This is a genomic window from Ruegeria sp. O4, from assembly GCF_056535125.1.
The window spans coordinates 1-55989 of the sequence record NZ_JBQERO010000020.1; the positions used below are offsets into that span (position 1 = coordinate 1).

55 protein-coding genes (1 of these 55 only partly in view) are annotated in these 55989 nt (G+C 59.7%); 23 read left to right on the forward strand and 32 right to left on the reverse strand.

Annotation, left to right across the window (positions count from 1 at the left end):
- Positions 1 to 198: hypothetical protein (locus ACR0J7_RS17180; protein ID WP_480915081.1), on the forward strand; the 198-nt coding region annotated here is incomplete at its 5' end.
- Between the two features lie 121 nt (positions 199 to 319).
- Here ACR0J7_RS17180 and ACR0J7_RS17185 read toward each other — a convergent pair.
- The 5 genes from ACR0J7_RS17185 to ACR0J7_RS17205 form a co-directional block, all read right to left on the reverse strand.
- Positions 320 to 1048, reverse strand: coding sequence for a hypothetical protein (locus tag ACR0J7_RS17185; protein ID WP_480900263.1), 729 nt, complete (start codon positions 1046 to 1048; stop codon positions 320 to 322).
- A gap of 15 nt (positions 1049 to 1063) precedes the next feature.
- Positions 1064 to 1675 carry a hypothetical protein gene (locus ACR0J7_RS17190; protein WP_480900264.1) on the reverse strand — a complete coding sequence of 204 codons (612 nt, stop codon included), beginning with the start codon at positions 1673 to 1675 and terminating at the stop codon, positions 1064 to 1066.
- A complete protein-coding gene (locus ACR0J7_RS17195) occupies positions 1672 to 2025 on the reverse strand; it encodes a hypothetical protein (RefSeq protein WP_480900266.1) in 354 nt (117 codons plus the stop codon). The genes ACR0J7_RS17190 and ACR0J7_RS17195 overlap by 4 nt, the downstream gene beginning before the upstream one ends.
- A 238-nt stretch (positions 2026 to 2263) precedes the next feature.
- Entirely contained in the window at positions 2264 to 3340 is a 1077-nt protein-coding gene (locus tag ACR0J7_RS17200) for a DUF2235 domain-containing protein (protein ID WP_209505670.1), read from the reverse strand.
- Entirely contained in the window at positions 3318 to 5609 is a 2292-nt protein-coding gene (locus ACR0J7_RS17205; RefSeq protein ID WP_480915084.1) for a xanthine dehydrogenase family protein molybdopterin-binding subunit, read from the reverse strand. Before ACR0J7_RS17205 ends, ACR0J7_RS17200 begins: the two co-directional genes overlap by 23 nt.
- Before the next feature lie 164 nt (positions 5610 to 5773).
- Here ACR0J7_RS17205 and ACR0J7_RS17210 point away from each other — a divergent pair, with 164 nt between their 5' ends.
- From ACR0J7_RS17210 to ACR0J7_RS17225, 4 genes are all read left to right on the forward strand, one after another.
- Positions 5774 to 6673 carry a phytanoyl-CoA dioxygenase family protein gene (locus tag ACR0J7_RS17210; RefSeq protein WP_480915085.1) on the forward strand — a complete coding sequence of 300 codons (900 nt, stop codon included), beginning with the start codon at positions 5774 to 5776 and terminating at the stop codon, positions 6671 to 6673.
- Between the two features lie 94 nt (positions 6674 to 6767).
- Positions 6768 to 9869 (forward strand): valine--tRNA ligase, encoded by a 3102-nt coding sequence (locus tag ACR0J7_RS17215; RefSeq protein WP_480915087.1) that lies wholly within the window; start codon positions 6768 to 6770, stop codon positions 9867 to 9869.
- 135 nt (positions 9870 to 10004) lie between these two features.
- Positions 10005 to 11168: a benzoate/H(+) symporter BenE family transporter gene (locus tag ACR0J7_RS17220; protein ID WP_480870673.1), complete on the forward strand. Its 1164-nt coding sequence runs from the start codon at positions 10005 to 10007 to the stop codon at positions 11166 to 11168.
- A 39-nt stretch (positions 11169 to 11207) separates the two neighbouring features.
- Positions 11208 to 11540, forward strand: coding sequence for a DnaJ family domain-containing protein (locus tag ACR0J7_RS17225; RefSeq protein WP_480915089.1), 333 nt, complete (start codon positions 11208 to 11210; stop codon positions 11538 to 11540).
- On the opposite strand, the gene ACR0J7_RS17230 is transcribed toward ACR0J7_RS17225, so the two are convergent.
- Entirely contained in the window at positions 11541 to 12323 is a 783-nt protein-coding gene (locus tag ACR0J7_RS17230) for a crotonase/enoyl-CoA hydratase family protein (RefSeq protein WP_209505660.1), read from the reverse strand.
- A 66-nt stretch (positions 12324 to 12389) separates the two neighbouring features.
- Positions 12390 to 13460, reverse strand: a complete 1071-nt coding sequence (locus ACR0J7_RS17235) for an SMP-30/gluconolactonase/LRE family protein (RefSeq protein ID WP_480915091.1) — start codon at positions 13458 to 13460, stop codon at positions 12390 to 12392.
- 90 nt (positions 13461 to 13550) lie between these two features.
- Here ACR0J7_RS17235 and ACR0J7_RS17240 point away from each other — a divergent pair, with 90 nt between their 5' ends.
- Entirely contained in the window at positions 13551 to 14666 is a 1116-nt protein-coding gene (locus ACR0J7_RS17240) for a pyridoxal phosphate-dependent aminotransferase (protein WP_480773913.1), read from the forward strand.
- 127 nt (positions 14667 to 14793) lie between these two features.
- Here ACR0J7_RS17240 and ACR0J7_RS17245 read toward each other — a convergent pair whose 3' ends face one another.
- The 6 genes from ACR0J7_RS17245 to ACR0J7_RS17270 form a co-directional block, all read right to left on the reverse strand.
- Positions 14794 to 15984 carry a pyridoxal-phosphate-dependent aminotransferase family protein gene (locus ACR0J7_RS17245; protein WP_480915093.1) on the reverse strand — a complete coding sequence of 397 codons (1191 nt, stop codon included), beginning with the start codon at positions 15982 to 15984 and terminating at the stop codon, positions 14794 to 14796.
- A 51-nt stretch (positions 15985 to 16035) separates the two neighbouring features.
- The gene (locus tag ACR0J7_RS17250; protein WP_480915095.1) at positions 16036 to 16668 is read right to left on the reverse strand and encodes a bifunctional 4-hydroxy-2-oxoglutarate aldolase/2-dehydro-3-deoxy-phosphogluconate aldolase; all 633 of its coding nucleotides are present in this window, start codon (positions 16666 to 16668) and stop codon (positions 16036 to 16038) included.
- Between the two features lie 4 nt (positions 16669 to 16672).
- Positions 16673 to 18478 carry a phosphogluconate dehydratase gene (gene edd / locus ACR0J7_RS17255; protein ID WP_480915097.1) on the reverse strand — a complete coding sequence of 602 codons (1806 nt, stop codon included), beginning with the start codon at positions 18476 to 18478 and terminating at the stop codon, positions 16673 to 16675.
- A 2-nt stretch (positions 18479 to 18480) separates the two neighbouring features.
- Entirely contained in the window at positions 18481 to 19926 is a 1446-nt protein-coding gene (gene zwf / locus ACR0J7_RS17260; RefSeq protein WP_480900279.1) for a glucose-6-phosphate dehydrogenase, read from the reverse strand.
- A 149-nt stretch (positions 19927 to 20075) separates the two neighbouring features.
- A complete protein-coding gene (gene ptsP, locus ACR0J7_RS17265; RefSeq protein ID WP_480507789.1) occupies positions 20076 to 22319 on the reverse strand; it encodes a phosphoenolpyruvate--protein phosphotransferase in 2244 nt (747 codons plus the stop codon).
- Between the two features lie 46 nt (positions 22320 to 22365).
- Complete coding sequence (locus tag ACR0J7_RS17270) at positions 22366 to 23604, reverse strand: aspartate kinase (protein ID WP_480488466.1); 1239 nt, start codon at positions 23602 to 23604, stop codon at positions 22366 to 22368.
- A 165-nt stretch (positions 23605 to 23769) separates the two neighbouring features.
- On the opposite strand from ACR0J7_RS17270, the gene ACR0J7_RS17275 reads away from it, so the two are divergent.
- Positions 23770 to 24126 carry a hypothetical protein gene (locus ACR0J7_RS17275; protein WP_480484393.1) on the forward strand — a complete coding sequence of 119 codons (357 nt, stop codon included), beginning with the start codon at positions 23770 to 23772 and terminating at the stop codon, positions 24124 to 24126.
- On the opposite strand, the gene ACR0J7_RS17280 is transcribed toward ACR0J7_RS17275, so the two are convergent.
- The 5 genes from ACR0J7_RS17280 to ACR0J7_RS17300 form a co-directional block, all read right to left on the reverse strand.
- Positions 24120 to 24758, reverse strand: coding sequence for an SDR family oxidoreductase (locus ACR0J7_RS17280; protein ID WP_480507787.1), 639 nt, complete (start codon positions 24756 to 24758; stop codon positions 24120 to 24122). The two genes, ACR0J7_RS17275 and ACR0J7_RS17280, sit on opposite strands and share 7 nt — an antisense overlap.
- A gap of 3 nt (positions 24759 to 24761) precedes the next feature.
- On the reverse strand, positions 24762 to 25217 hold the full coding sequence (locus ACR0J7_RS17285; RefSeq protein ID WP_480507785.1) for a DUF1178 family protein: 456 nt from the start codon (positions 25215 to 25217) through the stop codon (positions 24762 to 24764).
- Between the two features lie 72 nt (positions 25218 to 25289).
- Positions 25290 to 25805, reverse strand: a complete 516-nt coding sequence (locus tag ACR0J7_RS17290; RefSeq protein WP_480915099.1) for an NUDIX hydrolase — start codon at positions 25803 to 25805, stop codon at positions 25290 to 25292.
- Positions 25806 to 25890: 85 nt separating this feature from the next.
- Positions 25891 to 26634 carry an EcsC family protein gene (locus ACR0J7_RS17295; RefSeq protein WP_209505635.1) on the reverse strand — a complete coding sequence of 248 codons (744 nt, stop codon included), beginning with the start codon at positions 26632 to 26634 and terminating at the stop codon, positions 25891 to 25893.
- A 52-nt stretch (positions 26635 to 26686) separates the two neighbouring features.
- Positions 26687 to 27181 carry a GNAT family N-acetyltransferase gene (locus ACR0J7_RS17300; protein ID WP_480915101.1) on the reverse strand — a complete coding sequence of 165 codons (495 nt, stop codon included), beginning with the start codon at positions 27179 to 27181 and terminating at the stop codon, positions 26687 to 26689.
- A 72-nt stretch (positions 27182 to 27253) separates the two neighbouring features.
- Between ACR0J7_RS17300 and ACR0J7_RS17305 the strand changes: the two genes are divergently transcribed.
- Positions 27254 to 27859: a flavin reductase family protein gene (locus tag ACR0J7_RS17305; protein WP_480915103.1), complete on the forward strand. Its 606-nt coding sequence runs from the start codon at positions 27254 to 27256 to the stop codon at positions 27857 to 27859.
- 135 nt (positions 27860 to 27994) lie between these two features.
- On the opposite strand, the gene ACR0J7_RS17310 is transcribed toward ACR0J7_RS17305, so the two are convergent.
- Complete coding sequence (locus ACR0J7_RS17310; protein ID WP_480488476.1) at positions 27995 to 29629, reverse strand: SulP family inorganic anion transporter; 1635 nt, start codon at positions 29627 to 29629, stop codon at positions 27995 to 27997.
- A 165-nt stretch (positions 29630 to 29794) separates the two neighbouring features.
- Between ACR0J7_RS17310 and ACR0J7_RS17315 the strand changes: the two genes are divergently transcribed.
- The 3 genes from ACR0J7_RS17315 (at position 29795) to ACR0J7_RS17325 (ending at position 32238) form a co-directional block, all read left to right on the forward strand.
- A complete protein-coding gene (locus ACR0J7_RS17315; RefSeq protein WP_480833052.1) occupies positions 29795 to 30355 on the forward strand; it encodes an invasion associated locus B family protein in 561 nt (186 codons plus the stop codon).
- 66 nt (positions 30356 to 30421) lie between these two features.
- The gene (locus ACR0J7_RS17320; RefSeq protein WP_480900289.1) at positions 30422 to 31294 is read left to right on the forward strand and encodes an S-methyl-5'-thioadenosine phosphorylase; all 873 of its coding nucleotides are present in this window, start codon (positions 30422 to 30424) and stop codon (positions 31292 to 31294) included.
- Positions 31295 to 31608: 314 nt separating this feature from the next.
- The gene (locus ACR0J7_RS17325) at positions 31609 to 32238 is read left to right on the forward strand and encodes a LysE family translocator (protein WP_209598172.1); all 630 of its coding nucleotides are present in this window, start codon (positions 31609 to 31611) and stop codon (positions 32236 to 32238) included.
- A gap of 8 nt (positions 32239 to 32246) precedes the next feature.
- On the opposite strand, the gene ACR0J7_RS17330 is transcribed toward ACR0J7_RS17325, so the two are convergent.
- Positions 32247 to 32420 (reverse strand): hypothetical protein, encoded by a 174-nt coding sequence (locus ACR0J7_RS17330; protein WP_209505622.1) that lies wholly within the window; start codon positions 32418 to 32420, stop codon positions 32247 to 32249.
- A 325-nt stretch (positions 32421 to 32745) separates the two neighbouring features.
- On the opposite strand from ACR0J7_RS17330, the gene ACR0J7_RS17335 reads away from it, so the two are divergent.
- Positions 32746 to 33285 carry an adenine phosphoribosyltransferase gene (locus ACR0J7_RS17335; protein WP_209505620.1) on the forward strand — a complete coding sequence of 180 codons (540 nt, stop codon included), beginning with the start codon at positions 32746 to 32748 and terminating at the stop codon, positions 33283 to 33285.
- A gap of 42 nt (positions 33286 to 33327) precedes the next feature.
- Here ACR0J7_RS17335 and ACR0J7_RS17340 read toward each other — a convergent pair whose 3' ends face one another.
- From ACR0J7_RS17340 to coxB, 11 genes are all read right to left on the reverse strand, one after another.
- Positions 33328 to 34743 (reverse strand): FAD-binding oxidoreductase, encoded by a 1416-nt coding sequence (locus tag ACR0J7_RS17340; protein ID WP_480773923.1) that lies wholly within the window; start codon positions 34741 to 34743, stop codon positions 33328 to 33330.
- A gap of 38 nt (positions 34744 to 34781) precedes the next feature.
- On the reverse strand, positions 34782 to 35600 hold the full coding sequence (locus tag ACR0J7_RS17345; RefSeq protein WP_267363064.1) for an MBL fold metallo-hydrolase: 819 nt from the start codon (positions 35598 to 35600) through the stop codon (positions 34782 to 34784).
- Positions 35601 to 35702: 102 nt separating this feature from the next.
- Complete coding sequence (locus ACR0J7_RS17350) at positions 35703 to 36287, reverse strand: GNAT family N-acetyltransferase (protein WP_267363063.1); 585 nt, start codon at positions 36285 to 36287, stop codon at positions 35703 to 35705.
- A complete protein-coding gene (locus ACR0J7_RS17355; protein ID WP_209598175.1) occupies positions 36287 to 37549 on the reverse strand; it encodes a M16 family metallopeptidase in 1263 nt (420 codons plus the stop codon). Before ACR0J7_RS17355 ends, ACR0J7_RS17350 begins: the two co-directional genes overlap by 1 nt.
- Positions 37546 to 38934 (reverse strand): threonine synthase, encoded by a 1389-nt coding sequence (gene thrC / locus ACR0J7_RS17360; protein WP_480539566.1) that lies wholly within the window; start codon positions 38932 to 38934, stop codon positions 37546 to 37548. The genes ACR0J7_RS17355 and thrC overlap by 4 nt, the downstream gene beginning before the upstream one ends.
- Entirely contained in the window at positions 38931 to 39608 is a 678-nt protein-coding gene (locus ACR0J7_RS17365) for an SURF1 family protein (RefSeq protein ID WP_480915107.1), read from the reverse strand. The genes thrC and ACR0J7_RS17365 overlap by 4 nt, the downstream gene beginning before the upstream one ends.
- A gap of 156 nt (positions 39609 to 39764) precedes the next feature.
- A complete protein-coding gene (locus ACR0J7_RS17370) occupies positions 39765 to 40580 on the reverse strand; it encodes a cytochrome c oxidase subunit 3 (protein WP_209505605.1) in 816 nt (271 codons plus the stop codon).
- Between the two features lie 22 nt (positions 40581 to 40602).
- A complete protein-coding gene (locus ACR0J7_RS17375; protein WP_480507766.1) occupies positions 40603 to 41178 on the reverse strand; it encodes a cytochrome c oxidase assembly protein in 576 nt (191 codons plus the stop codon).
- On the reverse strand, positions 41178 to 41339 hold the full coding sequence (locus ACR0J7_RS17380) for a hypothetical protein (protein WP_209505601.1): 162 nt from the start codon (positions 41337 to 41339) through the stop codon (positions 41178 to 41180). Before ACR0J7_RS17380 ends, ACR0J7_RS17375 begins: the two co-directional genes overlap by 1 nt.
- The gene (cyoE, locus tag ACR0J7_RS17385; protein WP_480484378.1) at positions 41336 to 42286 is read right to left on the reverse strand and encodes a heme o synthase; all 951 of its coding nucleotides are present in this window, start codon (positions 42284 to 42286) and stop codon (positions 41336 to 41338) included. The genes ACR0J7_RS17380 and cyoE overlap by 4 nt, the downstream gene beginning before the upstream one ends.
- Positions 42287 to 42374: 88 nt before the next feature.
- Positions 42375 to 43286: a cytochrome c oxidase subunit II gene (coxB, locus tag ACR0J7_RS17390; RefSeq protein ID WP_209505589.1), complete on the reverse strand. Its 912-nt coding sequence runs from the start codon at positions 43284 to 43286 to the stop codon at positions 42375 to 42377.
- 176 nt (positions 43287 to 43462) lie between these two features.
- Here coxB and tldD point away from each other — a divergent pair, with 176 nt between their 5' ends.
- The 6 genes from tldD (at position 43463) to ACR0J7_RS17420 (ending at position 51153) form a co-directional block, all read left to right on the forward strand.
- Complete coding sequence (gene tldD / locus ACR0J7_RS17395) at positions 43463 to 44884, forward strand: metalloprotease TldD (protein ID WP_480915109.1); 1422 nt, start codon at positions 43463 to 43465, stop codon at positions 44882 to 44884.
- Between the two features lie 239 nt (positions 44885 to 45123).
- Positions 45124 to 46251 carry a DNA-processing protein DprA gene (dprA, locus tag ACR0J7_RS17400; RefSeq protein WP_480915111.1) on the forward strand — a complete coding sequence of 376 codons (1128 nt, stop codon included), beginning with the start codon at positions 45124 to 45126 and terminating at the stop codon, positions 46249 to 46251.
- Positions 46252 to 46431: 180 nt separating this feature from the next.
- A complete protein-coding gene (gene topA, locus ACR0J7_RS17405; protein ID WP_480915113.1) occupies positions 46432 to 49059 on the forward strand; it encodes a type I DNA topoisomerase in 2628 nt (875 codons plus the stop codon).
- Between the two features lie 123 nt (positions 49060 to 49182).
- The gene (locus ACR0J7_RS17410) at positions 49183 to 49710 is read left to right on the forward strand and encodes a superoxide dismutase family protein (RefSeq protein ID WP_480539575.1); all 528 of its coding nucleotides are present in this window, start codon (positions 49183 to 49185) and stop codon (positions 49708 to 49710) included.
- Positions 49711 to 49822: 112 nt separating this feature from the next.
- The gene (locus ACR0J7_RS17415; RefSeq protein ID WP_209505579.1) at positions 49823 to 50527 is read left to right on the forward strand and encodes a CoA transferase subunit A; all 705 of its coding nucleotides are present in this window, start codon (positions 49823 to 49825) and stop codon (positions 50525 to 50527) included.
- Positions 50527 to 51153: a CoA transferase subunit B gene (locus ACR0J7_RS17420; protein ID WP_480495174.1), complete on the forward strand. Its 627-nt coding sequence runs from the start codon at positions 50527 to 50529 to the stop codon at positions 51151 to 51153. Before ACR0J7_RS17415 ends, ACR0J7_RS17420 begins: the two co-directional genes overlap by 1 nt.
- 38 nt (positions 51154 to 51191) lie before the next feature.
- On the opposite strand, the gene ACR0J7_RS17425 is transcribed toward ACR0J7_RS17420, so the two are convergent.
- Complete coding sequence (locus tag ACR0J7_RS17425) at positions 51192 to 52058, reverse strand: lytic transglycosylase domain-containing protein (RefSeq protein WP_480488501.1); 867 nt, start codon at positions 52056 to 52058, stop codon at positions 51192 to 51194.
- Positions 52059 to 52411: 353 nt separating this feature from the next.
- On the opposite strand from ACR0J7_RS17425, the gene ACR0J7_RS17430 reads away from it, so the two are divergent.
- The 5 genes from ACR0J7_RS17430 to ACR0J7_RS17450 all read left to right on the forward strand — a co-directional run.
- On the forward strand, positions 52412 to 52648 hold the full coding sequence (locus tag ACR0J7_RS17430) for a Flp family type IVb pilin (RefSeq protein ID WP_480484372.1): 237 nt from the start codon (positions 52412 to 52414) through the stop codon (positions 52646 to 52648).
- Between the two features lie 301 nt (positions 52649 to 52949).
- Positions 52950 to 53177 carry a hypothetical protein gene (locus tag ACR0J7_RS17435; RefSeq protein WP_480484371.1) on the forward strand — a complete coding sequence of 76 codons (228 nt, stop codon included), beginning with the start codon at positions 52950 to 52952 and terminating at the stop codon, positions 53175 to 53177.
- A 292-nt stretch (positions 53178 to 53469) separates the two neighbouring features.
- Positions 53470 to 54348, forward strand: coding sequence for a Flp pilus assembly protein CpaB (cpaB, locus tag ACR0J7_RS17440; RefSeq protein ID WP_480484370.1), 879 nt, complete (start codon positions 53470 to 53472; stop codon positions 54346 to 54348).
- 193 nt (positions 54349 to 54541) lie between these two features.
- Entirely contained in the window at positions 54542 to 55915 is a 1374-nt protein-coding gene (locus tag ACR0J7_RS17445; protein WP_480773931.1) for a type II and III secretion system protein family protein, read from the forward strand.
- Between the two features lie 17 nt (positions 55916 to 55932).
- On the forward strand, positions 55933 to 55989 hold the 5' end (the start) of the coding sequence (locus ACR0J7_RS17450; RefSeq protein WP_480484368.1) for an OmpA family protein. 567 nt of this gene lie beyond the right edge of the window; the window shows 57 of its 624 coding nt (coding positions 1-57); the start codon lies at positions 55933 to 55935; the stop codon falls past the right edge of the window.

Here is a 55989-nt window from a genome sequence, read left to right on the forward strand (position 1 = left end):
TGCCTCGGTCCCATCATCACCGCACCTCCACTCTCAAAAACGAGTGAATCAGCGACAGGCAAACCAATCAACGGAATTTTTCAACACTATGCGGACAGAGCTGCCTTTGAGCCGATGTCCGCTTCCATGACCGACCAAAACGGGCCGATTTACAAGCGATCTGATTCTGCACACTCAATTCAGACCATTTCAACGTAGATGATGCGCAATAGTCGAGTTTTTTGCGCTAGAGTGATAGCCGACACACGTACGCATCGCGGAGAATGCGTTCAAAAAAACATCCAAGTTAAAGAATTTCGATTTCGAAACGAACAGATGCCTAGGTAATGTGGTTTAGCTCGATTGCGCTTCCTTGTCCTTCGTAGCGCACAGCTCCCGGAGTCCATGGTTCAGAAGCCGAGTAGTAACCTTCAAAATAATCAACGAGCTCATCCGATGATTCGGCAAGCGCGCCACCGATTGCATCAGTCAGGGCGACAGCTGCTTGCTGCGCCAAAAGAATTGTCCCCGCTGCTAGGCCTGTGGTCGCAACGGCAGCAGCGGTCACGATTTGCTTTAGATCACTTTGGTTGGCGATCACGGCAATACGCTGCATCAACTCACCAAATTTGCGCCGATCCTCTTTTGACTCCCATACTTGGACACGAACGGCTAAACCGGAACGCACGGTTTGAGGCGGGAAAAGCACTGTGCCTTGACCAATAAAACGACGAACATTTTGGTTCTGATTGAGGGGAATGATGCATGAATCTGGAGTACTGATTGTACCTGGATAAAGGTGCAGTCCCTTCATATCCCAAGTCCACGCAAGAAAGTATAATTCGGTGTCGAGACGGAACAATCGTTGAAGAAAGTTGGGGAACCCCTCTGACATTTCCAGCTCAGAAAGCGTGAGGCCACGAATGTCCGCACTTTCAACGAAAAACGTTTCTGTTACGTTATCATCTTCAGATTTCGAAAGAGAAAAGCTCGAAGCGATACCTTCCTGAGGTCTTTCCTGTTTGGAAAGGGTAAAATCCTTAATGGATCCGTTTTGAATCAAAGCCATGAATTAAATGTCCTCTCAAATTTTCGTACCAGAAGCACCCAGAAGCTGGAGACTGTGCATGTTGTTCTTGGCTGCCATCCAAGCAAAACAAACTTCTCCGTTCGACAATCCATATGATGCGCCATTCTGTTTGAAGTGATCTTGCAGTTCATCAAATTCTTCATACAACTGTTGCTTCGCACAGCCGATGTCGTGAGACATCGTGAAAATACATTTGAGTCCGTTGGTGATTGCAAGTTGAGTGGGCAGAGGCACCTTTGGTTGCCATACAAGTTCATCATCGAATCCAAGATAACTGTCACAGCCCCCGGTCGCCACTGCATCTGGTCCCAAAGTGATTGCCGAATAGCAAGCAATTGCCACAACCATACCGTGACCGAGTTGACCAATATTTGTGCTATCGACAATAGAATTGCCGTTCGCGATCAACTCATCTTTTAGACCGTGACCGAACCAAAAAAGATGATCATGGGTCGAAAGGTCGGTTTGCACGGCAGTTCTACTCGCAGCTGCCCCTGCGATATCGGTTCCCTGCCCGGGCGACGTATAATTCAATATCGCTTGACCCCAGGTTGCAGCCTCTTGCGCTGCGGAGTCATCTGCAGGCCTTACCACTAATATCTTCATCTAACGCGCCCCGGCTCATCTGATCCACTCCAACGCTCGATATCTTTCCTAAATTCCTCAAGTAATTCTTCGATCAACTCTGCTTGGGTCTTGGCCACCTCTACTTCGAAAACCGCCGCACTAAACAGGACCCGCACGGTTTTCGCGGGCGGGGTGATTTTATCCACAGCTCCATCATTCGAGAGTACCTCAGTCATGGCGCTCGATATTTCGCGGGGCGTAATGCTAGATGTCTCGGAGGTGGCAATTACCGCAACATCAGGAAGCGGGTGATTTGCACCCCATCGTTCCAAGACAGTGGCGACCTTAACAAATGCTTCTGGAGAAATATCGGGTGCAATAGCGGCCATTCTGTTTCAACCTAATTAATCAGTTAATACGAAAAATCATTGCGCAGCAGCAGTGTTGCGTTTGACAAACTTGTAGTCAACCCATGCTGATAATCAGTGAGAAAGGCTTAAGCGTGCAATTTTTTCCAGCACCTCCAATAAATCGGTCATTAGCTGCGACCTGACCAATGAGGAACTTGGGCTCGAACCTGACATTGAAGTGCCGGTGATCTTGGTGTCAGTGGCACATGGTAGCCTTTCACTGCGCGGGATGTGTCGGCAGGTTCGGCATCGCCACCCAGCCCGGCAATTCATCCGGCGCGACCGAGACATGCAGGCGTTCTGACTGGTCCCGCCCGACCTTGCGGTGTTTGCGCAGCAAAAATATCTTGCCCCAACCGCGCCAGGTTCCAACCGATTGCGCATGGGCATCCGTGGGGAAACGGGTGCGCCAGCCTTCGGGCATCGGCAGCCCGTGCATCTCGGCCTTGTCCAGCATCCAGATCAACGAGATATTGCTGAGCGGGCGGGCCTCTTCATAGCCGTTCAACTGGCCGCCGATATCGCCGTGGGTGCCGCGGAACCAGACCTGTTCCACATGGCCATTGAACTCGGGCTTGCATCGCCACAGAACCGGCTCGAACACCTCGCGCGTTTCGTCGAGGGCCAGCGCGTGATAGCCATGCAGAGTGGCCGGGCCCAGCTGGTGGTTGTGAAAGGCATGGCGATCCTCGGCCCAGCGCCACAGAAGCGGCAGGCGCAGGCCCAGCGCCTTGACCGTGTCCCAGACACCGACCATCTCGATCTTGACGTTGTCATGGCAGAACTTGCGGCGGAAATCGCGGGCTGCGGTGCCGCTGACATTGCATTCATAGTGGCGGTAGGCTTGCAGGATGTTCCGCTCGGTCGCGTGTTCGGCCTTGAGCAGGCCGATCATGTCGATCACCCCGGCCAGGCTGCGCACGCCGTAGGCTCCACGGGAATAGCCGATGAAATAAATCCGGTCACCGGGCTTGTAGCGCGACGCCAGATAGCCATAGGCGCGGCGAATCTGGCGGTTGATGCCCCGGCCCATCATCACGTCCATGGTGGATTTCCAGCTTTCCCACTGCACGCCTGCCTCGTAGAACACCGACACCTTGCTGCCCATTTCGCAGCACAGGCGATAGGTCTGTCCGGCATGGGTTTCGAACCCCGGTTCGAGGGTGGACATGGTGCCATCTAGGATAATCACGTGGCTGATCGGCTCGCGGTGCCGCGTTTCGGCGGAGTGCTCGGACCGTAAGGGCCGCCCGAGCCATCCCAGAACCTTCCTACTTAGCCGCGACAGATTCATGCGTCAGCAATTCCCAAACCTTGTGAGGTGTGAAAGGCATATCCGCCTGCCGCACCCCGTGATCCCAGAGCGCATCCTGAACCGCGTTCGCCACAGCGGCCAGAGCGCCCACCGTGCCGGCCTCGCCGCATCCTTTCATCCCCATCGGGTTGGAAGTTGACGGCACCGGCGCCGAGGTAAACTTTATCATGGGTACGTCCACCGCGCGGGGCAAGGCGTAATCCATAAACGATGCCGTGAGCAGCTGTCCGTGATCATCATGCACCACATGTTCCGACAGCGCCTGCCCGATGCCCTGAACCACCCCGCCATGCACCTGCCCTTCGGCCAGCATCGGGTTGATAAGATTTCCGAAATCATCAACCACGGTGTAGCGGTCCACACGGGTTTCGCCGGTGACGGAATCGATCACGACCTCGGCAACATGCGCGCCGTTGGGATAGCTGCGGGCATCCAGTTGCGCGCGGGACTCATGCGTCAGCAAGTCCACGCGCCCGTCGGCGCGCGCCATAGCCGCGGCTTCGGTCAGGGTCGGCGTCAGGTTCGAGCCCGGCGCGCGGAATGTTTCATGGTCAAATCGCACATCACTGTCCTCGACCCCCATCTTATCGGCCAGATAAGGCGTGAATGCGGCGATCATCTTGTCAATGGTGGCGAGGGTCGCGGTACTTTGCACCGTCACCGAGCGCGAGCCACCGGTTCCGCCGCCATGGCCAAGCCGGTCGGTATCGCCCTGAATGACGGTGATCCTGTCCATCGGGACGCCAGTCTGATCGGACAGGAACTGGGCATAAACCGTCTCGTGCCCCTGCCCGTTCGATTGTGTGCCGACATAAAGGTTCACCGTGCCATCCGCGCAAAACTCGACCTTCGAGTTCTCGGAAGGGTCCCCCAAAATACTTTCGATATAGTAACAAAGACCCTGCCCCCGGATCAGACCGCGTTCGGCATCGGCGGCCTTGCGGGCTTCGAACCCGCTAGTCTGGCTGGCCGCGCGGCGAAGGACCATGTCGAAATCGCCGACATCATAGGTTTCACCCGTGGCAGAGGTGTAGGGGAAATCGCCGGGTCTGATGAAGTTTTTGCGACGCAACTCCCACGGGTCAACGCCCAGTTCGCGTGCGGCGCGGTCCATCACGCGTTCCAGCACATAGATCGCCTCGGGACGTCCGGCACCGCGATAGGCGTCGACCTGTGTTGTCGTGGTATAGAACCCCTCGACCCGGAGATAGGTGGTCTGAACGTCATAGACCCCCATCAGCACCTTGCTGAACAGGCTTGTCTGGATCGCCTGCGCGAAATGGCTGTTATAGGCACCAAGGTTGACTTTGCTGTGGACGCGGTAGGCGGTGATCCGGTGGTCTGCATCAAAGGCCAGCTCGGCCAGCGAGGTCAGATCGCGGCCGTGGTGATCGGACAGCATCGCTTCGGACCGGTCGGACATCCAGTGCACGGGCTGGCCCAGTTTCATCGCGGCCACGGCCACGCAGAAATATTCGGGATATGGCATCACCTTCATGCCGAACCCGCCCCCCACATCCGGGGTGGTGACGCGGATCGCATCCGCATCGAGTTTCAGCTTTTGTGCCAGTTGTGCCTTCATCGCCCAGACACCCTGCCCGCCATAGGAAAAGTGCAGACGCCCGCCAGACCAGTCGGCCTGACAGCCCCGCGGCTCGAGCGAGCTGATGATGACGCGGTTGTCGTGCAAGTTCAGCGACACGGTATGGGCGGCGGCCTGAAAGGCGGCCTTGGTCGCGGCCTCATCCCCCAGACCCCAATCAAACGCGCGATTGTCGGGCGCTTGCGGGTGCAGGGCCTCACCCCCCGCGTTCACGTCCAGCTTGGCGGGGCGTTCCCGGATGTCCATCCAGATCAGTTCGACCGCGTCCTGCGCCTGTACCAGTGTATCCGCGATGACAACGGCCACGGGTTCGCCCACAAAGCGCACACGGTCCTTGGCCAGCATATGCCGATCCGGCGCGGCAGAGCCGGTCCCGTCGCGGTTGGTCAAGGTTGCGGCATTCATCACCGTGTCGATGCCCGAGGCGGCAAGATCGTCCAGTGTCATGACCAGCCGCACCCCGTCAGCATCCCGCGCGGCCTCAAGATCCAGCGCGGTGATATCGCCATGGGCCGCAGGGCTGCGGAAGAAAGCGGCAAACAGCGCATTGTCGGGCACGGCATCGTCCATATAGCGCCCCTGCCCGGTCAGGAACCGCTGATCCTCGGTCCGTTTGACGGGCTGGCTTTTGCCGAATTTTTCCATGGGATGCTCCTGTCACTGCCTTGATGGCGACACTAGCCCTGCGCCCGCTTATGTCCAGCGCCTTGCTTGAAAGCGCGTGGCGACACCGATGTCGTAAACAGGATTGCGGGGGCCGCAGAGGGATTCGTAGGCTGTTTGAAGATACAGCCTGCCGGAGGTTCCCCATGCCCGAACCCATTTCCCTGACACAGGGCCGTCTGGACGCCCCATCGGTCGACGCGTATTGGCAAGACGGGTTTGCCTTTCCCATTACAGTCTTTCCACCGGATGAGACCGCACAGTTTCGGGCCGAGCTGGAGCAGGTCGAGAAGACCTGGCGCGTGGCCGACCTTCCGCTGCCGCTGAACATGTACAAACGCCTGAACGCCCATGTGGTGATGCCGCTGGTCGCCCGTATCGCACTGGACCCCAGGGTTCTGGACGTCGTCGAAGGAATACTGGGGCCGGATTTGCTGCTGTGGTCTGCGGAACTGTTCATCAAAGAGCCACGCACGACCCAGGTGGTGGGAATGCATCAGGACCTGACCTATTGGGGGATGGGCGAAACACCGGATCAGGTGACCGCGTGGATCGCATTGTCGCCTGCCACGGTTGCAAGCGGCTGCATGGACTTTGTCAGGGGTAGCCACAAAAACCCGATCCTGCCCCATAACGACACGTTTTCAGACAACAACCTGCTGTCGCGCGGGCAGGAGGTGGCTGTCGATGTGGCAGACGAGGACAAGACACATATCGAATTGCAGCCGGGTCAGATGTCGTTGCACCATGGCCTCACAATCCATGGCTCGGGGCCCAATATGTCGGACGATCGGCGGATCGGGCTGGCGATCCGGTATCTGAACCCGAACGCGCAGCAAAAAGTGGCGGATCGCGATTACGCGGTCTTGGCGCGGGGCGAAGACCGGGTGGGCAATTTCATCCTCATCGAACCACCGACCGAGTTGTTTTCGCAGCCAGCCTTGGCGCTTCATGCCCGCATTCGGGAGGATCAGGCCAAGGCGATGACACAAGGCGCGGCACAAAGCACGCACCTGTACGGAAACGAGGCGACCGGCACGGGGTGACTTCGGCAATCGTCGCCGCACAGGGCCTTCCCCTTCCCGTCTCCATTCGCTATTGCAGGCGCTGACCCGAATTTGTTGACGCAGGACGCATCCCATGGCGATGGAAAAGACATTCAACGCGGCCGAGGCCGAGGCCCGTATCTATGAGGCCTGGGAACAGGCCGGAGCCTTCAAGGCAGGCGCGAACCGTTCGCGCGAGGAAAGCTTTACCATCATGATCCCGCCGCCCAACGTGACGGGTGCGCTGCATGTGGGTCACGCGTTCAACAACACGTTGCAGGATATCCTGATCCGCTGGCACCGGATGCGTGGTTTTGACACGCTATGGCAGCCCGGTCAGGACCACGCGGGTATTGCCACGCAGATGCAAGTGGAAAAGATGCTGGCGGCGCAGGGTAACGAAGGTCGGCGCGAATTGGGACGCGAGAAATTCCTTGCGAAAGTCTGGGAGTGGAAGGGCGAATACGGCGGCACGATCATTGAACAACTCAAGCGTCTGGGCGCCAGCTGCGACTGGTCGCGCAATGCCTTTACCATGGCGGGCGCACCAGGTGACCCACGCACCGGGCACGAGAACAGCCCGAATTTCCATGATGCCGTTATCAAGGTCTTCGTCGACATGTACGAAAAGGGCCTGATCTATCGCGGCAAGCGACTGGTCAATTGGGACCCGCACTTCGAGACTGCGATTTCGGACCTTGAGGTCGAGAATATTGAAACGCCAGGCCACATGTGGCACTTCAAGTACCCTTTGGCGGGCGGCGAGACATATGAGTATTTGGAAAAAGATGAAGATGGGAATGTAATCCTTCGCGAAGAGCGGGATTATATTTCGATCGCGACGACCCGCCCTGAAACCATGCTGGGCGACGGTGCCGTGGCCGTCCATCCGTCGGATGAGCGGTACGCGCCGATCGTTGGCAAACTGTGCGAAATTCCGGTTGGCCCGAAAGAGCATCGCCGCCAGATCCCGATCATCACCGATGAGTATCCCGATCCCGATTTCGGCTCGGGCGCTGTGAAGATCACCGGTGCGCATGACTTCAACGACAATATGGTGGCCAGGCGCTGCGGCATTCCGATGTACCGCCTGATGGACACCAAAGGCGCGATGCGGGCTGATGGCGCGCCTTACGCCGAAGAGGCGGGCAAGGCGCAGGAATACGCGCGCGGCAAAGCGTTCACCGAGAATGAGATCGACGCGATCAACCTGATCCCGGATCACCTGCGCGGACTGGACCGGTTCGAGGCGCGTGCCAAGGTGGTCGAAGAGATCACCCGCGAAGGTCTGGCTGTTATGTGTCCAGCGGACGATCCGCGTCTGGGATCGAGCTGGGCTGAAGCCCGGCCTACAGAGGGCGAAGACGGTGGGCAGGACTTCAGCCCGGCACTTGTCCCACTGGTCGAGAGCAAACCGATCATGCAACCCTTTGGCGACCGCTCGAAAGTCGTCATCGAGCCGATGTTCACCGACCAGTGGTTTGTGGATGCCGAAAAGGTCGTCGGTCCTGCGCTGGATGCGGTCAAGGATGGCACGGTCAAGATTATCCCTGAATCGGGCGAGAAAACCTATTACCACTGGCTGGAAAACATCGAGCCCTGGTGCATCTCGCGCCAGCTGTGGTGGGGACATCAGATTCCGGTTTGGTATGGGCCAGGGATCAAGGATGGCACAGTCTCGCATCAAGCAGAAAGACAACCTTTTTGCGCTCCAACATTCGCAGAAGCGAAGACCAAAGCCGCCAAGTTTTATGCTGATGCGCTCGGTTATGAGATAGACTTTATCGAGATGCCGCCAATGGAAGGCTCATCACGGGGAAGCGAGGCCTTTATTGGATCTATCAACTTTGGACCGATCCAAGATGTTAGTCTCATTCGCGACCCCGACGTCCTCGACACCTGGTTCTCATCCGGCCTCTGGCCCATCGGCACGCTGGGCTGGCCCGAAGATACCGAGGAAATGCACCGCTATTTCCCGACAGACGTTCTGATCACCGGCTTCGACATCCTGTTCTTCTGGGTCGCCCGGATGATGATGATGCAACTGGCCGTAGTGAATGAAATCCCGTTCCACACCGTCTACCTGCACCAGCTCGTCCGCGACGAGAAGGGCAAGAAGATGTCCAAGACCACCGGCAACGTCATCGACCCGCTGGAAATCGTCGACGAGTTCGGTGCCGACGCGCTGCGGTTCACCAATGCCTCGATGGCGGCGATTGGCGGCGTGCTGAAACTGTCGCGTGAACGCATCACCGGCTATCGCAACTTCGGCACCAAGCTGTGGAACGCCGTCCGCTTTGCCGAGATGAACGAGGTCTTTACCGACGCCGTCCCGCAACTGGACGTGGCCGACCTGCAGCCCAAGGCCGCCGTAAACCGCTGGATCATCGGCGAAACCGCCCGTGTGCGGGCGGAGGTCGACGCGGCGCTGGAGAGCTATCGCTTCAACGATGCCGCCAACGGCCTGTACGCCTTTGTTTGGGGCAAGGTCTGCGATTGGTACGTGGAACTGTCGAAACCCCTGCTGCAGGGTGACGACGCCGAAGCACAGGCCGAAACCCGCGCCACCATGCGCTGGGTTCTGGATCAGTGCATGGTTCTGCTGCACCCGATCATGCCCTTCGTCACCGAAGAGCTGTGGGGCCTGACCGGCAACCGCGCGAAAATGGTCGTCCACGCTGACTGGCCGACCTACGGCACGGAACTGGTCGACGCCGATGCGGATCGTGAAATGAACTGGGTGATCTCGGTGATCGAGAACACCCGCTCGGCCCGTGCGCAGATGCGGGTACCTGCGGGTCTCTACGTGCCGATGCTGGTGACCGAGATCGACGCAAACGGACAAGCCGCGTGGGACCGCAACGAGGCGCTGATCAAACGTCTGGCCCGCATCGACAGCCTGACCAGCGCGGACGCGCTGCCCAAGGGCACCATCTCGATTGCCGCTCCCGGAGCCTCCTTCGGCCTGCCGCTGGCGGATATCATCGACATTGGCGCGGAAAAGGAGCGGCTGGAGAAAGCAAAGGGCAAGCTGGCCAAGGAACTGGGTGGCCTGCGTGGGCGTCTGAACAACCCCAAATTCGTGGCCTCGGCCCCGGACGAGGTGGTCGAGGAAGCCAAAGCCAACCTCGCCGCACGCGAGGAAGAAGAAGCCAAGCTGAACGAGGCGCTGGCCCGTCTGGCCGAGATCGCCTGATCTTCATCTTTTCAAAAATACTCATACCCCGAACCCCGCCGCTGATCCGGCGGGGTTTTCTTTTGCGCGTTCAGACCTTGCCCGCCCCTGCCGCCGCTTGTTAGCAATCACCAACCCCAACCGCCCGAGGCTGTCATGACCCAGTTTGCCCCACCGCTCCAGACAGTCTCGACCGGGCTTGTTGTCGCCATTGTCGGATTCTTCAGTTCATTTCCTATCGTGTTGCAGGGGCTGGCCGCGATGGGGGCGTCTCCGGCGCAGGCGGCCTCGGGTCTGATGATGGCGGCCATCGCAATGGGACTGACCGCCATTGTGCTGAGCCTGTGGTACCGGCAACCGATCAGCGTCGCCTGGTCGACGCCAGGGGCGGCGCTGCTGGCGGTGTCCGCGACACCGGCGCTGGGGTTTGCCGAGGCAACGGGCGCCTTCCTGTGTGCAGGGGCGCTGACGGTGCTGGCCGGGCTCTGGCGGCCATTGGGGCGGCTGGCGGCCGCCATTCCGACGACTCTGGCACAGGCCATGCTGGGGGGCGTTCTGCTGCCGCTTTGCATTCTGCCCTTTCAGGCCGCAGTCGAATTGCCCGCGCAAGCCCTGCCGGTGATCCTGACATGGTTCATCGCAGGCCGGATCAACCGGCTGTTCGCTGTTCCGGCGGCCGTTTTCGCCGCCGCGCTGGTTGTCGTGCTGAACGCAGGCGACGCATCGGTGACCCCGGCGCGATGGCTGGCGGCACCGGTCTGGACCACGCCCAGTTTTTCGTTGGCCTCGACCATCGGGATCGCCATCCCGCTGTTCATCGTCACGATGGCGACCCAGAATATTCCCGGCATCGCGGTGATGCGCAGCTTTGGCTATACCCCGGCTCCGGGCAGGCTGTTTTCATCCGTGGGTGGGGCGAGCCTGTTATCGGCTCCGTTTGGTGCGCCTGCCACCTGCCTTGCGGCGATCACCGCTGCGATGTGTTCCAACGAGGACAGCCACCCCGATCCCGCGCAACGGTACTGGTCGGCCATCATGGGTGGGGTGTTCTATGGTGTATTCGGTATCTTTGCCGCGGCGATTACCGGCTTTGCATCCCATGCCGATCCGCTGTTGATGGGGACATTGACCGGTGTCGCCCTGATCGGCGTTCTGGCCAATTCGATTTTCGCAGCACTTGAGGTTCCGGCCGAGCGTGAGGCCGCGATGCTGACCTTTGCGATCACCGCATCGGGTATCTCGGTCTTTGGGCTGGGCGCGGCGGTCTGGGGCCTTCTGGTCGGCGGGCTGGCCTATCTGGTGAGCAACAGAATTCGGTAGCCGCTTTCGTATCCCGCCCTTACCGGGTATAGTTGCGCCATGTTCGGTTCACTTGGAAAACTGGTGGAGCGCCAGATCAAAAAGGCACAGGCCGAGGGGCAGATGCAGGGCCTTGTCGGCGAAGGTCACCCCCTGCCCGACCGGTCCGGCGAGGCGCAGGGCGATCCGGCCATCGCCGCCGGGCACCGGATCATGGCGCAAGCCGGGGTTCTGCCCGAAGAGTTCGACATAAAAAAGAAACTGGATGCGGCCCGCAAAGCGTATCCGGCCCTGACCGACCCCGCGGAACGCCGGGCCGCGATGTCGGAAATCGCTGATCTGGAAATGCGTTACAACATGGCCCGCGATGCACGGCGGGCCTTCATGCGCTGATCACTTGAACTCGGGCTTGCGGCCCTGCATCTGCGCCATCACGACCTCCATCTGATGAGGCTTGCCGATCAGCTCCACCTGCTCGGCGGATTCCGCCTTGAGAACGTCCGCGCGGGGCTGGGTTTCGGCCACTTCGATCAGCCGCTTGGCGGCGCGGATAGCCGAGGGGCTTTGACCGGCGATATTCTCGGCAATGGCCAGAGCTTCGGTCAGCGGATCATCTGAAAGCTGCGTGACCAACCCCCAATCCATCGCCTGCTGCGCACCGATGGGCCGGGCCGTGTAGGTCAGCAGACGCAGCACGTCCGAACGCACAAGCCGGGGCAGCAGAACCATGCCGCCCATATCGGGGATGATACCCCATTTCATCTCCATCACCGCCAGTTTCGCCTCGGGGTGCGCGATACGGATATCCGCGCCCAGCGCAATTTGCAGTCCACCACCATAGGCGACACCCTGAATGGCGCAGATCACCGGCACCGGTACGCGACGCCAGATCAGGGCAAGCTCCTGCATTTCGTTGGCATCTTCGTGGCTGCGGGTCATCAGCCATTCGGTGGGGTCCATATGGGCCATCTTGGCAAAGCTTGCCATGTCGAGCCCGGCGCAGAAGCTTTTCCCCTCGCCCGACAAAACCACGGCGCGGGCGTCCGAGGCGGCGACCTCTTGCCCGGCAGAGAGCAATGCCTTGACCATCGCGTCATCCAGCGCGTTCATCTTGTCACCCCGGGTCAGGGTGACATGGGCAACATGGTCTTGATAGGTAACGGATACGCGTGACATGGGGGACCTCCCGAAATTCAGTTGCGGCGACCATGCCCGGACGGGACGCCGATTTCCACTGCGACGTCAGGGCATATCGCTGACAGGCATCCGCCCGAACCAGGGGGAATCAAGCGTCATGACATAAAACTGATCGCCCACGATCCGGCCCCCTGTCGTGATGCCAATACGGCCCTGCGGATCCTGTAGCGTGCGCAGGATCGTGCCTTCACCGTCGAACTGCACCAGCATACCCCGGTGGATCGGCGCGGGGCGCACAGCCGGGCCCAGCCGCCAGACCACCTTGCGCAGGAAGGGGTATGGCATCAGCGCCTCGGACGGAACGCGCGGGCTGGCAAAGGCCATCCAGTAGGTGCCATCGCCCTGTGCTTCGAGATTGTCGGGATAGCCCGGCAGGTTGTCCAGCAAGACCTCTTGCTGACCGGCTTTCGGCCCGCTGAGCCACAGCTTGTGCACCCGTGCGCGGCCGGTTTCGGCGATCAACAGGAAATCTGCGTCAGGTGAGAGCGCAATGCCATTGGTATAGACGAACCCAGTGGCAATCTTTTCGGTGCGGCCATCGGGGTTGTGACGGGCGACATAGCCTGTATTGGATTGTTCCCAGATGGTCAGGACCGAGGTCGGCTTGGTCCCACCCATGGTTTCGGGATCGAACCGGTCAGAGGAGTTCGAAAAATAGATCGTGCCGTCCTGTGCCACATCCAGTTGGTTTGCATAGACCACGGGCGCACCGTCGATATCGGCCACCACGGATTCAAGCGTGCCCGGCCCGATCCAGCGCATCACCCCGCGAAAGCTGTCGGCAATATATAGCGCGCCATCCGGCCCGGCCCTGAGGCCCAGAGGACGCCCGCCAAGCTGGTCGACCACAACAGGGTCAGCCCCGTCTATGCGATAGAGCGTGCCGGACCGGCTGGTCGTATAGACCGCACCGCCGGGCAGGATGGCGATGTCTTCGGGGCCGGTTTCCCCATCCGGCAGGCGGATCAGCTGCGCGGCGTCCAGCGCGGTGTTTTCTGCGAAATCCCCTGTGAAACCGGCATCTTCAGGCATCTCAACGGCGACGGGGATAACGGGAACGGGCCAGAACAGAAGATAGGCAAGGCCCAGAAGAACAATGGCAGACAGTATGCGCATCTGCGCTCCTTACTTGTGTTTCAATACGTTCTGACGCGCGGGATGAGGTGCGCGCTTGCCCGAAGCTCGGGCTTGGGGTTATCTGCAGGCATGACAGGACCTCGATACACCCCGCTTGCCCAATCCCTGCCCGCCACCGTGCCCTTTGTGGGCCCCGAAACGCAAGAGCGTCAGCGCGGCACGGCGTTCATTGCCCGTCTTGGCGCCAACGAGAGCGTGTTTGGCCCCTCGCCCCGCGCGATCCGGGCTATGGAGCAGGCCGCGTCTGATATCTGGATGTATGGCGATCCCGAGAATCACGATCTGCGCCATGCTTTGGCCGAGTATCATGGGGTAACCCCCGAAAATATCGTCGTAGGCGAAGGGATTGACGGGCTTCTGGGTTATCTTGTGCGTCTGATTGTAGGGCCCGGGGATGCGGTTGTAACCTCGGACGGGGCGTATCCGACGTTCAATTATCATGTGGCCGGGTTCGGTGGCGTTCTGCACAAGGTTCCCTATGCCGGGGATCACGAGGACCCGGCGGCCCTGTTTGCGAAGGCGGCCGAGGTGGGGGCAAAACTGGTCTATCTGGCCAATCCGGACAATCCGATGGGCAGCTGGCATTCCGGCGCGGATATCGTGGCGGCGATGGATGCCCTGCCCGAGGGTTGCCTGCTGATTCTGGATGAGGCTTATGTGGAATGCGCGCCAGAGGGGACAGCGGCACCCGTCAGCGCAGACGACCCTCGCGTGATCCGAATGCGGACATTTTCCAAGGTCTATGGCATGGCGGGCGCACGGGTTGGCTATGCCATTGGAGCGCCCGACCTGATTGCAGCCTTCAACAAGGTGCGCAACCATTTCGGCATGAACCGCGCGGCGCAGGCCGGGGCGCTGGCCGCGTTGCAGGATGGTGCGTGGCTGGAGCACATTCAGGCACAGATCGCAGAGGCGCGTGAGCGGATAGGAACGATTGCCCGCGAGAACGGGTTGGAGCCCCTGCCCTCGGCCACCAATTTCGTGACGATTGATTGCGGGCGGGATGGCGAGTTCGCCAGAGCGGTACTGGAGGCTTTGGTTGCGCGGGGTCTGTTTGTTCGGATGCCGTTTGCAGCGCCCCAGAACAGGTGCATCCGGGTAAGCTGTGGTGAAACAGCAGATCTGGATGCTTTTGCGGCCGCCTTGCCCAAGGCGCTAGTGGAGGTGCGGTCACATACTGCCTAGCACTGGTCTGTCTTGCCATCGGGGCAAAGGGGGGGCTGTCTGCCCCCCATCGCGCAATGCGCGATTCCCCCCGAGGATATTTTTGGCCAGATGAAGGGGCGGATCAGTGCTGTTCGTCTGACGTGTATCAGGCGGCCAGGACGGCGGCGGCGGCCTCGAGCGCGCCTTTGCCACGGGGGATATCAAGCGCGGCCATGGCCGTTTCCATACCGCCCAGCATCGCCATCACCATTTGCCCGTTGACATGGCCCATATGCCCGAGGCGGAAACAGCTGTCGTAATCCTCCATCCCAAGGCCAATGCCCAGTGTCAGGCCCAGTTGATGTTCGGTGAACGCGCGCAGGGCCGTGCCGCGCCCTGCGGTCAGGCGCAGGGCTGTAACGGCATGGCTGCGGTGGTCGCTGTCGGCAACGTTCAGATGCAGCGCGCCGCCTTCGGACCATGTTTCGCAGGCCGCCCAGATGGCAGTAGCCAGACGCTCATGGCGGGCCCAGACCTGTTCGATCCCTTCCGCATGGATCAGGTCGAGCGCGGCGCGCAGACCATAAAGGTGATGTGTCGGCGCGGTACCGTCGAAATACTGGTAGAACAGGTCGGGATTGGCGCGCGGCTGCCAGTCCCAGTATCGCGACACACGCGGCATGGCGGCCCGCTTGGCCTGTGCTTTGTCGTTGAAAAAGACAAAGCCTGTGCCTGCGGGGGTCATCAGGCCTTTCTGGCAGGCGGTGACCGTGACATCGACGCCCCATTCATCCATCTCGAACCGGTCGCATCCCAGCGAGGCGATGCAATCGGCCATCAACAGCGCCGGGTGGTCCAGATCGTCGAGCAGTTTGCGCAGTGCCGGGATATCGTTGCGGATCGAGCTTGATGTGTCCACATGAACCGCGAGAACGGCCTTGATCTGGTAGCTTTTGTCCGCGCGCAATGCGTCGGCAATTCGGTCGAGATCCCAGGCGGATGAGGTGCCAAAATCGATTAGTTGCACCTTTGCCCCGATGCCTTCGGCCATCTCGGCCCAGCCATGGGTGAACCGGCCCGAGGCAGGAGCCAGAACGGTTTCGCCGGGGGCGATCACGTTGGACAACGCGGCCTCCCACGTGCCGTGACCGTTGGCGATATAGATGGCAACGTCATGGCCTGTGCGAGCAACCCGGCGCAGATTGCGGGTCAGGTCGGGCATCATGTCGATGAGCGCGCCATCGTAGATATTGGGCGACGGGCGATGCATCGCCTGCAGGACTGCGTCCGGCATCACCGACGGGCCCGGGATTGCCAAATAAGTTCGCCCCTGGGAGAGGGCAGATGTCTGTGTCATGGGGTCAACCTGTCTGAGTTGACGCCCACATTACCGAGGGGCTTCGCGGCGTCAATCCGCCAGCTTCGATGCCTCGCGCGCAAGTGTTTCGATCCCGGCCCAGTCACCGCTTTCGACCATCTGCTTGGGCGCGACCCAACTGCCACCGGCGCAGACCACGTTGGACAGGGACAGATAGTCACGGGCGTTGGACGGCGACACCCCGCCTGTCGGGCAAAAGCTGATCTGCGGCAGGGGCGCACCGATTGCCTTGAGTGCGTGCGCGCCGCCCGAGGCCTCGGCCGGGAAGAATTTCAGCATGTCATAGCCTTTTTCCAGCAAAGCCATCGCTTCGCTGGCCGTGGCCGCGCCGGGCAGCAGGGGCAGGCCCTCGGCCTCGCACGCCGCAATAAGCACGTCGGTTGCGCCCGGAGAGACGCCGAACTGCGCGCCCGCCTCTTTGGCGGCGCGGACGTCTTCGGGTGTGACCAGCGTACCTGCGCCGACCACGCCGCCGGGCACCTTGGCCATCGCGCGGATCGCGTCGAGCGCGGCGGGCGTGCGCAAGGTGACCTCAAGCGCTGGCAGACCGCCGGCGACCAATGCCTCGGCCAGCGGGCGGGCCTGCGCGACGTCATCGACAACCAGAACCGGAACGATCGGGGCCAGGGCGCAGATCTCGCGGGTGCGTTGGGATTTGGACATGGGATTAAACTCCGAAAATGCTGGCACCGGTGTCGGCCGAGCCGACATTCTGGCGGAACGCACCAAAAAGATCGCGCCCTGCACCGTGTTGATTGGCGAACAGGTCGGTGGTGACAGGCGCGCGGTCCAGAACGCCTGCGGTGAGGATTTCCAGATCACCCCTGACCGCGTCAACGCGCAGGATGTCACCGTCCTGAAGGTATGCAATGGGGCCGCGGTCGAGCGCTTCGGGGACGACATGGATGGCGGCGGGCACCTTGCCGGACGCGCCAGACATGCGGCCATCGGTGACCAGCGCCACTTTCTGGCCCCGGCCCTGCAGGATCGACAGCATGGGCGTCAGCGAGTGCAGTTCCGGCATCCCGTTGGCCTTGGGGCCCTGGAAGCGCACGACGACGATGACGTCACCGGTGAACTCGCCAGCCTTGAAGGCTGCCTTGACCGCGTCCTGGTCGTGGAAAACGCGGACAGGAGCCTCGACCACCTGATGTTCTGGCGCGACGGCTGATACTTTCATGACCCCGGTGCCCAGATTGCCGGTCAGGCGCGACAGGCCGCCGGTGGGCTGGAACGGATCGCGCGCGGGACGGACGATCTTGTCATTCAGGCTGTGGCCTGCACCGTCTTGCCAGGTCAGCTCACCATTGATCAGCTTGGGCTCGCGCGTGTAATTGTGCAGGCCCTGCCCGGCGACGGTCAGCGTATCGGGGTGCAGCAAACCTTCTTCGAGCAACGTGCCGATGGTGAACCCAAGCCCGCCTGCGGCGTGGAAGTGATTCACGTCGGCCAGACCGTTGGGATAGACCCGCGCGACCAGTGGGACAACGGCGGAGATATCGGAAAAATCCTGCCAGTCCAGAACGATGCCTCCGGCACGCGCCATGGCAATCAGGTGGATCAGCAGATTGGTCGAGCCTCCGGTCGCCATCAGGCCGACGATACCGTTCACAAAGGCCCGTTCGTCGAGCACCTGATAAACCGGGGTATAGCTGTTTCCCAGCGCGCTGAGCGACAGGGCGCGGCGCGCGCCCTCTTGTGTCAGCGCGTCGCGCAAGGGCGTGTTGGGATTGACGAAGCTGGAGCCCGGCAGGTGCAGGCCCATGAATTCCATCAGCATCTGGTTGGTATTGGCGGTGCCGTAGAAAGTGCAGGTGCCGGGGCCGTGATAGGCGGCCATTTCGGCGGCCATCAGTTCGTCGCGCCCGACCTCTCCGGCAGCGAATTTCTGGCGGACCTTGGCCTTTTCGTCATTGGGCAGACCGCTGGTCATTGGTCCTGCGGGCAGGAACACGGCAGGCAGATGCCCGAACGCCTGCGCACCGATGATCAGACCGGGGACAATCTTGTCGCAGACGCCGAGGAAGACTGCCGCGTCATAAGTGTTGTGGCTGAGTGCTACGCCAGTTGCCAATGCGATCACGTCGCGTGAAAACAGCGACAACTCCATCCCTGCTTCACCCTGAGTGACACCGTCGCACATGGCTGGCACGCCACCCGCGACCTGTGCGGTGCCTCCGGCAGCGCGGATCGCATCGCGGATCAGGGCGGGGTACCGTTCAAAGGGCTGATGGGCAGACAGCATGTCGTTATAGGCGGTGACGATGCCCAGATTGCCCGCCGTGCCGGTGGCCATGGATTGCTGGTCTTCACCCGCACCCGCATAGGCATGGGCCTGACCGCTACAGGACAGGTGCGCACGGGCGGGGCCCTTGGATCTGGCCTGTTCCATCCGGTCGATATGGGGGCCGCGCAGACCGGCGCTGCGGTCGATGATCCGTTTGGTGACGTCGGAAATGACAGAGTGAACCATGATTACCCTCCGATCTGACGCCAGCGACGCCCATCGCGATGCATCAGCATCAGTGCTTCTTCGGGGCCTGAACTGCCCTGATCGTACTTGGCGGGTTTGTCCCCGCGCTGTTCCCAGCCGTGAATGATGGGATCGACCCAGGCCCAGGCGGCCTCGGCCTCGTCCCCGCGCATGAACAGGGTCTGATCGCCCCGGATGACATCCATGATCAGGCGTTCATATGCGTCCGGGGATTGCGAGTCATCACCCAGCGCGTCGGCAAAGCTCATGTCCAGAGCGACATCGGACAGGCGGAACCCGCCCTGCCCCGGTTCCTTTATCGTTGTGCGCAGGGTGATGCCTTCGTCAGGTTGCAGGCGGATCACCAGAACGTTGCCATGCAACGGGCCGACATTGGGAAAGATCGTGTGTGGCGGGTCGCGGAAGAACACCGCGATTTCAGAGGCACGGGCGCGCAGGCGTTTGCCTGTGCGCAGGTAGAACGGTACCCCGGCCCAGCGCCAGTTGCCGATATGGACCTTGAGCGCAATAAAGCTTTCGGTGCGGCTGGCCGGCTTGCCAACGTGATCAAGGTATCCGTCACCGCCCTTGCCCGTGCGATACTGACCACGGGCGATATCCCTGGGTTCGACCGGTTCCAGCGCCTCGATCACCTTGACCTTCTCGTCGCGCACCGCGTTGGGAGAGAACTTTGACGGAGGTTCCATCGCGGTCAGGCACAACAATTGCACCAGATGGTTCTGGATCATGTCCCGCATCGCGCCGGATTGATCGTAATAGGCCCCGCGCCCTTCGACCCCTACGGTTTCCGCCACTGTTATCTGTACATGATCGACATGAGTCGAGTTCCAAAGCGGCTCGAACAGGGAATTCGCAAAGCGCAGCGCCATCAGGTTCTGCACGGTTTCCTTGCCCAGATAATGGTCGATCCGGTAAATCTGGTGTTCTTTGAAACACGCCCGCAAGCCTTCGTTCAGCGCTTTGGCCGAGGCCAGGTCATGGCCGAAAGGCTTTTCGACAACGATGCGGCTGTCCGGCGTGGCCAGACCTGCGTCATGCAGGCGCTGCGCAATGCCCGAAAACAGGCTGGGACCTACTGACAGGTAAAAGGCCCGCACCACGTCGGGGCGCAGCATCTTGGACAGATCGGACCATCCGGCATCGCCCAGTGCATCCACCGGCACGTATTCAACATGGGACAGGAACCGGTCCAGCGTGTCCTTTTTGAACTTTGGCGCGAATTCCTGCATCGACGCGCGGACCTGATCGCGAAACCCATCGCTGTCGATATCCGAGCGCGCCGTGCCGATGATCCGCGCCCCATCAGGCATCTGGCCGACCTCGAACCGATGGTACAGGCCCGGCAGGATCTTACGTTGCGCCAGATCCCCGGTCGCGCCGAACAACACAAGATCGAACGGCTCTACCGGAATTACGCGTGAAACCATCACAGGCTCCTTCTCGAGTTTGCCGATATCAGTTCAGCACGGCATGAAACGGCTCTGCGGCATACTGTTACCGCTAACATTGCCTGCGTGATAAAAAGCCCGCGCGAAAAAATCAAGCATAGTTTCCCCAAAAAGCGAGGTTTTGCGGGCTATACCTGACTGCGCAGCCACTCCATCACGGCCGGGCGCACGGATTGTTCGCCACGATGGCGTGCGTCCGCGATGATTTTGCGCACCTCCATCAGGTCACACCGCAGCAACAGGCTTTTGACCGGACCAATCGACGCCGGGCGCATCGACAGGGTGCGAATACCCATGGCCGCAAGGCACAGCGCCTCGACCGGGCGGCCCGCATCCTCGCCACAGAAACTGAGCGGGGTGTCCGAAAGACCGCAGCGTTCGACAATGCGTTCCATCAGGCTCAGGAAACTGACATTCAATGTGTCATAGCGGCGGCGGACGAGTTCGTTTTCGCGGTCAGCCGCAAAAAAGAACTGCTTGAGGTCATTCCCGCCGATCGAGATGAAATCGACCTCGTCAAAGAACTTTTGCGGCGCAAAGGCCAGCGATGGAGTTTCCAGCATCGCGCCGACTTCAAGCGTTTCGGGCAGAACGTGGCCCAGTCGCTTTTCGCGTTCGATGGTTTTGTTCACCTCCCAGCGGGCTTCGCGATATTCCTCGGCCTGCGCGACAAAGGGGAACATGATGGTCAGCGGGCGCCCATTGGCGGCGCGCAGAAGGGCCTGCAACTGCATCCGCATCACGCCGCGTTTGTCCAGACCGACTCGAATGGCGCGCCAACCCAGGGCCGGGTTGGGTTCGGCCACGTGTTTCATATAGGGCAGCACCTTGTCCGACCCGATATCGAGTGTGCGGAACACCACCCTTTTGTCGCCCGCCGCATCCAGTACCCGCTGATACTGGGTGACAAGCTCGGACCGTTTGGGCATCTGATTGCGGATCAGGAATTGCAGCTCGGTTCGGAACAGACCAACACCTTCGGCACCCGACGTTCCCAGCGACGGGAGATCGGCCATAAGGCCCGCGTTCATCACCAGATTGATGCGCGTTCCGTCGCGTGTGACACAGGGGGTTTCGCGGATCGAGGCATAGCGTTCCTGTGCCTTGGCCTGCATCGCGATCTTGTCGCGGAAGGCGCTGACCACGCTGTCTTCGGGGCGCAGGTGAACAACGCCCTGATCGCCGTCCACCAGCACATGGTCGCCGTTCAGCGCTTCGGTCGTGATCCGGCCCACATGGACCACCAAAGGGATTGCCAGCGCACGGGCCACAATGGTGGCGTGACTGCCGACTGAACCCTCTTCGAGGATGATCCCCTTCAACGCCCGCCCGTATTCCAGCAGGTCACCGGGGCCGATATTGCGCGCGACCAGAATCGGATCGGGCGGCAGATCGGCGCTGTCGGTTTTTCCCTGCCCGGTCAGAATGCGCAGCAAACGGTTGCTGAGGTCGTCAAGATCCGCCAGCCGTTCGCGCAGATAGGGATCGGACACCTGCCCCATCCGGGCGCGCGCCTGAGATTGTTCTTTCTCGACCGCGGCCTCGGCACTGAGCCCCAGAGCAATGTCCTCTTCCATCCGGCGCATCCAGCCTTTGGAATTGGCAAACATCCGGTAGGCTTCCAGCACCTTGAGCTGTTCGGTGTCACCATCCCGGGAAATCTCGAGCATCTTGTCGACGCCGACGCGCAGCTCTTCCACCGCCTCATTCAGACGTTCGCGTTCCCGGTGCGGGTCTTCGGCGATCGGATTGGTGACAACCACACGGGGTTCATGCAGCCAGACATGGCCTTCGGCGGAGCCTTCCTGCGCCGGGCCGCCGCGCAGCAGGACCGATTGCTGGTGCCGTGGCGACAGTGCCGCGCCTTCGCCGACAAAGGCGCCCAGTTCGGTCATTTCGGCCAGCACCATGGCCACCACTTCCAGCGCATAGATTTCGTCGGCGGAAAATTCGCGCGCTTTGCGGGACTGGACAACCAGAACACCCAGCTTTTCCCCAAGGCGCTGCACCGGCACACCGAGAAAGGACGAAAACCGCTCTTCCCCGGTTTCCGGCATATACCGGAACCCTTTTTCAGACGGCGCATCCGGGGTGTTGACCACCTTGCCGGTCTTGGCGACCCTGCCCACCAGCCCCTCGCCCATGCGCATCCGGGTCTGGTGTACCGATTCAGGCGCAAGTCCCTGGGTCGCGCAGAGTTCCAGGGTCTCATCATCGCGGAACAGATAGATTGAGCACACTTCGCTGCGCATGCTGTCGGCGATCAGATGAGTGATCTGATCAAGACGCTCCTGTCCAGCGGCTTCGCTGGCCATCGCCTCGCGCAACCGCCCCAGCAGCTTGCGGGATTCTGTTTCCGTGCCGTCCGCCATGGCCCAACCAATTCAGTGTGTCAGGCGAAACCCTTGGCCGATCAGCTCAGGCCGCCTTGTCCAGTTCAAAGGCATCATGCAGTGCCTGAACGGCAAGTTCCATGTATTTCCTGTCGATAAGAACGGAAATTTTGATCTCGGAGGTTGTGATGACCTTGATGTTGATCCCCTCATCCGAGAGTATCTTGAACATTTTGGCCGCGACACCCGATTGCGAGCGCATACCGATTCCCACCACCGAGACCTTGCAGACACCGGTATCGGCGACCAGTTCGGCATAGTTGAGCTCGCCCTTGTCCTTGATCGCCAGCAGCGCTTTTTCGGCACGAACCACCTGATCGGTGGGGCACGAGAAGGTCATGTCCGTGCGCCCCTCGTCCGAGATGTTCTGCACGATCATGTCGACATTGACGCCCTCATCGCTGAGCGCGGTGAAGATGGTCGAGGCGATACCGGGACGGTCCGCCACCGAAACGACGGTCATCTTGGCCTCGTCACGGGAATAGGCCACACCGGCCACAACATTGGATTCCATGATATCCTCCTCGTCAACGACCAGCGTACCGGCCTCGTCGGATTGTTCTTCGAAACTTGAAAGAACGCGCAGTTTTACTTTGTAGCGCATTGCCAGCTCGACCGAGCGGGTCTGCAGCACCTTGGCGCCCAGCGACGCCAGTTCGAGCATTTCCTCGAACGAGATCCTGTCCAGCTTGCGCGCCTTTTCGCAGATGCGCGGATCGGTAGTATAGACGCCGTCCACGTCGGTATAGATGTCGCAGCGTTCCGCACCAAACGCGGCGGCAAAAGCCACGGCAGTGGTGTCAGAGCCACCCCGGCCCAGCGTGGTGATGCGGCCTTCGGGGCTGAGCCCCTGAAACCCGGCCACAACGGCCACTTTCATGCCTTCGCCGAATTTCTGGTTGATGTTCGTGGTCGGGATGTCTTCGATCCGGGCCTGGCTGTGCGCGCTGGTTGTCAGCAGCGGCACTTGCCAACCCTGCCAGCTGCGCGCAGGAACATCCATTTCCTGCAATGTCAGCGCCATCAGGCCAGCGGTGACGTTTTCGCCCGAAGATACCACAGCATCGTATTCACGTGCATCAAACAGCGGCGAGGTCTCGTTCACCCAGCCCACCAGCTCGTTGGTTTTGCCCGACATGGCCGAGACGATGACGATCACGTCATAGCCCTTGGCAACTTCGACACCGATGCGCTTGGCAGCACGGCGGATGCGGTCCAGGTTGGCGACCGAAGTGCCGCCGAATTTCATAACGAGTACGGGCATGGGGGCAAATGTCTCCGCGCCTTGGATTAGAGGTCCCGAGCCTCATAAGCGAGGGGCACCCCAAGAGCAAGAGCGCAAACAGGACCCGCCTGTGGCACAGGGCCGCTTTACATTGCGCAGGTGCGGTGTCAGCCTGCGAGTAACAACCAAATCAAGAGGTTCCCCATGTTTCGCCTAGCCCTTGCCGTTACTTTGTTGTCGTCGCCTGCATTGGCGCAGGTTGCCAGTGTGGCAGGCACGGACGGAAAGAATGCACTGGGCAAGGTGCCCTGCGCCGCAAATGCCGGTGACCCGATGCAAAGCTGCAATGCAGAGCTGCGCCACCATGACGACGGCACCACGACGCTGGCCGTGGCTTTGGGTGATGGCAAGGTGCGCAACATCTATTTCAAGGATGGTGCGCCTGAGTCCAGCAGCTCGACCTCGAAGATGACATATGAAACGCTGGGTGACCTGCTTGTGGTCTATATTGAACCCGGTGAGGTCTATGAGATTCCCAAAGCGGCGCTGACCCGTCAGTAAACGTGCGCCTGACCGTCATAGGTTTCGAAACAGCCGGTTGAGCTGATCGACAGGGCCTCAAAGCGTTCCATCAGGCCGGAGGCGGCCTGATCGACATCAATATCAGCAGCGCCACCGCCCATGTCGGTTTGTACCCAGCCCGGATGATAGATGCCCACGGCGATCCCGTCGGCTTTCAGATCCGTCGCCAGGTTTCGCCCCAGATTCAGCGCCGCCGCCTTGGAAGCGCGGTAGATATAGCTGCCCCCCGGCGCCCGCGTATGGGATGCCATCTGAGACGAGATGATCGCGACCTTGCCGCCTGCAGCGCGCAGATTGGGCAACAACGCCTGCACGGTCAGGAAAACGCCGGTCACGTTGGTGGCAAAGCTTTGCGCCCACATATCGGCGGGGTAGTCGTTGAGCGTGTGCCCCTTGTCCAGATAGACCCCGGCATTGCAGATCAGCAGATCAACGGGCTGGTCTTGCAGCTGTTCGGCCATTGCCGCCTGTTGGGCCGGGTCCGACACGTCTAGACGCACCTGTGCACTGCCATCGCGTGCAGTTCCGGTGACCACGTCACCGCGGGTGCCGTAGCGCATGGCAAGGGCGCGACCGATACCGCGATTGGCACCGGTGATTACGACATGCATGGATCAGTTGGTCTTTCTGCTGGGCAGAAACGGCAGTGGCGCCACCGGCACGCCATCTTCGATCAGCGATTTCGCCTCATCCGGTCTGGCTTCACCGTAAATCGAGCGCTCTGGCGCCTCTCCCAGATGCATCTTGCGCGCTTCGCTGGCAAAATCCTTGCCGACGTAGTCCGAGTTCTTTTCGACATGGCGGCGCATCTCGGCCAGAACCTTCTCTATCTCGGGCGAAGGGGTGGCAACGTTGATCCGTTCGTTGGAAACAGGCGCGCTATCGGTTTTTCCCTTTGCGTTCCGGGCCGGACGGACACGCGGTGTCATGATCGCCTTGGCAACCTGCGCACATCCGCAGATCGCGCAGGTCACCATCCTTGCAGAAGCCAGCTTGTCAAAGGCTTCGGCAGATTGAAACCAGCTGTCGAATGTGTGGCCTTCACTGCATTTCAACGCGTATTGAATCATGTTCAGTCCAAAATTGCGATTGGCGAATAGATACCGACCAGACTGACAATATCAAGCCTCTCTGGTGCTATCTTAATGTGTATGGGTCTTAAAGTCGCGTAACAATTCGGCAAGCTCGGGTGATCTGACCTTTTGGGCCGCGTTTTCAGGCGCAAACCACTTGCGCCTGCGCTCATGCTTTTCGGGGAAGTCCTGCGACATTGTCTGTACATGCAGCGCAAAAACATCAACCAGAATCAAGGTCGGGGGCTGATTTGGGCGGTGCTTGACGTGCAGAAACTGCCCCAGCCCCGCTTTGCTGCATCGCCCTGTCACACCTGCTTCTTCCCAGGCTTCCTGCATTGCGGTTTCTGATGGGGTCAGCCCGGGGATAAGCCACCCTTTGGGGATAATCCAGCGCTGGGCCTGACGCGTTGTAATCAGCAAAACATCTGGCTGGCCATGCAGTATCCGGTAACACAGGGCAGAGGATTGCCGCAAAACAGGGTGTTCCGAAGTCTCAGGTAATTCACGCAGCACCGGCCTTGCATTCATCGCGTGACGCACCTTTTGTTCACGTAACGGGTTTGCCCGCCATATAGGCAGCATGACGCTCCTATTTAGCGGCAGTTGCTTTACAAACTACCACATGAAGTGGCACCCGCCAAGTCTGGTGCTTCCGTGCATCTGTTGGCTACATGCGGGTCGACAGCTGTTTCACCAGCTCGTCATGCGGGATATCGGCATCAACCGCCAATCTTCGCAGGCCGAAATGCACGCGCGCAATTTGCTGGTAATAGCGCGAATAGACATAGTTCGTGCCACCACCGGCCAACGCGCCGAGCACCGGGACGGACTGTGCCGCCAGTTTTTGCCCCAGCACGATTGAAAAGCGTGGTGCCACGGCAGCAATCAGACGCTGCATGGCCGGTCCGGTCAGTGTCAGGCGCACCGAGAAAAAGCCAAGATCCGCACCGTCATCATGCGACAGTGGGCCCGATGCGGACAAAACCCGCACACAGTCGAACTTTACGTTCTCGGCAGACGGATCGAAACCTTCGCGTGCAGCGGCCCCCTGAATGGCGCGTAACAGCATGGCGGTTGTTGCAGGCAGCTCCATCAGGGCTGTCGAAACACCGCCCAGTCCACCGGCCGCACCCATGGCCGTAGTAAGCGCGGTATTGACCCAGGGCTGCTGATCAGGGATCGCACGCCGGGACCCTTGAGCCGCGTGCATCGCAAGCCACAACGCCTGCTCGGTGGCCCCTGTCAGGCCGTTCCGAACCGGTTCGGGCAGTTGCTCGAGCAGGGACTCGGCTGATCCGCCCAGCTTGTTCAGCAATTTGACACCGGCCCCTCCGGCAGATCGGTAATAACCCGCCAAACGATCCAGTTCAGCCTCGGCATCCACGTTTTCGACAAGAACCACGTTCTGCATGTGCGTCCTCCTGCCTATCAACATCGGCGTTAGGCCACGCCGTTTCAATAGGTCAGCGGGTCCAGCGGCTGACGGCCCCCTGAACTCCGGACCAGACGCCGGGTGTCAGTTCCAACCCTAAAACCCGGTCAGGGTTGGTGGGCGGCGGCATCTCGACACCTTGCAGCCGCGCAAAACCAAATCGCTTGTAATAGGGTTCGTCACCGACCAGCATGACCCGCTGCCATCCGAGTTTGCGACCGGCTTCAACACCGGCATGGATCAGATACGCGCCCAGACCCTCGCCCTGGTGCGTCGGGTGCACGGCAACTGGCCCCAGCAGCAATGCATCGTGTTCGCCCACATGGACCGGCCAGAAGCGGATCGCCCCAGCCAGAATGCCCTGACCGTCGCGCGCGACCAGTGACAGGTCAGAAACCGGCGGCACATCATCGCGCAACCGGTAGGACGACAACGCCTCACGGCCCGGCGCAAAGCACAGGTCATAGAGGGCTTCGACCTCCCACCAATCGTCCGGCTCTTCTGGCCTGATCCCGAATTGCTGCACACCCGCCCTCGTTTCCTTGCTGGAAATCGCCCTAGCACTTCGCTACGCCTTGGGCAAACGCTTGGAGATATGATGTTCTACCGCCCCGAAGACGGCCACGGCCTGCCGCACAACCCGTTCAACGCCATTATCACGCCACGCCCGATCGGCTGGATATCGACCCGTGATGCGGATGGGATCAACAATCTGGCACCCTATTCCTTTTTCAACGGGGTTGCTTACACACCGCCGCAAGTAATGTTTGCCACAACCGGCACGAAACACGATCAGATCGGCGGCAAGGACAGTATCGCCAATATCGAGGCGACAGGTGTATTCTGCGTGAATGTCGTGGCCCTTGCGCATCAGGATGCGATGAACGCCAGCTCGGCCAGCCTTCCCAAGGAGGTGGACGAGTTTGCCCATGCCGGATTAACCCCGGTTGAATGTGAAACCATACCCTGCGCCCGCGTACAAGGCGCCCCGGCAGCACTGGAATGCAAGTTGACCCAGATCGTCACTCTGCCGGGCGCGGCCAACCGCGTCGTGTTCGGCGAAGTAACAGGCGTACATCTGCTCGACGACCACATCCGAGAGGGCAAGTTCGACGTAACCTCATTCAAACCTCTGGCGCGGCTTGGGTACCGGGACTATTCGGTCGTGTCCGAGTTGTTCTCGCTCAATCGCCCGGATGATTGAGGGTGTCGGGGGCTCTGCCCCCACCACCCGTTCCGGGCGGCTCCCCCGGGATATTTTTTGGCCAGATGAAGCAGGGATCCTTCATTCATCTGGCTTCAAATATCCCGGAGCGCGAGGCAGAGCCTCGCAAATGGATCAGTGGCCGCCCAGAATGCCGGTACGGACCGAGTAATCCACGGCAAGTTCGTAATCCGGGTCATCGTCACTGTCGACCATCAGGTGGCCTGCCTTGTTCAACAGCTTGTGACAATCCCGGCTCAGGTGGCGCAGCATGACGCGTTTACCCGCGGCCTCGTATTTGGCCGCGATATTTTCGATGGCTTGCAACGCCGACTGGTCAACCACACGGCTTTCAGCGAAATCGACGATGACGGTTTCCGGGTCATTCGGCACATCGAAGAGTTCGATAAAGCCATCCGATGACCCAAAGAACAGCGGCCCCTGGATTTCATAGACCTTCGCCCCTTTTTCGGTCGCGGACTCACGGGTGACGGCGTGGATGCGCTTGGCGTTGTTCCAAGCATAGGCCAGAGCCGACACGATGACACCGACCACAACAGCAACCGCGAGGTCTTCCATCACTGTCACGACGGTGACCAGAACGATGACAAAAGCGTCAGTCAGTGGAACCTTGCGCAGGATCTTGAACGAGTTCCACGCAAAGGTGCCGATGACCACCATGAACATCACCCCAACCAGCGCGGCCAGCGGGATCTGCTCGATCAGCGGTGAAGCGAACAGGATGAAGGTCAGCAAAAACAGCGCCGCAGCGATCCCGGCGATACGGGTCCGGCCACCGGATTTCACGTTGATCATCGACTGTCCGATCATCGCGCAGCCACCCATGCCTCCGAAAAAGCCGGTCACGATATTCGACGCACCCTGGGCGATACATTCCTGAGAGGCCCCGCCGCGCTTGCCGGTAATCTCACCCACAAGGTTCAGGGTCAGAAGGGATTCAATCAGGCCAATCGCGGCCAGAATGACAGCGTAGGGCAGGATGACCTCAAGCGTGCCCCAGTTCAACGGAACCATCGGGATGTGGAAGGCAGGCAGACCACCTTCGATCGAGGCCAGATCACCGACGCGCGGAACATCCAGACCCAGACCGATCACCAGCGCAGCGACAACCAGAATACCGGCCAGAGGCGCAGGAATGATGCGCGTGATGCGCGGCACCACCCAGATCACCGCCATGGTCAGTGCCACAAGGCCCAGCATGGTGTATAGCTGCGCACCCGAGAGCCATTCTCCACCGCCCATACCGTGACCGGTGTTTTCCATGGTACCCGGCACCTTGAACTGGCCCATCTGGGCCAGAAAGATCACGATGGCCAGGCCATTCACAAAACCCAGCATCACCGGGTGCGGCACCAGTCGGATGAAGCGGCCCCAATGCATCGCCCCGGCGATAACCTGGAGGATCCCCATCAGCACCACCGTCGCGAACAGGTATTCGACCCCATGTTCGGCCACCAAAGCCACCATGACGACCGCCAGCGCGCCCGTCGCTCCCGAGATCATGCCGGGTCGCCCGCCGATCAGCGCGGTGATGAGCCCCACAAGGAAAGCGGCATATAGGCCCACCAGCGGGTGCACGCCTGCCACAAAGGCAAAGGCCACGGCCTCGGGCACCAGTGCGAGGGCCACGGTTAGGCCGGACAGCAGCTCGATCCGCAGGCGAGAGAAGGTCAGCCCCTCATCCGGCACCCAGCGCAGATCAGGTATGGCGATACGGTTGGCAAAACTTGCCAGCAAGGCTCGGGGCATTGGACAGTCCTATAGGATTTTATGTTCGCGCGAAGGGGTCGTTGTAGCGGGCGCTCCGCTGTTAAGCCACCGCAGGAGGTGGGATGCAGCCATGCGCACAGCGCATAACTCGCCTCTCGGCAACGTGATTTGCGGCACCCGGATCAAGCACCCAAATGTGAGTTCATGCGTTGGATTGCCCTTATATTTCTATCGGCCCTGCCCGCCTTTGCACAGGACTTGCAAGGGAATGACACGGCTGGAAACTGGCGTGTCACGCACCATGAAATTTTCGGCATCTGGAATTCGATTTGTGACGAGCGTGAGGAAGCCGGTACTTTGGTGAAGCGCTGCTACATAAGGCGCGCCGAGGTGTTTTCCTTGCGTCCGAAATTTGCGGCGCAGTTCATGTTCATCACACCTGAACCAGATGGTTTCAAAATCGAGTTCGGGATTGAGCCCGGCACCTTCTTCAGCCCTTCTGGATTCCGCATAGAGAAAGATCAGGATGTGATCTGGCGCACGCGGCGCCCCGGGTGCCTGACAGGGTTAAGCTGCACATTCGAGGATCATCGCGCCGACAGCCTGCTGGATGCCATGCTGAACGGGGATGCGTATCGTTTTGAGTTTCGTGACAGGCATGGTCAATCGCAGGACCTGACGTGGCCGCTGGATGAGTTTGGATCCGCGTGGGCGGATTTCAATACGCAATCTCAACAGCGTAACCTGCTGGCGAAACAGGAATAGACCTCTTGTCAATTTCGGGCCGAACCCGCACAAATTCAATATCAGTATTTCAGGCGGAGCAGGACAGTGACCCAAACCAGGATTGCCGTTATCGGCGGATCAGGCATCTATGACATCGATGGGCTGGAAAATGCGGAATGGGTCAGTGTCGATACCCCTTGGGGGGCGCCCTCGGATCAGATTCTGACCGGGTCGCTGGACGGTGTCGCAATGGCCTTTCTGCCGCGCCATGGGCGCGGGCATGTGCATTCGCCCACCGATGTGCCCTATCGCGCCAATATCGACGCGCTGAAACGGCTTGGTGTGACGGATGTGATCTCGGTCTCGGCCTGCGGGTCGTTTCGCGAACACATGGCACCGGGCGATTTTGTCATCGTCGATCAGTTCATCGACCGGACATTTGCGCGCGACAAGAGCTTTTTCGGAACAGGCTGCGTCGCCCATGTCAGCGTTGCGCACCCGACCTGCCCGCGCCTGTCGGACGCCTGTGAGACCGCAGGCAAGGCTGCCGGTATCACGATCCATCGCGGCGGCACCTATCTGGCGATGGAAGGGCCGCAGTTTTCGTCTCTGGCGGAATCGAAGATGTATCGTGAGCAATGGGGCTGCGACGTGATCGGGATGACCAACATGCCCGAAGCCAAGCTCGCCCGCGAAGCCGAGCTTTGTTATGCCTCAATCGCGATGGTCACCGATTTTGACAGCTGGCACCCGGATCATGGCGAGGTGGATGTGACCACCATCATTGCGACCCTGACCGGCAATGCCGACAAGGGCCGTGCACTGGTCAAAGGCCTTCCCATCCTGTTGGGGACCGACCGCGCGCCCTGTCCGCATGGCTGTGACCGGGCGCTGGAATATGCCATCCTGACTGCGCCCGAAAAGCGCGACCCGGCGCTGTTGGCCAAGCTGGACGCGGTGGCGGGTCGGATTCTGTAGGTTCTGCGCGACGCGTCGGGCATTGCAGCCGACAGCAGATCGGTTTTCCGGATCACGTTGTTCAAGCGTCCAAGCATGGCATCGACCCTTGCGCTCGAAACTGTCCGGGCACAGGGGATGCGGGTACTTTCTGCCGGGATACTCGCCGCAAGAATGCGACGGTTGTGACGGATCGCACTCGTATCAGTTTTCGTGCAAGTCTCGGCCTGATCCGACCGATTTGAAGGGCCCGAAAGCTGGTCGCCATGAAAATTGTCAAGTACTGGTAGTTTGGCTATAGCGGTACCAAAGGAACGTATTGCGAGCAGACCCTTATGTCTCTGGAACTCTGGCTGGCCTTTGTTGCCGCATCCACCGCCTTGCTGCTGATCCCTGGCCCAACCGTGCTGTTGGTGCTGAGCTATGCGCTGTCCAAGGGGCGCAGCGTTGCCGTGGCCTCGGCCACAGGGGTCGCTGTGGGGGATCTTGTGGCAATGACCGCGTCTTTGTTGGGACTGGGCGCGCTTGTTCTGGCCTCGGCCACCTTGTTTTCCGTCCTCAAATGGGTCGGAGCGGCCTATCTGGTCTGGCTTGGGGTTAAACTGCTGCGCAGCGCCCCGGCAAGTGGTTTGGGAACGGTCGCGACCGGGCGGGATGTCACCCCCCGCAGCGTGTTTGGACATGCGGCCGCAGTCACGGCACTGAACCCGAAATCCATCGCCTTTTTCATCGCCTTTGTGCCGCAGTTCCTGCGCCCGGCTGAACCACTGGGGCCGCAATTTGCCATCCTGATCGCCACTTTTGTCGGGCTGGCCTGGCTGAATGCGCTGGCTTATGCGTTGCTGGCCGACCGGTTGCGGCGGCTGATTGGCCGCGCCAGCGTGATCACCGGCATGACGCGGTTTGGCGGGCTGACCTTGATCGGGATGGGTTTCGCCACGGCAGTTCTGCGCCGCCCGGCCTGACCCCTTTTTCAGTTTTCGGCGTTTTCCTTCATGAACCCGCGGATAAACCGGCGGATTTCGCGGGCAGCTGATGTATCCAGCTCCCTGCACAACTCGACAAACGCGTCGCGTTCATCCTTGTCCAGACGCAGAACCAGCTGGCTGTTTTTCTTCGTTGATCCCTTGCCGTCTTTCTTTGGCACGCGCGTTGCTCCTAGCAAATGCTCGTTAATTCAGGCGATGCATTGTGTATACATAGCATAGTGATTGTCGTTATCGGGCACTTAACAGCACCGGAACGGAAATGGCAATGAACCTTCAAACCGTCTGGGGCCTTTCTTTTGCGAGATCAACGCAAATGCGCAAGCCGCACCTGTCATGTTTGCCTGCCACGCTTTACCGGTATTACAGATTGCCCAAGGCTGTGGTTTCGTGCCGCTGGTGATCGCGTGAATGAATTGTTCCTTGCATGGCTAACCCTCTTGGGCCAAACACGTTTTGGTATTTGAAGCGGAAAAGGGTTGGTTCATGTCAAGGAACAAGACTGTCAAAGACTACATCCGGACGATTGTCGACTTTCCGCATGAAGGAATTCTGTTTCGCGATGTGACGACGCTGTTTGCCGATCCGCGCGGATTTCGGATGGCCATTGACCAGATGCTGCACCCCTATGCCGGGGAACGCATCGACAAGGTTGTCGGCCTCGAAGCGCGGGGCTTTATCCTTGGGGGGGCGATTGCGCATCAGCTGAGCCTGGGCTTCGTACCGATCCGCAAGAAAGGCAAGCTGCCCGGCACAACGATCAGCCAGGACTACAAGCTGGAATATGGTGAAGCGATCGTCGAGATCCACGATGACGCCATCCAGCCAGGCGAAAAAATCCTTGTCGTTGACGACCTTCTGGCCACAGGCGGCACTGCGGCGGCGGGCATCAAACTGATCGAGCGTTTGGGCGGTGAGATCGTCTCATGCGCGTTCATTATCGACCTGCCTGACCTCGGCGGGCGCAAAGTATTAGAAGATATGGGCATGGACGTGCATGTCCTGTGCGAATTCGAAGGGCTTTAACGCGGCAACCTTCGGACTTCTTAACAAGAGTCAGAGCCGGGTTCACGCCTTCAGCACCGCGCCGGGATTCATGATGCCAAAGGGGTCCAGCGCCGCCTTGATGGTCCGCATTGCATCCAGCTTTACCGGATCGCCATAGCGGTCCAGATCGTCCGTTTTCATGCGGCCCACGCCGTGTTCCGCGCTGACCGAACCATCAAAGGCATGGACCAAATCATGCACGGCCCGCTTGACCACGGCGCTCTGACCCTCAAATTCCGCGCGGCGCTGCCCCTTGGGGGGAAAGACGTTGTAGTGCAGATTGCCATCCCCGAGATGGCCAAAGCAATTGATCCGGAACTGCCCGAGACCGGAAACCAACTTTTCCCCTTGGCGCACAAATTCCGGAATTTCTGAGATCGGGATCGAGATATCATGGCTCGACACCGAGCCGATCAGGCGGTTGGCCTCGGGGATACGCTCGCGCACGGCCCACAACTCATCACGCTGCGCCTCGCTTTGTGCAATCACGCCATCCTGCACCAGCCCAAGCGCTTGCGCGTGGACAAAGATATCCTCCAGCGCGTCGGACGGAGACTGCCCCGTGGCCAGCCCCAATTCGATCAGAACGCTCCACTCTGGCGGTGTTTCAAACGGTTGCCGGACATCCGGCAGAACCTCGGACAAGAACTTCAGGCCCTGCCGGTGGATCAGTTCGAAAGTGCTGACAGCCTCGCCCACGCGATCACGCGCCTGGGCCAGCAGGGAAATGGCAGCCTCGGGTGACGCCACCTGAAACATCGCCGTCCCGATCGCGGCAGGCCGGGGAAACAGCTTGAGCGCGGCTGCGGTGATGATCCCCAGCGTGCCCTCGGCCCCGATCAGCAGATTGCGCAGGTCATAGCCTGTGTTGTCCTTTCGCAACCGGCTGAGACCCTGCCAGATTTGACCATTGGGCAGAACGGCCTCGAGCCCAAGGCACAGGTCGCGCGCATTGCCATAGCGCAAGACATTGACGCCCCCGGCATTCGTGGACAGGTTGCCCCCGATCCGACAGGATCCCTGCGCCGCCAGCGTCAAGGGAAACAGGCGGTCTTGCGCCTCGGCCGCGGCTTGGACGTCCTGCAAGATGGCGCCGGCCTCGGCAATCAGCACGTTTTCGGTGGGATAGACGGACCGGATGGCCGTCATCCGCTCCAGCGAAATCACAAGGGGCGCTGGCCCATGCGGCATCACCTGCCCCCCGACCAGACCGGTTCCGCCGCCATAGGGCACCACCGGAACACGCATTTCGGACGCCACCTGCACCAGTACCGAGACCTCCTCGGTTGTGCGGGGCAAGGCCAGCAGGCCAGCCTGTCCGGCATATCGCCCGCGCGGCTCTTCCAGATACCGGTCGGTCACCGGGCGCAGCACGTGATTGCCCAGTTTCGAGCGGATCAGCGTGGCAATGCGGTCATCAGCGGGGTTCAGACTCATACGCTTTCAATGCCCAACCGATCCCGCCACGGCAAGCCTTATTCCAGATCAATCAGATAACGCGGCTCCAGCACGACAACCGTTGGACGGTCCGGCAAGTCACGCAGAGAGACGGTGATCTCGGACACGCCGTCACGTTCAACCGGGAACTCATCCCGGATATCCACGAGGAAGCGATCTAGCGAAAACTCCGAGAACCAGTGCATCGGAATGATCACCGAGCTTTTCAGCCGCTTCAGAACCGTGATCATGTCGGGCAAGGGCATGGTTGTTCCGCCATCGACGGCCGCCATGACCACATCCAACCGACCCAGCGCAGCAAACTGTTCGTCTGACGGTACATGATGCAAATGTCCCAGATGGCCGATACACAGCCCTTCGACCTCGAACACGAAGATAGAATTGCCGCGCTCCTCAACTCCGCCATAGGCCGAGCGGATATCGGTCGGGACATTGCGTATCAGCATCTCGCCCAGATCCAGGTGATGTTCGATCCCCTGCCCGAACTCTCCCCATCCCGGCAGGACATGCGGGATCGCCGGGTCGGGATGCGCCGTCCAATGGGTGTCATGGGCATGGTTCATTGTCACCACATCGGGAATCAGATCGGCACCCCCGATGAACCCGGTAAAATCGGTCACCACATTCAACCCGCCACGGGTCTGGATCATAAAGGCGGCATGCGCGACATAGCTGATGCGCACCGAAAACTCCGGTACCGGGTCCTGCCACGCAGCTTTGTGCAGATATTCGATCCCCGGCGCAGCATCGGCGATAGCGATACAATGGCTCGGCCGCCGCTCCTGCGCCACGGCCTCGCCCGAAATCACCATCAATGCTGCAACCAACCAGCGCATACCCGAAGTGTAGCGCAGATCGCCACCAAGTCATGCCCCTTGTTCATCTGGCCGAAAATATCCCGGGGGAGGCGCGGCTTGCCGCGACGGGGGCAGAGCCCCCTAGCCCGCGTCCGTCTTGCCGCGCCGGTCGGACCGCAGGCTGGCATAAAGAACATGTGTCCGCCATCGCCCGTTGATCTGTAGATAAGACTGCGCCACGCCTTCATATTTGAAGCCCGAGCTTTCCAGCAAACCGCGCGACGCCCGGTTTTCCGGCAGGCACGCGGCTTCGATCCGGCTCAGGTCCAGACGGGTAAAGGCGTGATGCACCATCGCGCCAATCGCCTCGCGCATGTATCCCTGACGGGCAAAGGATTCACCGGTCCAGTAACCCAGAGTTCCGGCCTGCGCAGGACCGCGCCGGATATTGTCCAGCGTGATCGCCCCGACCAACACATTGTCTTCACGGCGAAACAGGAACAGCGGGATTGCTGTGCCACTCGCGACCGAGCGCTGAGCCCAGTAGACCCGATTGGTAAAGGATTTGCGGCTCAGGTGATCCTTGGCCCAGATCGGCTCCCACGGGGTCAGGTAATTTTTTGAGGCGCGCCGCAACGCCGCCCAATCGTTGAAATCGGAATGTACAGGCGGACGCAAGCTAAGCCGCGCGGTCTCGAGTTTCAGCTTGCGTCTGCCCAACAGCATCACGCTGCACGCCTCTCCTGCAAGTCCGCCAATGTCGGTGCGTCTGCGACCGGTCCGTAAAGCGCCAGCGCCGCCGGGGCCTGAACGGCCATGGTTTCGGCAAAGGCGCGCACGTCCTCGGTGCTGACCGCATCGATCTTGGCAACCGTGTCTTCCAGCGAGGGCACCCGTCCCCAGATCTGCACCAGCCGCGCCAGACGCTCGGCCCGATTCGACGGGCTTTCCAGCCCCATCAGCATCCCGGCCTTCATCTGGGCCCGGGCACGGGCGACCTCTTCGGGGCTCATGTCCTCGGCGGCGCGCTTCATCTCATCGATGGTGATCGTCGCCAGTTCGGCCACCTGATTGGCCGAGGTTCCGGCATAGATCGTGGTTGTTCCGGTATCGGCATAGGCACCGGTCTGCGCAAAGATCGTGTAGCAAAGCCCACGTGCTTCACGCACTTCCTGAAACAGGCGCGAGGACATGCCACCGCCCAATGCGGTCGAATAGATCTGCGCCGTATAGATCGCGTCGTCGCGATAGCCGGGACTTTCCAGCGCCAGGGCGAAATGTGCCTGTTCCAGCTCTTTTACCTGTCGGGCTTCGCCGCCGGTAAAGCGTGCAATCTCGGGGATCAGACCCTTGCGGGATTGCAGATGGCCAAACATCTCTTCGGCCAGTTTCATCAGCATGTCGTGATCCACAGCACCTGCTGCGGACAGGATCATCTGTTCGGGGCCATAATGTTCGGTCACAAAGCCCGACAGGTCTTCTCGCGAAAAGGCACTCACCCGCTCGGACGGCCCCAGGATCGTCCGGCCCAGAGGCTGGTCGTGATAGCTCTGCTCTTGCAGCCAGTCAAAGATCACATCGTCGGGCGTGTCATGGGCCTGACCGATTTCCTGAAGGATCACGCCCCGCTCGACCTCGATCTCGCGCGGATCGAAAACCGGGTTCAGAACGATGTCGCCGATGACATCCATCGCCAGCGCCACATCGTCCTTCAGAACGCGTGCGTAATAGGCTGTCACCTCGCGCGAGGTATAGGCGTTGATATAGCCGCCCACATCCTCGATCGCCTCGGCAATTTGCAAGGCCGAACGGCGCTCGGTTCCCTTGAACGCCATATGTTCAAGGAAATGCGCGATGCCGTTCTGCTCGATCCGCTCATGCCGCCCACCGGCGGTTACCCAGATGCCGATGGCCGCAGATTGCAGCCCCGGCATATGTTCACTGACGATACGAAACCCGTTCTTCAGTTGGTCTTGTCTGACAGTCACTCAGCGATGTGCCTTTTTATATGATCCTCAAGGGCACCCAGATCATTGGCGATGCGGGTCACCCGTTCCGGACGTTCATACAGATCAGACATGCGGGAGGGAAGAGGCGGATGTTCGCCGCTCGCCTTCTCGACCGCGGCCGGGAATTTCGCCGGGTGCGCGGTGGCCAGCGTGATCATCGGAACGTCTGCCGCGCGGTGTTCTTCTGCGACCTTGATGCCCACGGCAGTGTGCGGGCAGACCAGTTCGGCGCTGTGCACCAGCGTGGATTTGATCGTGGCCAGCGTTTCCTCTTCGGACACACGGCCCGAATCGAAATTCTCACGCAGCGCTTCCATCGCGCCCTGGCTGATATTGAAGCCACCCTGTTTCAGCTCATCCATCAATTGTGCGATGGCCCCGCCGTCTTCGCCATAGGCATAATAGAGCGCGCGTTCGAAATTCGAGCTGACCTGAATGTCCATCGACGGGCTGATCGAGGGGATAGTCTCGCCCTTGAAATACCCCTCGCCCGAGAGGCAGCGATGCAGAATGTCGTTCTGGTTGGTCGCCACCACAAGGCGGTCAATCGGCAGCCCCATACGCTTGGCCAGATAGCCAGCGAAGATGTCGCCAAAGTTGCCGGTTGGCACCGTGAAGCTGACCTTGCGGTGCGGCGCACCAAGGCTGACGGCGGCCGAGAAGTAATACACGATCTGCGCCAAGACGCGGGCAAAGTTGATCGAGTTCACACCCGCCAGTTTCACACCGTCGCGGAAGTCGAAATCGTTGAACATGTCTTTCAGCGCGGCCTGACAATCGTCGAAATCACCATCAACGGCCAGAGCATGCACGTTGCTGTCCGCAGGCGTGGTCATCTGGCGGCGCTGCACTTCGGACACGCGGCCATGCGGGAACAGGATGAACACATCCACCGCGTCCAGCCCGCGGAACGCCTCGATCGCGGCTGAACCGGTATCCCCGCTGGTCGCGCCGACGATGGTCACACGGTCACCACGGCGTTTCAGCGCCACCTGGAACAACTGGCCGATCAGCTGCATGGCAAAGTCCTTGAAGGCCAGCGTGGGGCCGTGGAACAGTTCCAGCAGGAAGTGGTTCTCGTTCAGCTGCTTCAATGGCGCGCGGGCATCGTGGCCGAAACCTTCGTAAGCGCGGGCGATGATCGCCTTGAACTCATCCTCGGCGAATGAGCCGCTGACATAGGGCCACATCACGCGGAATGCGATTTCTTCGTAGGGCAATCCGGCCAGCGCCGCGATCTCGTCCTGCGACATCACCGGGATTTCGGCGGGCAGATACAGGCCACCATCGCGGGCAAGTCCGGTCAACATCGCCTCTTCAAACGTCAGTTCGGGCGCCTGCCCGCGGGTCGAGATGTATTTCATGTCGCGTCACTCTCAGAATTGGCACGGCTGCGCCACAGGAAGTATCCGGTCATCGCGGCCCAGACCAGAGCCAGACCAAACCAGGTTATTGCATATTGCAGGTGATCGTTTGGTATGCCCGCCGTGTCCACCGGCAGCGGCGTCACATTCGGATCGGTTTGCGAACGGGCGATCAGCAGAACCGGTTCCGCGCCCAGTGCACCCGCAAGCGCGGGCACATCGCGGGCGAACCAGATGTTGGCGTCGAGATCAGGTGCGGGCGTGTAACTGTCGATTTCATCTGGCCAGTGCAGATTGCCGGAAATCTCCATCTGGCCGTTGCGCCGCTCGGCCTGTTTGGCCGTGGTCGGGATGAACCCCCGGTCAATCAGAATGGTCCGGCCCCCGGTAATGAACGGCTGAATGATGCGATACCCCGCACCGACCTGTTTGAGCGAAACAAGAACGTGAACTTCCGCAGGCTCCGTCTCGCCCGACACCGTTACCGGCAGGTATTTGTCCTGATCCACCGAAACCTGCAGCGGGAGGGAAACCGGCGCAGCCGAGATCCGCTCTTCGATCTCGGCCAGCACGTCCTGCTTCCACGCCAGACGCTGCACCTGCCAGATGCCCAGCGACAGCAGCACGCCCAAACCGGCGAGGCCGAAGATTAGCAGGAACAGGGTACGGCGCATGTCAGGACCACACTTCTTTGCAGGAACCGGCGTCTTGTTAAGGGGCGCGCGGGCTGAATTGCAACCACGCAATTGTATGGGGCGCAATCTTGCGCCCCACATAGAGAAAAAGCCGCCCCTTGGGGCGGCTTTTGCAACTGATCAGCCTGACCGGCGTTACATCAGCGGAGCCTGGCCCCAGATGTAGACGGCAAAGAACAGGAACAGCCAGACCACGTCGACGAAGTGCCAGTACCAAGCGGCGGCCTCAAAACCGACGTGTTTTTCGGGGGTGAAGTCACCCTTAAGCGCGCGGATCAGGCAGACGGTCAGGAAGATTGTCCCGATGATCACATGTGCGCCGTGGAAACCCGTTGCCATGAAGAAGTTGGAATAGAACTGGTCGCCGCCGAATTCCCAGCCTTCATGCTTGAGCAGTTCGGCGTATTCATAGCCCTGAAGGAAGGTAAAGGCGATGCCCAGCACGATGCCAATGGCCAGACCATTGATCAGCGCCTTGCGGTCGTTGTCATGCACCAGCGCATGGTGCGCCCAGGTGATCGCACAGCCTGACAGTAACAGGACCAGAGTGTTGATCAGCGGCAGGTGGAACGGGTCAACCGCATGAATGTCCGGCTGGATGTATTCGGTGCCGGCATAGTCGTACATCGGATACATGCGATGTTTGAAGAACGACCAGAACCAGGCGAAGAAGAACATCACCTCGGACATGACGAACAGGATGAAGCCGTAACGCAGACCGATGCGGACAACAGGCGTGTGATCGCCCTGACGGCTTTCCGCAACCACATCCGACCACCAGGCGAACATCGTGTAAAGCACAGCTGCCAGACCGGCCCAGAACATGAAGGGCGTGATGCCTTGCATCCAGAGAACGGCTCCGAACAGCATGACAAAGCCGCCGACGGCGCCGATCAGAGGCCAGATCGAAGGGGCCAGAATGTGATAATCGTGGTTTTTAGCGTGTGCCATCAGCGTCCCTCACCTACAGGCGTTAGTTCGTGTTTGTATCTGCCTGCGCATCGAGGGCGGCATAGCCCTCGGGCAGGTCAATTTCGTAGAATGTATACGACAGCGTGATCGTATGAACATACTTGGCTTCAAGATCCTCGACCATTTCCGGGTCGACGAAGAAAGTCACCGGCATCTCAACGCGCTCGCCGGGTTGCAGCACCTGCTCTTCAAAGCAGAAACAGGCAATCTTCTGGAAATACCCACCCGCAGAATAGGGCGCCACGTTGTAAGACGCCTGCCCGGCAATGGGGCGGTCTGTCGGGTTATAGGCCTCGTAAAACGCGAGACCTGTTTCGCCGATGCGCACATCCATCTCGCGCACGACCGGCTTGAACTCCCATTGCATGTCCTTGGCCTTGGACGCGTCAAAGCGGATGGTAACGGTGCGATCCAGAATGGTATCGGGGGCGGTTTCGGCAACACCGGTGGTGCCGCCAAATCCGGTCACCCGGCAGAACCAGTTGTAGAACGGCACCGACGCCCAGGCCAGACTGCCCATCAGGACAACCACGCCAACGGTCTGGAAAACCGTTTTCTGAGGACCGGACAACGCCATCAGTTCTGAACCTCTTGCGTCGCCCTGTTGAAATCAGTGCCCGAGACCTTGACGATGGTCAGGCCGAAGATGATCACTATAAAGGCAGCCAGCGTCAGGCCGACACCCAGATTGCGGCTGAACCGGCGCTGATGCAGCTCGTGACCTTTGCGCAGGCTCATGACCATCCCCCCAGACCATAGGGTTTCAGTAGGGCTTCGGCCAGAACGGCACCGAAATGCAGGAACAGATACAGCAGCGACAGCTTGAAGAAACCGCGTTCGACCTTGAAATTATCTGCCTCGGAATCGTCTTCGGTCCGGCGCGAGATTTTCCACGCGCCCCGCAGGAACAGGATGTTCAGAATCAATGCAACGGTCAGATAGATCGGGCCGCCAATGCCTGAAAATGCAGTTCCGATGGCCAGCAGGGCCAGCAGGGCTGTATAGACAAGAATATGGACACGTGTCGCGCGGCGACCATGGGTGACGGTCAGCATCGGCACGCCCGCGTCGTCATAGTCCGAGCGCATGAACAGGGCCAGCGCCCAGAAATGTGGCGGCGTCCACATGAAGGTCAGTGCAAACATCAGCCAGGGCTCGACCGACATCGATCCTGTGGCGGCCACCCAGCCGATCACCGGAGGGAACGCACCCGCTGCGCCACCGATCACGATGTTCTGCGGCGTCGAACGCTTCAGCCACATCGTGTAGACGACAACGTAGAAGAAAATGGTGAAGGCCAGAAACGCGCCTGCAAACCAGTTGGTCGCAAGGCCCAGCATGATCACCGACAGACCCGACAGAGCCAGACCAACAGCCAGCGCCTCGCCTTCCTCGACCTTACCCGAAGGGATCGGGCGGGATTTTGTGCGTTTCATGACACGGTCGATATCCGCGTCCCACCACATGTTCAGCGCACCTGAGGCTCCGCCGCCGATGGCGATGAACAGGATGGCGCAGAATCCGACGAAGGGATGGACAGGAACAGGGGCCGCCAACAGGCCGACCAATGCCGTGAACACAACCAACGACATCACGCGCGGCTTCAGCAGGGCGAAGTAATCGCCAAAGCCGGCCTCGTCCGCCCGGGCGGTCGCAGTGCTGGCATTGATGCTTGCGTCAGTCATTTCCGGTCCTTCTGGGGCGAAAACTGCGCGGATCGCCCGCGCAGCCTGAAATTTGTTTCAGGCGGGGTTGAGCCCGCCCCTATCGTACTCAGTTCGAGGCGACCTGATAGCTTTGCGGCAGGCCCGCATATTCTTCGATCGCACCTTGCAGCCATTCGTCATAGACTTCCTGGCTTACGACCTTGACGGTAATCGGCATATAGGCGTGGTCCTTGCCACACAGTTCCGAACACTGACCAAAATAGATGCCTTCCTTGTCGGCCTGGAACCACAGCTCCGCCAAACGTCCGGGCACACCGTCCTGCTTTACGCCAAAGGCCGGGATGGTCCACGAGTGAATCACGTCGGATGCAGTCACCTGCATCACGATGACCTTGCCGACCGGAACGACAACAGCGGTGTCGGTGGCCAACAGCCATTCATCATCGCTGTAGCCTGCATCGATCAGCTTGGCGCGCATTGCGTCATCCAGAACAAATGGCGTCACGTCCGCGTCCGCAGGGCGTGCGCCCTCGTCCAGGGTCGCCGGGTGGCCCAGCAGATAGCTGTCGAATGCGAAATCGTGATCAACATACTCGTAGGTCCAGTACCACTGGTTGCCGACGACTTTGATGGTGATGTCACCTTCCGGGATTTCCTGCTGTTTGAAAAGAACCGGCAGCGAGAACGCGCCAATAAACACCAGAATCAAGATCGGACCCAAGGTCCAGGCGATTTCAACAGGGGTATAGTGCGAGAAACGCGCCGGGGTCGGGTTTGCGCGCTGATTGTAGCGCACGATGCAATAGACCAGCAGAGCTGCAACCAGCAGACAGACTGCGGTGATGATCACGAGAATCATGCCGTCCAGCTTCTGGATTCCTGTGGCAAGGCTGGTGGCCGCGGGCTGGAAGCCCATGCCGCCGTCTACCGGCTTGCCGATAATCTCAAGCTCCTGAGCCATGGCGGGTAGGCTGGAGAGGGCTGTCATAAACCCTGAAAGCATCAAAGCATTCTTCATGTTCTGTCCTGATCGTTTGATCTTTGCGTCCCTGACGGAAAGGTGTGAATCGGTCGCACCTCTCCCGTTGTCTTTGGCCGCGTTAAAAACCATATTCCGGCGGGTAGATAAAGCAAAATGCTTGCGTCAAACAGACGCTATTTTTGATCTGGATCAAACCCGAAAGGTCACAACCCATGCCTGAAGCCCCGTTTCGCCCCTTTGAGAGCGCCCTGCCGCAAGATGAAGCACTGGCCATATTGCGCTCGGCAACGGACGGGGCCGAGGATGGAGAGCTGTTTGTCGAGCGTCGGAAATCCGAATCTCTGGTGTTTGACGACGGGCGGCTTCGCACCGCGTCTTATGACGCATCCGAAGGGTTTGGCCTGCGTGCCGTTCAGGGCGAAGTGGCCGGGTACGCGCATTCCACTGATGTATCGATTGCCGCGCTGAAACGTGCTGCCGAGACCGCGCGACTGGCGGTTGGCGATGGAGGCGGAACGCTCGCCGAAGCCCCCCGCCCCACGAATACGCGCCTGTACACGGACGAAGACCCAATCGAATCTGCCGCCTTCCCGGTGAAAATCGAAACCCTGCGGGAGATTGACGCCTTTGCCCGTGATTTGGATTCGCGGGTGGTTCAGGTCAGCGCAATGATCGCCGCCGCCGTTCAGGAGGTGGAAATTCTGCGACCCGATGGTGTGATTGTGCGTGACGTGCGCCCCATGACGCGCGTGAATGTCTCGGTCATTGTTGAACAGGACGGGCGGCGTGAAAGCGGATCGGCCGGCGGCGGCGGGCGGGTTGGCCTGAGCGGGCTGATCGACCCTGCCGACTGGCAGGCCAAGGCGCGCGAAGCCCTGCGCATCGCATTGGTCAATCTGGACGCGGTTCCCGCCCCTGCCGGCGTGATGGAGGTTGCACTTGGCCCCGGCTGGCCCGGTATTTTGCTGCACGAAGCCATCGGTCACGGGCTTGAAGGCGATTTCAACCGCAAGGGAAGCTCGGCCTTTGCCGGGCTGATGGGACAACAGATTGCATCCAAGGGCGTGACCGTGGTGGATGACGGCACGATTGCTGACCGTCGCGGCTCGATCACTGTGGATGATGAAGGCACGCCCAGCTCGCGCACGGTGTTGATCGAAGACGGCATATTGACCGGCTACATGCAGGATCGGCAAAACGCCCGGCTGATGGGCGTTGCGCCCACGGGCAACGGGCGGCGGCAAAGCTATGCGCACAAGCCAATGCCACGCATGACAAATACGATCATGTTGGGAGGCGACGCTGATCCGGCAGCATTGGTGGCAGATATTGAAGACGGCATCTGGGCGGTTGGATTCGGAGGCGGCCAGGTCGACATCACCAACGGCAAGTTCGTTTTCTCGTGCACCGAGGCGTATCGTGTCGAAAACGGCAAGATCGGCGCGCCGGTCAAGGGCGCCACGCTGATCGGTGACGGGCCATCGGCCTTGAAGCGCATCCGCGGCCTTGGCAACGATATGGCGCTGGATCCGGGTATGGGAACCTGTGGCAAGGACGGTCAATGGGTGCCCGTGGGTGTGGGTCAACCGACGGTGCTGATGGACGGGTTGACTGTCGGCGGGTCGGCAGCCTGAGGCGGAAGAGAAGCGCAAAGGCAGGCGCAGGGTTAACCATGCGCCACTTTGATTCGATAGCACTCCAACCGACGCCATTGATTTGAGCGCCGGTTGAAAAATATTCTTTTATTTATTTTCAGACACTTGACCGGTGTATTCCCCGAGAAATACAGATAAATCGCTGCTAATTATCTGCGATTCAGAGGCTGTTAACCCCCTGTCCCGTAAACCAGTTCTGCAATCAGGCGGAGCAACGGATGACCGAAGAGCAGCTTTCTTCCAATCACCCCCCACTCCCACCCACCACGGAAGAGGACCGGTTTTCGTGGCTTCGCCTGTTGCGCTCGCGCAAGGTCGGCCCGGCGACGTTTCGTCGGCTGCTGCGTGAACATGGCTCGGCGCAGAACGCGCTGGCCGCGCTGCCTGAAATGGCACGCGCCGCCGGAATAGATGGGTATGAAACCTGTCCCCCCGGCGTGATCGAGGCGGAACTCAGGGCCGCAGAAGCCGCCAAAGCGCGGCTTTTGTGCCTTGGGTCCGCAGATTTCCCCGACGCATTGAACGACCTATCCGATGCCCCGCCCTTGCTTTGGGCCATCGGGGATGTGTCGCTGTTGCAGAAACCGGCGATTGCGATGGTGGGCGCGCGCAACTGTTCCTCGCTGGGCGCACGGATGGCGCGTGGTCTGGCGCGCGCCTTGGGTGAAAAGGGACATGTGATTGTCTCGGGTCTGGCGCGCGGCATTGATACGGCAGCGCATATGGCGTCGTTGGACACCGGCACTGTTGCCGTCATGGCGGGCGGTGTCGATGTCATTTACCCGGCCGAGAACACGGAACTGGCGCACAATATCGCGACCAAAGGCCTGCGGCTGTCGGAACAGCCAATGGGCGTGACACCTCAGGCAAGGCATTTTCCACGCCGCAACCGGATCATCTCGGGCCTGGCCCAAGCGGTTGTGGTGGTCGAGGCCGCAGCAAAATCCGGCAGCCTGATCACAGCGCGTGACGCCCTGGATCAGGGGCGCGAGGTTCTGGCCGTGCCCGGCCATCCGTTCGACGCCCGCGCTGCCGGGTGCAACCTTTTGATTCGGGACGGTGCGACGCTGGTCCGTTCGGCAGACGACGTTGTCGAAGCCCTGCCGCAGCAAGGCGATCTGATCTTTGCAAAACCCGAGCTGCCGCCCGCCATGCAGCCACGGCCTGCCGTACTGGACTTGCAGGCGCAAATCCTTGAGCGGTTGGGACCTTCCCCTATCGCCGAAGACCAGTTGCTGCGCGATATTGCGGCCTCGGCCGGGGATCTGGGGCCAGCGCTGGTCGACCTTGAACTGGACGGACGAATCCAGCGGCAGCCGGGCGGGCTGTTGTCTCTGGCAGGCTGATTTGGACGGAAAACAAGATTGCCCAATCGAACGCTCTGCCTGCGATCAGGTGCGGGTATCACGCTGAAATCACGTCGCTTTTCCGTCTGCCAAAGGAACGCATTGACAATCCCCGCTTGCCCCACACATTTTGCACCACCATAGAAGGCGCCAAATTCGTCGAGCGAGGTTTCCCCTTAAATGCCCGTAGTTGTTGTAGAATCTCCGGCCAAAGCAAAAACAATCAATAAATATCTCGGCCCTGACTACACCGTTCTGGCCTCTTACGGCCATGTGCGGGACCTGCCGCCAAAGGACGGATCGGTCGATCCGGACCATGGATTTTCCATGACATGGGAAGTGGGCAATGACAGCCGCAAACATGTAAAGGCCATCGCCGACGCGCTGAAAGAAGACAACGCGCTGATCCTCGCCACCGACCCTGATCGTGAGGGTGAGGCAATCAGCTGGCATTTGCAGGAAGCGCTGACCAAGCGCCGCTCGATCAAGAAAGACACACCGGTTAGCCGGGTGACCTTCAACGCCATCACCAAAGAGGCGGTGACCGAGGCGATGAGGAACCCGCGCGACGTCGATATGCCCCTGGTCGAAGCGTATCTGGCACGCCGCGCCTTGGACTACCTTGTTGGCTTCAACCTGTCACCGGTTCTGTGGCGCAAACTGCCCGGCGCAAAATCCGCAGGTCGGGTGCAGTCGGTCTGTCTGCGCCTGATCGTCGAGCGTGAGATGGAGATCGAAGCGTTCAAGCCGGTCGAGTACTGGTCGGTTCGGGCCCTGTTCGAGACACCGCGTGGTCAGACCTATGAGGCGCGGCTGGTCACGTTGGCGGGCAAGAAACTGGACAAGCACGATCTGGCTAACGCAACACAGGCCGAACTGGCGGTTCAGGCCGTCACCAGCCGCGCGCTGCGTGTGACTTCGGTCGAAGCCAAGCCCGCCGCGCGCAATCCAAGCGCGCCGTTCATGACTTCGACCCTGCAACAGGAGGCGAGCCGCAAATTCGGCATGGGCGCGCGCCATGCAATGCAGGTTGCGCAGCGCCTCTATGAGGCCGGATACATTACCTATATGCGAACCGACGGGATCGACATGGCACCCGAGGCAGTGACGGCAACGCGAGACACCATCGCGGACCGGTACGGTGCAGAATATGTGCCGGACAGCCCACGTATGTACAAGAACAAGGCCAAGAACGCGCAGGAAGCACACGAATGTATCCGCCCCACGGATATGACGCGCGATGCCAAGGCGCTGAAGGTTACGGATGAAGATCAGCGCAAGCTTTATGATCTAATCTGGAAACGGACCATTGCCTGCCAGATGGCGGCAGCACGATTGGAGCGTACAACGGTCGAGATTGGCAGTGACGACGGTCAGGTCGGTCTGCGTGCCACCGGTCAGGTGGTATTGTTCGACGGGTTCATGCGCGTCTACGAAGAAGGCCGCGATGATGTCGCCGACGATGACGAAAAGCGCCTGCCACAGATCATGCAGGGCGACCCCGCGCGCTTTTCTAAAACTACGTTGCGTGATCAGTTTGCCAAGGCCACCAGCGAGTCGGACAAAGCCGCAATCATGGCCGATAACGAAGCCGTTCTGGCGTTGCAGCATCACACGCAACCGCCCCCGCGCTATACCGAGGCCACTTTGGTCAAGCGGATGGAGGAGTTGGGGATCGGACGTCCTTCGACCTATGCCTCGATCGTGACCACGATTCAGGACCGTGAATATGTGCGCAAAGACAAGAACCGGCTGATCCCCGAGGAAAAGGGCCGGATCGTCACCATCTTTCTGCTGAACTTCTTCCGTCAATACGTTGGATACGAATTCACCGCGAATCTGGAAGAGCAACTGGATGACGTCAGCGCCGGTGATCGTGACTACAAGGATCTGCTGGGCAAGTTCTGGCGCGATTTCTCGGCAGCGATTGGCGAAACATCCGAACTGCGCATCTCGGAAGTGCTGGACAAGCTGGACGAGGCGTTGGCGCCACAGCTTTACCCCCCGCGTGAGGACGGGTCCGACCCGCGCATCTGCCCGAAATGCGGTCTGGGGCAATTGCACCTGAAAACCTCGCGCACTGGCGGCTTCGTGGGCTGCGGCAACTATCCGGAGTGCAACTATACACGGCCCATCGCCGGTGAAGGCGCGGAAGGTGACGAACAATTGCTGGGCGAAGACGCCGGGGATGAGATCTGGCTGAAGTCCGGCCGCTTTGGGCCGTATGTCCAGCGAGGTGAACCCACACCCGAGAACAAGAAGCCGCCGCGCGCCTCGCTTCCACGCGGCTGGAGCAAGGATGACATGGATCTGGACAAGGCGCTGACGCTTCTGTCCCTGCCGCGTCAGATCGGTGAGCACCCCGAAGGCGGCATGATCACCTCGAACTTCGGGCGTTTTGGCCCCTATCTGATGCATCAGCTGGCCAATGAAACCAAGCCGGTCTATGCCAATCTCAAAGACCCTAATGATGTGTTCGAAATCGGTATGAACCGCGCCGTTGAGCTTTTGGCGGAAAAACGAGCCAATCCCGGTGGGCGCGGGCGCGCAGCGGCAAAAGCTTTGAAAGACCTGGGCGAGCATCCCGATGGCGGCGCGATGCAGGTTCTGGACGGACGGTACGGGCCATATGTGAAGTGGGAAAAGGTCAACGCGACCATCCCGAAAGACATCAAGCCCGAAGACGTGACGCAGGAAATGGCCATCGAACTGGTCAATGAGCGCGCATCCAAGAAGGGCACCAAGAAAAAGGCTGCACCCAAAAAGAAGGCTGCCGCCAAGAAGACAGCAAAGAAAGCGGCTGAATAAACCGGACTTTTGACCGGGACATGTCACCAAACACGCGGGCCGGTTTCTGAATAAAGGAACCGGCCCGCGTGTTTATGGACTGACGCGATACAGGATTGCGTTGTTCAGTAAAGGAGTTGAGACATGTTCAGAACCGCCATTCTTGTTGCGGCGATAAGCGTTGCGGCTGCCACGCAGGGCCATGCCGCGCATCACGTCAAGTCCGCCACAGCCGAAATCATCAACGCGCAAGGCGACGTCATTGGTCAGGCGAAGGCGACGCAAGGGCCCAATGGTGTTCTGCTGCACGTGCGCGTCACAGACCTGCCGCCGGGAAAACATGGGTTGCACCTGCACAGCCATGGTGTCTGCGAGGCCGGCGAAGGGTTCAAGACGGCCCAAGGCCATGTTGGCAAAGTTGAAGGCGCACATGGGCTGCTGAACCCTGAAGGCCCCGAGCCCGGCGATCTGCCCAATCTATATGTGGGACAGGATGGCGTGGGCGAGATGGAGGCCTTTACAAACCTTGTTTCGCTTGAAGGTGATGGAGATGTATTGCTGGATGGGGACGGATCAACTTTCATCATCCACGAAGCTGGCGACGATCACATGAGCCAGCCCATTGGCGGTGCAGGTGGGCGCATCGCCTGCGGGATCCTGATCGCCGACTGACACTATTGTCAGCTGAACTACCGTAGAAATACCTGAACCTTCTGGTTTCATTGACTTCCCCATGACGTGGCGGCAAAACCTGCCCATCACCATGTCATTGGGGGAGTTTTCCATGAAGAAAGTCTATGCCAATGCCGCCGAGGCACTCGATGGGGTGCTGACGGATGGCATGCTGATTGCCGCGGGCGGGTTTGGCCTGTGCGGCATTCCCGAACTGTTGCTTGCTGCCATCCGGGATTCGGGCGTCAAGGACCTGAGTTTTGCGTCGAATAACGCCGGTGTGGACGACTTCGGTATCGGCATCCTGTTGCAGACCAAGCAGGTCAAAAAGATGATCAGCTCGTATGTCGGCGAAAACGCCGAATTCATGCGTCAGTATCTGAGCGGCGAGCTGGAACTGGAATTCAACCCGCAAGGAACACTGGCCGAACGGATGCGCGCCGGTGGTGCCGGTATTCCCGGTTTCTACACCAAGACGGGCGTCGGCACCGTGATTGCGGAAGGCAAGGAGCACAAGGATTTCAACGGCGAGACCTATATCCTTGAGGAAGGCATTTTTGCCGATCTGGCCATCGTCAAGGCTTGGAAAGCTGACGACACCGGCAATCTGGTATTCCGCAAGACCGCCCGCAACTTTAATGTGCCCGCTGCAACCTGCGGCAAGATCTGCGTGGCCGAAGTGGAAGAGATTGTTCCGCGCGGCTCACTGGATCCAGACAAGATCCACCTGCCCGGCATCTATGTGCATCGCATCATTCAGGGCGATCACGAAAAGCGCATCGAACAGCGCACCACCCGCAAGAAGGAGGACGCATAATGCCCTGGGACCGCAATCAGATGGCCGCACGCGCGGCAGAGGAACTGGACGACGGCATGTATGTGAACCTCGGCATCGGGATTCCGACGCTGGTGGCGAACTATGTCGGCGACAAGGACATCACACTGCAATCGGAAAACGGTATGCTGGGCATGGGCCCTTTCCCGTATGAAGGCGAAGAAGACCCGGACCTGATCAACGCGGGCAAACAGACGATCACCGAGCTGTCCCGCACTGCCTATTTCGACAGCGCCACGTCCTTTGCGATGATCCGGGGCGGCAAAATCGCTGCTGCGATCCTGGGTGCCATGGAAGTGGATGAGAAAGGCGACCTGGCAAACTGGATGATTCCCGGCAAGCTGGTGAAAGGCATGGGCGGCGCCATGGACCTGGTTGCAGGCGTTGGGCGCGTGATCGTGGTTATGGACCACACCAACAAGCACGGTGAAAGCAAGGTCCTGAAGGAATGCACTCTGCCACTGACAGGCAAGGGTGTCGTGGATCGCATCATCACCAATCTGGGCGTTCTGGACGTGGTCGAGGGCGGATTGAGAATCGTCGAACTGGCAGATGGTGTCAGTGAAGACGAAATGCGCGCTGCGACCGAAGCGACAATCGTCGGCTGAAAAAAAGAAAAGGCCCGCCGGATCGAGGCGGGCCTTTTTCAATTTGAGGTCTGGAACACGCAACCATCTGAAATCAGATCCGGCGGTGTCGCGCACAAAGCCCGCGCGATCTGGAAAGCGGCCAGAACCTTGGGGACATAATCCCGGGTTTCGGCATAAGGCGGCACGCCGCTGTGTTTACGTACAGCCCCCTCACCCGCGTTGTAACCGGCCAGAACCAGAATCGGATCATTCCCGAACTCTTCCATCAGCCAGTTGAGGTATTTCACGCCCCCGGCGATGTTCTGCGAGGGTTGCAGACTGTCCTTAACACCAAAGCGGGCAGCTGTGGCGGGCATCAACTGCATAAGCCCCTGCGCGCCGGCCGAACTGACGGCATCTGCGCGACCGGCTGATTCAACCGAAATGACGGCCAGCACCAGCGCTGGCGACACATTGGTTCCCACGGTTGACCGCAAAATCTCGATCCCGCGTTCTTTTGCTATGTTTTGCAGCGATTGCAGCCGGGGTGATCTTACATTCGTCGCCGCCAGCGCGTTAATCGCAGCATCAAGCCGCCCGGCCCCACCTTCATCGATATGCGGTGAAATGCGGTCCCAGAATGCCTTGTACGACCCTTTCGGGTCAGGCGCGGCACCGATTCCCGGCACTGTGGGCTGAACCACTTTGGTTCTTGCTATGATTTCTGGAACCACCAGCTCCACCCCTGTGCTGGGGGCTGAGGGCTTGGCCGCGTGTTCCTCGGGTGTGATCTGAATGGTCACGCGAGGACGCTCACCCGGCTTGGGGGCCTTGATCCGCTTGTAAACTCCGCGCGGCTCAACCTCGGTCGCTGACCCGGGTGCGACACCAGATAGTAGAAACGCCAGTACACCGGCGCATTGAAGTGCGTTCCGGAGAGTCATGTGCCTGCCTCATGTATTCTTTTTACGCGATTTGAACCGCGAATCTTCGCCCAAGGCCAGAAAAACAAAGCGAATTGGGGCAATTTCGCCTCATTTGGCGTATATTTGCACCGCTGCGGAGCACTTCGCACCAATCGAAGAATTTTTTTTCCTTTTATTTGCATGGGTTTACGCATTTAGTGACTAAAAAGTTAAGCCGCACGAAAAAAAATCTGTGTTTGGCCCAATTCCTGCCACGCACAACAGGCAAACATTAATCCATACCGAGACGGACATGAGCGGACTGAGAGAGAAAGCTCTGAAGAACGCCGAGGTTTGTTAAACTCTTTTTGATCCTTTAGGAGGGACGTAACATGATCAAGTTCATCAAGAACTTCCGCAAAGACGAAGACGGCGCAGTAACAGTTGACTGGGTTGTTCTGACCGCAGCAGTCATCGGCCTGGCAGCCGTTGCATACCAGCAGATCTCGGCTGGCGCGACCGGCCTGGCAACAGACGTGAACCAGGCCCTGAACGGCGCATCGCTGAGCACCGGCAGCAACACCGCAACCGGCGGTATCACAACTGCAGGCAGCAACAGCGGCAGCTAAGCTTCTGCTTGAGCAAGATTTTAAAGCCGCGCCATTCAGGCGCGGCTTTTTTCGTTCAGAGGTCTTTCAATATCTCTAAGAATAGAGTTTGACGGTCCTACCCCGCACGCCACGCCGCGAGCGCCACCGAATTGATCACGCCCAATTTGCAGGTCTTTGCGCACAAAAGAGCCCGTGAAAAAGTTTGGAATCTTGGATATTTCCAGCGAAATCAACTTTTGGCCTGATTTCCGCCATCCGAACGAACCACTATTAGGCGACGTTACGGGAAACACTGAATTGTCGTATTGGAGATAAGTAGATGCTAAAGTTCCTTAATCGGTTCAAATCGGACGAAGCAGGAGCGGTGACCGTTGACTGGGTGGTTTTGACCGCAGTGCTCATCGGACTGTCAAGCGCGACCTACCTTGTCATCAGATCAAGTGTTGATGGTATCGGCGGTAACATCAACCAAGCCATGAGTTCCTCTGTTGTCAGTACCGGCTCGAACACCGCTCCCGGTGGCCTTGTAACAGCGGGAACCAACTGACCCGCAGCGAGTTTTCACATTCACCAGCTTTCCTGAGCTTGTTGGTGAACGTGTCGGGCAAATAATCGCGGCGACCTTTTTGGGCGCGGCGTTTGTTTCGTTGTTCTTCGTCTGGCCTGCCGCAGGGAGATGACAGCAGTTGTTTTGCGGAATTGTGCGAAAGCTGACGCAGAATCTAACAAGCAGACATTTTTGTCCCACATTTCGACACAATTTACATTTAACACTTGGGCTGTTTCAAAGTGGCCCTTTGGCCGCTTAGTATCCGACTAAATAAGAAAGAGGTGCATGTATGCGAGCGGTATTCGGACTTGTCCTGATTGTCGGCGTTGCTCTGGCTGGGGGCGCCGTTTACATGGCGCGCAACTATATTGCGGCTTATCAAAGCGAACTGGCACGGCAGAAACAAGCGGCAGAAGAAGCGCTGGCCAATGCCAAAGTCGATGTCATCCCGACGGTAACTGTTTACGTTTCAAATCGTCCTCTGAAATACGGTGAACGCCTGACGCAGGAAGACGTGCGCGCTGTAGACTGGCCGGAAAACGCGATTCCCGAAGGTACGTTCTCTGATCTCACTGCCTTGTTTCCCGAAAGTGGCGCCAATGAGCGTTATATTCTGAGGACCATGGAAAAAGACGAGGCGATTATGGAGGTCAAGATCACACGGCCAGGCGAATCGGCCGGGCTGACCTCTCGTCTTGAAAAAGGTATGCGCGCCTTTGCGATCAGCGTGGACGTGGCCTCTGGTGTTTCAGGCTTCTTGCGCCCCGGCGACAATGTCGACATCTACTGGACCGGGTCAAGCGGGACGGTAGAAGGGAATTCTGGCGGCATCACCAAACTGATCGAAACCAACGTTCAGCTGATCGCCGTCGACCAGACCGCTGGTTCGGACGTCGCAAGCGCAACGATTGCACGCACAGTCACGGTCGCAGCCACGCCGGAACAGGTCGCAGCACTCGCGCAGGCCCAGAACACCGGGCGGCTGTCGCTGGCCCTTGTTGGGGTGCAGGATGACTCTGTTGCGTCGGCAATCGAGGTGGATCAGCGCAAACTGCTTGGAATAACGGCAGCCGCTCCGGAACCGAAGGAAGAGGTTGAACAGGTCTGCACGACGCGCATCAGACGCGGTGGAGAGATTGTCAACGTGCCTATACCCTGTACAAATTGACGCCAATTCAGAGTGTTACAAGATCGGAGCCGCATCTCAGATGCGGCTCTTTTCTTGTTGTTGTTGCCAATTCTCCACATAAGGAAAATTCCAGAAACCATTGATTATTGCAATAAATTCGGATTTCGCGCAGTCTCTTAGCACATAGGGCATAAGACCCAAAAAACGAGGCGTGATCGGAGAGGCAGGTCACATGACAATACGTTCCTGGATCAGCGCAACCCTGCTGGGGTTGTCGCTTGTTATGAGCCCGGTCGGCGATGCCGCCTGGGCTGAAACCCTTCGCGTGGTGAAAAAGGGCACAGTGGAAACGCTGGAAGTTCCGATGAATCGCGCGATTGTTGTGGAAAGCGAACAACCGTTTGCAGAGCTCAGCATTGCCAACGCAGGCATTGCGGATATCTCTTCGCTTTCGGATCGCACAATCTATGTTTTGGGCAAGGCCCCTGGCCTGACCACGCTAACACTGTTTGATGGCGCAGGAAATCTGCTTGCCAACGTACGTGTCCGGGTCTCGCCCGATGTAACCGAATTTAAAGAGCGTCTGCGTCAGATCCTGCCAAGTGAGCAGATTGAAGTGCGCACCGCCAATGATGGCATCGTACTGTCCGGCACGGTTTCAAGCGCCGCCAAACTGGCCCGCGCACTTGAATTGGCTGAACGCTACGCGCCCGAACGTGTATCGAACCTGATGTCTGTAGGTGGCGTGCAGCAAGTGATGCTGAAAGTACGCTTTGCCGAGATGAATCGCTCAGTCGCAAAAGAGCTTTCTTCAACACTTTCAGTTGCGGGCACTGATTTTGTCGGTGGCTTCAATCCGCAGAACCTTGTTCCCCCTGTCACCGTGCAAAATGGTACGTTGTTGTTTGGCTTCGGGGTCGGATCAGCTCAGGTCAACTTGCTGCTGCAAGCCCTCGAGTCGAAGGGCCTTGTTCGCAACCTTGCCGAACCAAACCTTTCGGCCCTGTCCGGACAGGAAGCAACGTTCCTGGCTGGCGGTGAGGTTCCGATTCCGGTGCCGCAAGACGACGGTGTCGTGGCAATCGAGTACAAACCCTTCGGTGTGAATATGAACTTCATCCCGCGGGTTGTGGACGGCGACCTGATCAATCTGGAAATGGGCACCTCGGTTTCGAGCATCGACACCAGCACGAACTTCACGATCAATGGAGACACCGTTCCCAGCTTTATCGTGCGGGAAGCCAAGACCACTATAGAGTTGCGCGACGGGGAAAGCTTTGCCATCGCAGGGCTGCTTCAGGACAACTTTGTTGACCAGGTCAACCAAGTGCCGTGGCTGGGAGATGTCCCGGTTCTGGGCGCCTTGTTCCGCAGCGCTGACTATCAGCGCGAACAAAGTGAACTTGTCATCATCATAACGGCGCATCTGGTGACGCCGACGCGTGGCGAGGCGCTAGCCCTTCCCACCGATCGTGTCAAACCACCCAGCGAATTTGACCTGTTCGCGAATGGTCGGGTTGCTCGCACACAGCGTCCCGGAGCCGGCGGAGCATCCGAAGTTGCCAAACAGAATTTTGGCAGCTCGTACGGCTACGTCCTAGATTGATCAGGAGGATAGGACCAATGCAGAAGTGGATCATCACACTGGGTCTTACGGTCGCCGTTGCCGCATGTACGCGC

What these genes read in the sequence shown, in the direction of transcription:
- ACR0J7_RS17190 (WP_480900264.1), bottom strand. Translation starts at nt 1,675, where the DNA reads ATGAAGATATTAGTGGTAAGGCCTGCAGATGACTCCGCAGCGCAAGAG.
- ACR0J7_RS17250 (WP_480915095.1), bottom strand. Translation starts at nt 16,668, where the DNA reads ATGTCCAAATCCCAACGCACCCGCGAGATCTGCGCCCTGGCCCCGATC.
- cpaB (WP_480484370.1), top strand. Translation starts at nt 53,470, where the DNA reads ATGCGAGCGGTATTCGGACTTGTCCTGATTGTCGGCGTTGCTCTGGCT.
- ACR0J7_RS17210 (WP_480915085.1), top strand. Translation starts at nt 5,774, where the DNA reads ATGCCCGAACCCATTTCCCTGACACAGGGCCGTCTGGACGCCCCATCG.
- thrC (WP_480539566.1), bottom strand. Translation starts at nt 38,934, where the DNA reads ATGAAATACATCTCGACCCGCGGGCAGGCGCCCGAACTGACGTTTGAA.
- ACR0J7_RS17365 (WP_480915107.1), bottom strand. Translation starts at nt 39,608, where the DNA reads ATGCGCCGTACCCTGTTCCTGCTAATCTTCGGCCTCGCCGGTTTGGGC.
- ACR0J7_RS17295 (WP_209505635.1), bottom strand. Translation starts at nt 26,634, where the DNA reads ATGCAGAACGTGGTTCTTGTCGAAAACGTGGATGCCGAGGCTGAACTG.
- ACR0J7_RS17225 (WP_480915089.1), top strand. Translation starts at nt 11,208, where the DNA reads ATGTTCGGTTCACTTGGAAAACTGGTGGAGCGCCAGATCAAAAAGGCA.
- ACR0J7_RS17230 (WP_209505660.1), bottom strand. Translation starts at nt 12,323, where the DNA reads ATGTCACGCGTATCCGTTACCTATCAAGACCATGTTGCCCATGTCACC.
- ACR0J7_RS17270 (WP_480488466.1), bottom strand. Translation starts at nt 23,604, where the DNA reads ATGCCCGTACTCGTTATGAAATTCGGCGGCACTTCGGTCGCCAACCTG.
- ptsP (WP_480507789.1), bottom strand. Translation starts at nt 22,319, where the DNA reads ATGGCGGACGGCACGGAAACAGAATCCCGCAAGCTGCTGGGGCGGTTG.
- ACR0J7_RS17445 (WP_480773931.1), top strand. Translation starts at nt 54,542, where the DNA reads ATGACAATACGTTCCTGGATCAGCGCAACCCTGCTGGGGTTGTCGCTT.
- topA (WP_480915113.1), top strand. Translation starts at nt 46,432, where the DNA reads ATGCCCGTAGTTGTTGTAGAATCTCCGGCCAAAGCAAAAACAATCAAT.
- ACR0J7_RS17410 (WP_480539575.1), top strand. Translation starts at nt 49,183, where the DNA reads ATGTTCAGAACCGCCATTCTTGTTGCGGCGATAAGCGTTGCGGCTGCC.
- coxB (WP_209505589.1), bottom strand. Translation starts at nt 43,286, where the DNA reads ATGAAGAATGCTTTGATGCTTTCAGGGTTTATGACAGCCCTCTCCAGC.
- ACR0J7_RS17380 (WP_209505601.1), bottom strand. Translation starts at nt 41,339, where the DNA reads ATGAGCCTGCGCAAAGGTCACGAGCTGCATCAGCGCCGGTTCAGCCGC.
- ACR0J7_RS17415 (WP_209505579.1), top strand. Translation starts at nt 49,823, where the DNA reads ATGAAGAAAGTCTATGCCAATGCCGCCGAGGCACTCGATGGGGTGCTG.
- ACR0J7_RS17290 (WP_480915099.1), bottom strand. Translation starts at nt 25,805, where the DNA reads ATGCTGCCTATATGGCGGGCAAACCCGTTACGTGAACAAAAGGTGCGT.
- ACR0J7_RS17420 (WP_480495174.1), top strand. Translation starts at nt 50,527, where the DNA reads ATGCCCTGGGACCGCAATCAGATGGCCGCACGCGCGGCAGAGGAACTG.
- ACR0J7_RS17325 (WP_209598172.1), top strand. Translation starts at nt 31,609, where the DNA reads ATGTCTCTGGAACTCTGGCTGGCCTTTGTTGCCGCATCCACCGCCTTG.
- tldD (WP_480915109.1), top strand. Translation starts at nt 43,463, where the DNA reads ATGCCTGAAGCCCCGTTTCGCCCCTTTGAGAGCGCCCTGCCGCAAGAT.
- ACR0J7_RS17200 (WP_209505670.1), bottom strand. Translation starts at nt 3,340, where the DNA reads ATGAATCTGTCGCGGCTAAGTAGGAAGGTTCTGGGATGGCTCGGGCGG.
- ACR0J7_RS17285 (WP_480507785.1), bottom strand. Translation starts at nt 25,217, where the DNA reads ATGATTCAATACGCGTTGAAATGCAGTGAAGGCCACACATTCGACAGC.
- dprA (WP_480915111.1), top strand. Translation starts at nt 45,124, where the DNA reads ATGACCGAAGAGCAGCTTTCTTCCAATCACCCCCCACTCCCACCCACC.
- ACR0J7_RS17370 (WP_209505605.1), bottom strand. Translation starts at nt 40,580, where the DNA reads ATGGCACACGCTAAAAACCACGATTATCACATTCTGGCCCCTTCGATC.
- ACR0J7_RS17220 (WP_480870673.1), top strand. Translation starts at nt 10,005, where the DNA reads ATGACCCAGTTTGCCCCACCGCTCCAGACAGTCTCGACCGGGCTTGTT.
- ACR0J7_RS17275 (WP_480484393.1), top strand. Translation starts at nt 23,770, where the DNA reads ATGTTTCGCCTAGCCCTTGCCGTTACTTTGTTGTCGTCGCCTGCATTG.
- ACR0J7_RS17205 (WP_480915084.1), bottom strand. Translation starts at nt 5,609, where the DNA reads ATGGAAAAATTCGGCAAAAGCCAGCCCGTCAAACGGACCGAGGATCAG.
- ACR0J7_RS17430 (WP_480484372.1), top strand. Translation starts at nt 52,412, where the DNA reads ATGATCAAGTTCATCAAGAACTTCCGCAAAGACGAAGACGGCGCAGTA.
- ACR0J7_RS17345 (WP_267363064.1), bottom strand. Translation starts at nt 35,600, where the DNA reads ATGCGCTGGTTGGTTGCAGCATTGATGGTGATTTCGGGCGAGGCCGTG.
- ACR0J7_RS17280 (WP_480507787.1), bottom strand. Translation starts at nt 24,758, where the DNA reads ATGCATGTCGTAATCACCGGTGCCAATCGCGGTATCGGTCGCGCCCTT.
- ACR0J7_RS17235 (WP_480915091.1), bottom strand. Translation starts at nt 13,460, where the DNA reads ATGCGCATACTGTCTGCCATTGTTCTTCTGGGCCTTGCCTATCTTCTG.
- edd (WP_480915097.1), bottom strand. Translation starts at nt 18,478, where the DNA reads ATGGTTCACTCTGTCATTTCCGACGTCACCAAACGGATCATCGACCGC.
- ACR0J7_RS17195 (WP_480900266.1), bottom strand. Translation starts at nt 2,025, where the DNA reads ATGGCCGCTATTGCACCCGATATTTCTCCAGAAGCATTTGTTAAGGTC.
- ACR0J7_RS17240 (WP_480773913.1), top strand. Translation starts at nt 13,551, where the DNA reads ATGACAGGACCTCGATACACCCCGCTTGCCCAATCCCTGCCCGCCACC.
- zwf (WP_480900279.1), bottom strand. Translation starts at nt 19,926, where the DNA reads ATGGTTTCACGCGTAATTCCGGTAGAGCCGTTCGATCTTGTGTTGTTC.
- ACR0J7_RS17375 (WP_480507766.1), bottom strand. Translation starts at nt 41,178, where the DNA reads ATGGCGTTGTCCGGTCCTCAGAAAACGGTTTTCCAGACCGTTGGCGTG.
- ACR0J7_RS17310 (WP_480488476.1), bottom strand. Translation starts at nt 29,629, where the DNA reads ATGCCCCGAGCCTTGCTGGCAAGTTTTGCCAACCGTATCGCCATACCT.
- ACR0J7_RS17335 (WP_209505620.1), top strand. Translation starts at nt 32,746, where the DNA reads ATGTCAAGGAACAAGACTGTCAAAGACTACATCCGGACGATTGTCGAC.
- ACR0J7_RS17340 (WP_480773923.1), bottom strand. Translation starts at nt 34,743, where the DNA reads ATGAGTCTGAACCCCGCTGATGACCGCATTGCCACGCTGATCCGCTCG.
- ACR0J7_RS17185 (WP_480900263.1), bottom strand. Translation starts at nt 1,048, where the DNA reads ATGGCTTTGATTCAAAACGGATCCATTAAGGATTTTACCCTTTCCAAA.
- ACR0J7_RS17305 (WP_480915103.1), top strand. Translation starts at nt 27,254, where the DNA reads ATGTTCTACCGCCCCGAAGACGGCCACGGCCTGCCGCACAACCCGTTC.
- cyoE (WP_480484378.1), bottom strand. Translation starts at nt 42,286, where the DNA reads ATGACTGACGCAAGCATCAATGCCAGCACTGCGACCGCCCGGGCGGAC.
- ACR0J7_RS17215 (WP_480915087.1), top strand. Translation starts at nt 6,768, where the DNA reads ATGGCGATGGAAAAGACATTCAACGCGGCCGAGGCCGAGGCCCGTATC.
- ACR0J7_RS17245 (WP_480915093.1), bottom strand. Translation starts at nt 15,984, where the DNA reads ATGACACAGACATCTGCCCTCTCCCAGGGGCGAACTTATTTGGCAATC.
- ACR0J7_RS17425 (WP_480488501.1), bottom strand. Translation starts at nt 52,058, where the DNA reads ATGACTCTCCGGAACGCACTTCAATGCGCCGGTGTACTGGCGTTTCTA.
- ACR0J7_RS17435 (WP_480484371.1), top strand. Translation starts at nt 52,950, where the DNA reads ATGCTAAAGTTCCTTAATCGGTTCAAATCGGACGAAGCAGGAGCGGTG.
- ACR0J7_RS17315 (WP_480833052.1), top strand. Translation starts at nt 29,795, where the DNA reads ATGCGTTGGATTGCCCTTATATTTCTATCGGCCCTGCCCGCCTTTGCA.
- ACR0J7_RS17350 (WP_267363063.1), bottom strand. Translation starts at nt 36,287, where the DNA reads ATGCTGTTGGGCAGACGCAAGCTGAAACTCGAGACCGCGCGGCTTAGC.